The sequence below is a fragment of the Desulfobulbus sp. genome, from assembly GCF_031547805.1.
Lineage (GTDB): Bacteria > Desulfobacterota > Desulfobulbia > Desulfobulbales > Desulfobulbaceae > Desulfobulbus.
On sequence record NZ_JAVBRQ010000041.1, the window covers coordinates 1 to 56,235 of the forward strand.

The following is a 56,235-nucleotide window of genomic DNA, read 5'->3' on the forward strand; positions in this document are numbered from 1 at the left end:
AATTTTCAATAACACGGTGTATGGCTATGCAGCTGAAAACCAATTCCAAACGGCTGGCACAACAACTCTGCAAAACAACATCATAGTTGACACCAGAGGTGTGGCTTACGCGTCGCATGCCGCCCCGACCAAAAGCAACAACAACTTATACTACAGCACTAACAACGGTGGGATGCAGATCCCATCGTGGGACAGCACATCTTATAAAGCGGACCCAAAATTCGTTGATCCCGCAACCGGTGATTTCCGCCTGCAATCGATCAGCCCTGCCATCGACTCGGGAGACGATACATCGGCCATTGTAACAACCGATTTGCTGGGCACTGCCAGATCCGTGCCCGTAACTCTTGGGGCGATAGGCGCGGTTATTGGGGATGGCGGAGTGCCGCCGCAAATATTGCGGCTCTATCGATTGTCAGATCTCCCGATCAAGGGCGTCACAACGCAGTACTGAGGTGGAATCATGAGTTTTGACAAAGCATTCGCGGTCACGATGGCGTCAGAGGGTGGTTATGGCGTAGTCGATGGCCACGAGACGTATATGGGCATCGACCGCACCAAACATTCCAACTGGCATGGATGGGTAATAATTGATGATTGCCTGCATCAGGGCAAGCCACTCTCGGCGCAGCCCGACCTGGCCGACCTGGTCCGTGAATTCTACCGCGATGAGTTCTGGATGCCTCTACGCTGTCACCAAATCGATCAGCTGAACGAAGCGGTGGCCGAGGAACTGTTCGAATCCTCGGTCAATTGCGGCCCGGGCAACGGCGTCAAATTCCTCCAGAAGGCACTCAATGTCCTCAATTTGCAAGGCAAGCTCTATCGAGACTTGAAAGTCGATGGGGTTGTCGGCTCGAAAACTATCGATGCGATCCGTGTTTGCCTGCGGCACCGCCCGGCACGCAGACTGGTGAAATGTCAAAACGGTGAGCAGTACCTCCACTACACATTATGGCCCGGCCATGAAAAATTCTCCGGCGTATTCGACCGCACTTGAAAAGAAGCGCCGGAGCCGGCAGCCGAAGCAACACGACCGCGTGGCATGGCTGATGAACATGCACACGATCTGGCAATGGAACCGACAACACAAGGAGAACCGATGAGCACGAAACAATCGATGACCAATTATCTTCCCGGCGTGGTGGTGACCATGCTGCTGCTGGCCTTTGTCGCTACTTTCGGCGGCTGCCAAGGCAACCAAACCACGATCGGCAACGGCAAGGTCGATCCGGTGGAGGCGGCCACCCTCCGGGTTGCGGTCGGCATGGCGCTCTCTTCCCGGCCGGCGGCAGTGGAGCCTGCCTACAAGGTGTCCACGGCCTTGCTGGCCATCATGGACGACAAGACCGTGCTGGCCGACGAACTGCAGGAGACCCTCGGCCGGGAAACCGCCAAACTCAACATGGATATGGCCACGGCAATCGCGTTTGTCGAGTTTGTTGACTTGGTCGAAGCACAGGTCCGGTCCCGCCTGGCCGAAGCCAACATTTCCGCATCCGAGCGGATGGTGGTGATCCGCGAGGTACTCACCATCGTCAAGGAGGCGGCTGCGGCCCGGTTGCCGATGGGCGGGCCGGAGCCGGCGGCTTGACATGGATGAGGTCGACATTGCCCAGGATCTGCAGGATGCCCAGTTGCGGCGGGCGCTCATGGCTCAATCCTACGCGTTGCCCAGGGGCGAGTCGGCCAGCGAATGCGAGGATTGTGACGCGCCGATCCCCGAAAATCGCCGGCAGGCCATGCCCGGCTGCCGGCTCTGTATCGCTTGTCAGGAAACCTTGGAACGGCGGCAACGAGGGCACAGATGAACATCGACTATACGGCTTGGCGATTCTGGATCGACATGGGCCAGGCGGCCGCGACGCTGATCGTCTGCATCTACGTATGGTGGGACAAACGGCAGGGCAAGACGATGAAGCGATTTGCTGAACTTGAAAAACGGCAGGCCGCGCAAACCGCAGCCGTCAACGAGCTGGTCGACGATGTCGAGGGTCTCGCCGACGGTTGCGTAAGGCACACGGCCCGCACCGATGCACTCGACAAGCAACACCTCGTCATGCAGTCGGAACTGCGCCATCTGCCGAGCAAGGGGGATTTTGACAAATTGTCCGGCCAGATAGGCAATCTCACGGAAAAGCTCGGTACGCTGGACGGCCGGTTAGGCGGGATCAACCGTGCGGTCGATCTTTTGAATCAACATCATCTTAGGATCGGTAGATGAAATTCGAGGACTTGGTGAAAGCTGATCTACGGCTGGTGGTGCTGCTCTCTTTGGCCCAGGACGCCGGATACGCGCACAACGAATACGTGCTGAAAGAAATGCTGAGCCACCTGGGCCACACGGTCAGCCGGGACAAGCTGCGGACGGAGTTGGCCTGGCTGAAGGAACAAGGGTTGGTTGAGCTGGTCGATGTCACCGGCACCATGGTCGCCAAGCTGACCCGGCGCGGCAAGGATGTGTCCGAAGGGGCTGTCGTTGTCCCTGGAGTCAAACGGCCGGAGCCGATGTGATGGGCGGACGCCAATCCTCCATAGACCGGTTGCCGCCGGATATCCTGGAGCAGCTCCAGGAACTGCTGCGCGACCCCCGCGTCACCCAGCTGGACGCCACCATGCGGATCAACGAGATCCTGGAGGTGGAGGGCCATCCGGAACGGGTCAGCAAGAGCGCGGTCAACCGCTACGACATGGAGATGCGCAAGGTCGGCGAGAAGCTGCGCCAGTCCCGCGAGGTCGCCGAGATGTGGATCGGCAAACTGGGAGCGACTCCCCAGGGCAAGCTGGGCAACCTGATCAACGAGACGCTGCGCACCCTGGCCTTCGACATCACCTTGAAGCTCCAGGATATCGAGTTGACGGGAGAAAGCCTGCCGGATGTGGTCGATCAGCTGAAGGGCCTGGCGCTGGCAACGCAACGGCTCGAGGCGTCGGCAACCCTCAACGTCAAACGAGAAGCGGAAATCCGCCGGCAGACGCTGGAGGAAGCGGCGAGCGCGATCGGCGAAACAGCCGCCCAGGCGGGCGTGTCGCCGGAGACGATCCAGAAGATCCGACGCGATGTGTTGAGGATGGCGGCATGAGCCACGGCGGAGCCAGGATCAAGCCGGTCAACCCGGATGGCATATTCCTTCCCTACCAGGAGAAATGGATCGTCGACCGCAGCCGTTTGAAGCTGATGGAGAAGGCGCGCCAAATCGGGCTCTCCTGGTCCACGGCCTATGCCGCCGACGAACGGACCGCCGAGGCCGGCGCCAAATGGGACCAGTGGATTTCCAGCCGGGACGATCTCCAGGCCAGGCTGGTGATAGAGGATTGCAAGATGTTCGCCAAGCTGCTGCAACTGGCGGCCGAGGATCTCGGCGAGGTGGTCATTGACCAGGAAAAGAAGATCTCCGCCTATGTGCTCCACTTTGCCAACGGCCGGCGCATCCACAGCATGAGCAGCAACCCCGATGCCCAGGCCGGCAAACGCGGCGGCCGCATCCTGGATGAGTTCGCCCTGCATCCGGATCCACGCAAGCTTTGGTCGATCGCCTATCCGGGTATCACCTGGGGCGGCAACATGGAGGTGATTTCCACCCATCGCGGCAGCCAGAACTTTTTCAACCTGCTGATCCGCGAGATCCGCGAGCACGGCAACCCCAAAAAAATCAGCCTGCACCGGGTGACCCTCCAAGATGCCCTGGACCAAGGCTTCTTGTACAAGCTGCAGCAGTCCTTGCCGGAGGATCACGAGGTCAAGGGCATGAACGAGGCCGAGTATTTCGATTTCATCCGCAGCGGCTGCGCCGACGAAGAGTCGTTCCTGCAGGAGTACATGTGCATGCCGGCGGACGACGCGGCCGCTTTCCTCGAATTCGATCTGATCGCCAGCTGCGAATATGGCCAGAACGAAGAGTGGGAGATCGATTGCAGCATGGCGCGGCCCCAGGGTCGGTTCTTTGCAGGGCTCGACATCGGCCGCCAGAAAGACCTGACCGTGCTCTGGGTGCTGGAGCTGCTGGGCGATGTGCTCTACACGCGGATGGTGGTGGAGTTACGAAAAATGAGCAAACCGGACCAGGAAGCCGTCTTGTGGCCGATCATGGCCAACATGGATCGCACCTGTCTGGATTACACCGGCCTGGGTATCGGCTGGGGCGACGATGCCCAGAAGAAATTCGGCGAATATCGGGTCGAGACCGTGACCTTCAGCGCCAAGGTCAAAGAGGCTTTGGCCTACCCGGTCCGGGGCAAGATGGAAGACCGTAAGCTGCGCATCCCCTACAAGCCTACGATCCGGGCCGACCTTCGGGCGGTAACCAAGGAAACCACGGCGGCCGGCAACATCCGCTTCACCGCCGAACGCAGCGAGAACGGCCATGCGGATCGTTTCTGGGCCTTGGCCCTGGCGGTGCATGCGGCAAGCGGCGGCACATACGACCCGGTGATCCGATCCACCGAACAAATCAGGCCTTCGGCCGGCTATGCCGATTACACCGGCACCGGCGGCCGGCGCGACACCATGGGGTATTGATGATGACGATGCCCAAAGATTTACGCCGCGAGATCGCCACCATTGCCTCGGATCCGGCGATCCCGGCCTTTGCCGGGGTGCTGCGCAACGAGGACGACACCCTGCTCTCCCGGGGCGGCGGCAAGGGCCTCAAGATCTACGACGAGATCGAGCGCGACTGCCATGCCTACTCAGTACTGCAAAAGCGTAAGAACGCGATCATTGCCCGCGAATGGCAGGTGGAGCCGGCATCGTCGAGCCGGCAGGACAAGAAAGCCGCCGACCTGGTCAAGGCCCAGCTGACGAATATCAAGTTCGACCAGGTGTGCCTGAAGCTGCTTGACGCCACCCTGAAGGGCTACAGCGTCGGCGAGATCATGTGGACAACCGACGGGGCCGAGATCGTGGCCGCCAAGATCAAAGTCAAGCCGCAGCGACGCTTTCTTTTCGACGAGGAACAGCTGCCCCGGCTGATCACCCTGGCCAACATGTTCCCGGGCGAGCCGGTGCCGGCCCGCAAATTCATTGTCCATCGGTACGGCGAGAAGGACGACGACAACCCCTATGGCCTGGGACTCGGGCACAAGCTGTTCTGGCCGGTGTTCTTCAAGCGGCAGGACATCACCTTCTGGCTGACCTTTGTCGACAAGTTCGCCTCGCCCACCGCTATCGGCGAATACCCGTCGGGGACGAGCGATGAGGAGCAAAAGAAGTTGCTGGCGTCCCTGAATGCCATCGCCCACGAGGCCGGGATCATCGTGCCCCAGGGCATGGTGGTCAAGTTCCTGGAGGCGGCCCGGTCGGGATCGATCGACACCTACGAGAAGCTGGCCCGGTACATGGACGAGCAGATCAGCGAGTGCGTGCTCGGCGAGACGCTCTCCACCAACATCGGCAACACCGGCAGCATGGCGGCGGCCAAGACCCACAACGAAGTGCGGATCGAGCTGGCCAAGGGCGATTCGGATCTGTTGTCCGACACGATCAACGAGACCCTGGCTCGCTGGATCGTGGAGTTGAACCTGCCCGGGGCTGGCCCGCCCAAGGTCTGGCGGGACTTTGCCGAGGAAGAGGATCTCAAGGCCCGGTCGGAAACGGACAAGAACCTGTATGACATGGGCTTTGAGCCGGACGAGCAGTACATCAACGAGACCTATGGCGGCAAGTGGCGACGAAAAGCGCCCGAAGAGCAGCCCGCTCCGGATCCGACCGGCGAGCAGCCAGCAGCCCAGTTCGCCGAACAGTCGCCCGACACCGTGGATCAGCTCGCCGGCCGGGTCATGGCCGAAGCCGACGGCGCCGACATGGTGGAGACGGTGTACCGGCTGCTGGCGGAGTGCGGCAGCCTGGAAGAGGTGCAACAGCGGCTGCTCGACATCTATGACCAAGTGCCGGTGGCCCCGACCGGCACGGCCCTGGGGAACAGGTTGTTCCAGGCTGGCCTGGCCGGCCGGGCCGAGGTGCTTGACGAGGCCGGCAGATGAGTACCGAGTACGGCAACCTGCCCTTTGAGGAAGCGGAAGCGTTCTTCCGCGACAAGGTCAACATCCCCACCAGGCGGTGGGATGACCTGAAAAAAGGCGAGCATGCCCGGGGCTTCATGATCGCCGGAGCCATGCGCGACGACATGCTCTGCGACTTCCGCACGGCGATCGATGCGGCCATTGCCCAGGGCACCACCCTGGAGACATTCCGGGACGACTTCGACGGCATCGTCGGCCGGTACGGTTGGAGCTACAACGGTGGCCGGGGCTGGCGCACCCGAGTGATCTACGATACCAACCTGCGCACCTCGTACGCGGCTGGCCGCTACCAGCAGATGACCGATCCGGACCTGCTGGCCTACTGCCCGTACTGGCGATACCGGCACGGCGACAGCCGCCATCCCCGCCTGATGCATCTGTCCTGGGACGGCCTGGTGCTGCGGTACGACGATCCCTGGTGGTCGACCCACTACACGCCCAATGGTTGGGGCTGCACCTGCTCTGTCGAGCCGTGCTCGCAGCGCGATCTGGCCCGGGCCGGCAAGGACGGTCCCGACCAGGCCCCGCCGATCGAGATCGATCCCAAAACCGGCGCACCGATGGGGATCGACCAGGGCTGGGATTACAACGTGGGCGAGGCGGCGTTCGGCAAGCAATTGTCCGCTGCGACCATGGACGAGTGGCGAGCCCAGGGGAGTGCGGCATGGCAGCGATTGACCCCCGGCGACTTTCGTGCCGCCAGCCGGCCCGAACGGATACCGGCCGACCAGGCCAAGGCCGCGATCGGCCCGAAGCTGACAACCACGGCGGAAGCGGCCAAAACCCTGGCCGGGATCATGGGCGCCGCCGAGCGGATCTATACCGTGCCCACAGGAGGAAAGATTCTGGTGAATGCCGAGGCCCTGGCCGGCCACATCGATCTGGATCGCAGCCCCTACTTGCCGCTGCTGCCGGAGGTCTTGGAGGATCCCTACGAGATCTGGCTCTCCTTCGAGCAGCATCAAGGGACCAACTTAGTGGTGCTGCGGCAGCGGCTGATCAAAATGGTGCGGCTGGACAAGGAACGCGGGCTGCTGGTGACGGCGCAAGCTCGGCACGGCCTGCTGGAAGCGTGGACCATGATCCCGACATCGAAGCTCGGGTACATCGGTAAACAACGGTACGGGAAACTGCTGTGGGGGCGGGAATGAGAGGTGGGGCCATCAAGCTGCCGCATCAGCCCGGGCGCCCGGTGTCCGGCTGTTGGGATTGCGGCCCAACCGGCACCATCGTAGTTTAAAAATAACCCAAACAGTGGGGTTTGTCAAATGGCGGGAATTGCAGTCAGGATCGACGATCGCGAGGTGATGGCCGCCCTGGATCGGCTGCGGGCACACGCCGACCGGATGGCGCCGGTGTTCAAGATCATCGGCGAGACGTTGCTGCAATCGACCCGGCAACGGTTCCGCGACCAGGAGGATCCGGAGGGGCGCCCCTGGCAGGCCCTGAAGCCTTCGACCGTAGCCGGCAAGGCAGCACGGGGGCACAGCTCGAAGATTCTGCGGGCGCGTGGCCACCTGGCCGACACCATCCGTTACCAGGCCGACAACAACGGAGTGCGGATCGGCACCAACCGAATCTACGGCGCCATCCACCAATTGGGAGGAACGACCAGCCCGCACGTGATCAGGCCGAGGACTAAAAAGGCTCTGGCCTGGCCGGGGGCCCGGCACCCGGCCCGCAGTGTCAACCATCCGGGATCGGACATTCCGGCGCGGCCCTATCTCGGGATTTCGCGGCAGGATCGAGACCGCATTCTGGAGATCGTCGCCGATCATTTAGGAACGGGGCTGTAATCGCCACGCCGGGCGATACGGGCACGCATAGGGGCCGAGGGCTGAAAATCGAACACAGGGGATTTTAAACAGGGTTTAAACGCGGTTCGCGCGGAGGATGCATGGGAGCACGATTGGAAATTTTCAAGACAGGCAAGCACACTGCCCTGGCCGGCCAGGTGCTGGAGTTCAGCGAGGCCGACCTACGGGCCACGGTCGACGCCTACGATCCGGGCAAACACGAGGCGCCCCTGGTGATCGGCCACCCGGACATCGATGCTCCGGCCTACGGCTGGGTCAAGGCCCTTTCGTTTGCCGACGGCGTGATGTCGGCAGAGCCCGACCAGGTCGACCCGGCCTTTGCCGAAATGGTCAACGCGGGACGATTCAAACGGATCTCGGCCTCGTTCTACCTGCCGGACGCGCCGGGCAATCCGATCCCGGGCGTGTACTACCTGCGCCATGTCGGATTTCTCGGCGCCCAGCCACCGGCGGTGAAAGGATTGAAGAGTGCCAGCTTTGCCGCCGCCGAGGAAGGGGTGGTGGAGTTCGGCGACTGGATCGATCAGGAAAACGAGGCGCCGCCGGCAGCAGCCGAAGGCGCCCAAACCCACAAACAGGAGGAGAAAGGGATGCCCACCCCGGAACAACTGGCCGCCCAGGAAGCGGCCCTGCAGGCCAAGGAAGCGGCGATCGCCGAGCGCGAAGCCAAACTGAAACAACAAGAACAAGCGGCGCTCCACCGGGAGCACCTGGATTTTGCCGATGGCCTGGTCAAGGCCGGCAAACTGCTGCCGGTGCAAAAGGAACAGGCGGTGGCCATGCTTGATTTCGCCGCCGGTCTCGAGAGCACCCAGGTGGTGGAGTTCGGCGAGGGAGAGGCCAGGCAGTCGCTGGCCCTGGGCGATGCGCTCAAGTCGTTCCTCTCGGCCCAGCCGGAGATCGTTCAGTTCGGCGAGTTCGCCAAACAAGAAGAAGAACGCACGGTCGATTTCGCTGCCGCTCCGGGCTACACGGTGGATGCGGCTGGCCTGGAACTGCACGCCAAGGCAGTGTCCTACCAGGAGCGGCATCCCGGCGTCGATTACCTAACCGCCGTCAAGGCCGTTCAATAACAACAAGGAGGAACAACCATGTCTCGTCAATCCCAGCCGTTGCTGGCGCTGAGCCTGACCGCCACCGGCGTCATCAACGAATACCGTTTTGTCAGCACCACCGTTGCCCAGGCCGGCGCGGCCGCCAACACCTTTGGAGTGGCCCGCATGGCCGCCGCGATCGGCGACACCATCCCGGTCGACACGGTTGGCACCGCCGTTGTCGAATCGGGCGCGGCCATTGCCGCCGGCGCCCTGGTCGAAACCGATGCCAATGGCCGGGCGGTGACCAAGGCGGCCGGGCCGGCCGTGGCACGAGTGTTGCCCGGCCAGGCGGCCACGGCAGCCGGGCAGTTCATCGAAGTCCTGCTCATCCCGAATTAATCGCCTCATTTCCTTAAAGGAGGAATATCACATGGGCATGAACGCAGCAGGTGTCAGGGTCATCAACCCTGTCCTCAGCACAGTAGCACAAGGCTACCAGCAAGCCGACCTGGTCGGCTCCGCTCTCTTTCCCCGGGTGCCGGTTGAAATCTCCGGCGGCCAGATTCTGGAGTTCGGCAAGGAATCCTTCAAACTGTACAACTCCCGCCGTGCTCCTGGCGGCCCGACCAAGCGCATTTCGTTCGGCTATTTGGGCAAGCCGTTCGCGCTCTACAACGATGCCCTGGAGGCACCGGTGCCGCGAGAGTTCATGCGGGACGCCAAGGTCATGCCCGGTCTCGACCTCGGGCAACGAGCCGTCAACTTGGTCATGCGCAGTCTGCTCCTGGGCCTTGAGGTGGCGCAAGCCGCCCTGGCAACGGATCCCGCGCAGTACGATGCCAACCACAAGATCACCTTGGCCGGCGCCTCCAAATGGAGCGATCCGGCTTCCGATCCGCTCATTCAGATGGAGAGCTACAAGGAAGCCATCCGCAGCACGGTCGGCATCCGGCCCAACACCTTGGTCCTTTCGGCGCAGGCGTTTTCGGCGGCCAAGACCAACCCCAAGATCCGGGATCAGTTCAAATACACCAGTGCCGACAGCATCACCCTCGAAATGCTGGCCAGGGCGTTCGACATCAAGCGGCTCGTGGTCGGCGAGGCGATCACTTCCGACGATGCCGGCACGATCTCCGACGTCTGGGGCAACAACGCGATCCTGGCCTATGTGCCGGATGCGCCCACCAGCATGGAAGTGCCGTCCTACGGGTACACCTACACCATGAACGGCCATCCGTTGGTTGAGGAACCGTACTATGACCACAATGCCAAGTCCTGGGTCTACGGCGTCAGCTTCGAGCGTGCCCCGGTCTTGTCCGGCATCACCTCGGGCTTTCTGATCCAGGCCGTGAAATAGGAGAACTCACATGTCAAAATACAGCGTGCTGGAGCCACTGGCGTACGATCGCCCTTATGCGCCCGGGGAGACCGTGGAACTCGCCGAACACGATGCCGTCTGGTTGCTTGCATCCGGGGTGGTCGGCGAGGCGATCAAGGCAAACAAGGGCAAGGGCAAGGACTCCGAGGAGTGAGCATGTACTGTGCCGCAAACGATATCCGATCGATCATGCCGGAGATGGACCTGATCGAGCTGACCGACGATACCATCCCGCCGGTCAGCGCCAATGATGAGGTGATCGACCGGGCGATCACGGACGCCGGCGAATTGATCGACGGCTATCTCAGGGGCCGCTACACGCTGCCCCTGGCGCCGGTGCCCCGCCTGCTCAACACCCTGGCCGCCGACGTGGCCGTGTACCGGCTGTATGCCCGCCGGTTGCGGCTCACCCCGCCGGAGATCGTGACCGAACGGTACAAGAATGTCTTGAAGATCCTGGAGCAGATCCAGGCCGGCAAGATCTCGCTGGGTGCGGAAACATCGGGCGGCGGCGTGGTGCCGTCGGCCGGCGGGCCGCAATGCACGACTCCGGACCGGGTGTTCACCCGGGAGACTTTGAGGGATTACTGATGATCAACGAAATCGAAGACGCGATCGTCGCATTGATCAAGGAGAAAGTCGGCGATGCCGCCGGCAGGATCGCCGTGCAAAAGGGAGTGGAGGGCATCCCCCAGCCGGCCGTCTATGTGTCGACCGAAGCGGGCCGGTTCGAGAAGGCAACCTTCACCAGCTTTCGGCACGAGCTGACCATCTATGTGGACATCGTCTTCTCCTACCGGGGCGCGGACGATGCCAGCCGGCGAAAAGGCATCTACCAGATCCTGGAAGGTATCCTCCGGACGCTCATCTGGCGGGATATGGGCCTGGCCATCAAGCCGCTGGTCCCCAAAAACTGGAAGAACACCACGGTTGAGGAGATGCGGCAGCAAGGGTTGCTGGCCTTTTCCCTGGAACTGGCCACCGCCTACACCATCACCCAGGCAAAGGATGAGGAGACAGCCGCTGCGGATCTGCTGGCCGTGGGCCTGAACTACTATCTCACCCCGGGCGACGACATCGCCGACGCCGTCGACCTGGTTACCCTGTCCGGCGAATAGGAGCTTTTTTTATGTCCATGCGCGTGAAAGCCGCACCCGGGCAGCAGTGCCCGAAGGAACACGATCCCAGGGCGTACATCAATGACGATCCGGCCGGGGTCGAGGTGGCAAAGTCCGCCTACTATCTGCGCCTGGTCGCCGACGGATCCCTGTCCGTCATTACCGCTAAGAAAAGCAAGGGGAGCAAGTGATGGCTTCACAGAACATCAGTTTTGACAGTATTCCGAGCAGCATCCGCAAGCCTGGCAAGTATTTCGAGTTCAACACCCGGTTGGCGGTGCGGACCTTGCCGGCCAACCAGCAGCAGATGCTGATCGTTGCCCAGCGATTGGCCTACGGGTCGGTGCCGGCCCTGGTTCCGACCCAAATCTTTTCCGATGCCCAGGCGGCGGATGCCTTCGGCGCCGGCAGCATGGCCCACCGGATGTGCCGGGCGGCCATCGTCGCCAACCCCTACCTGCAGCTCACGGTTTGCGCCCTGGACGACGGCGCGGGCGCGGCGGCCTCGGCCACGGTGACGATTGAGGGCGAGGCGACGATCTCGGGTTTCCTCAACTTTTTCCTCGGCAACGACAGGGTTGAGATCGTCGTCACCTCGGGCGACACGGCGGCGGAGGTGGCCGCCGCGTTCAAGGCGGCCCTGGATGTCAGGCATGAGTTGCCGGTGAGCGCCACGGTAGAGGCCGGGATCATCACTCTTACCGCCCGGCACAAGGGCACGGTGCCCAACCGGATCGACCTGGCCTGCGAGTTGAGCGCCAAGGGCATCACCGTTACCCTGTCCGGTACGTCGCTGACCGGCGGCGCCATCGATCCGGATATTGCCACTGCCCTGGCCCAGGTCTTTGGCAACCAGTTCGACGTGATCGTCACCCCGTACAACGATCAGGCCGCGCTCACTGCCCTGCGGAATTATCTGGACGATGTGTCCGGCCCGATGGAGCAACGCCCGGGGGTGGGCATCGCCGCCGTCGACGATGGCCTGGCCACGGCCACCACCCTGGCCGGGCAAATCAACTCCGGCCGCATCCTCCTCGCCTACCTGCGCGGCACCCGGTCGCCGGATTACGAGCTGGCCGCCGCCTACGGGGCCGTGGTCGCCTGGGAGGAAGACCCGGCCCGGCCGCTCAACACCCTGGCCCTGACCGGTATTCATGCCCCGCCGATCCCCGCACGTTTGGGCAGAGCCGAACAGGAGAGCTGCCTGGCCAACGGCATTGCTCCGCTGGAAGTCGGCCCGGGCGAAACGGTGCAGATCGTGCGGGCCATCACCACCTACACCAAAAACGCCGAGAACGTGGCCGACATCGCCCTGCTCGACCTCACCACCATCCGCACCCTGGACTACACGCGCAAGGCATGCCGGGAGCGGATCAGCCTGCGGTTTCCCCGGGAGAAGCTGTCCAGCCGGACACCCAAAAAGGTGCGGACCGAGCTGCTGGATGTGCTGCTCAAGCTCGATGAGCTGGAGATCCTCGAGGAGGTGATGGCCAACAAGGACGGGCTCGTCGTTGAGCGCGACGCACAGGACCCGAGCCGACTCAACGCCAAGATCCCGGCCGATGTGGTCAACGGCCTGCATGTGTTTGCCGGCCGCATCGACCTGCTGCTGTAAAACCGGTTTTAACGGAGAGATAAAGCATGTCTGAATACGTGGTAAGCGTGCTGCTCGAAGTCAACGGGCAGAACATCGACGATTTCAAGGCGGTCACCGAGGGCGAGTTCGAGGTGGCCAAACAGATCAACCTGATGAACAAGACCGGCTTCGGGCGCATGACGGCCCGGCACGGAGTGGAAGTCGACTACGTGGTGCCGGCGGACAAAGCCGAGTTCGATTTCAAAACCGTGGAGGACGGCACCCTGACCATCGACAAGCAAAACGGGGTGAGGACCACATATACCGGCGTCTGGACCCTCAAGGTCGGCGCCACCAAATACGATGGCGAGAACGAGGTGGTCCGCACCATCACTTTCGGCGCCACGGGCAAGGTTGAATGATGCGAAAAAAAGGACAATTGCCTTACGGCATCGACATAGATGGCACTGTTTATCGCGATTACGAGCTGCGGGAGCAGATCGTTGCAGACGAAATCGAAGTGCTAGAGTCCGAACATGGCCCACGCGCACTGAAAAACGACGGTTACTACAACGTCTGTCTCGTTGCCCGGCGGCTCACCCTGGTCGGCTTGAACAAGCCGGTGACCCCGGAAATGGTTTTGTCCATGTTCAGCACCGATTTCACCCACCTGCTCCAAAGCAGCAAGGCTCTGAGCGCCGAGAGGGATTCGTTTCGAGACGCGGCTCAAGCCGCGTCGGATGCTGCATCTGGCACTGTTGAAACTGGGGTTTGATCTCGCCACCGCCGCCGCCATGCCGGAAGACGTGGCCATGGCGTATCTGGCGGCCCATCGGGAATTGGGCAAGCCGGCCGACCCGAATAAGAAGCGCTACAAAGTGCTGAGGAAGAAGGACCATGGCTGAGAACATGCGGCTCTATCTGGAGCTGATGGGCAAATCCAGCAACCTGCGCGGCGAGCTGAACAGTGCCAAGGGCGCTGTCTCCCGCTGGTCGGCCGGGGTGCGCGGCGAACTGTCTTCCCTGCGGAATATGGCCGGATCGATCACCGGCCAATTGGCCGCCCTGGGGATCAGTTTCAGTGCATTGCAGACCATGTCTGCCTCGGCCCGGCTCGACAAGAGCCTGGTCCGGATCAAACAAACCGCCGGCGCGACCGCCGGGGAAATGGCGAACTTGCGCCGCGAGTTGTTTTCCATGGCCCGGCAGACCGGCAAACCGGTCGAAGATCTGCAGGCCGGCTTCGACAACCTGGTGCAGTCGGGGCTGGACTGGAAATCAGCCATGGAGACGATCAAGGCGGTCAACATCGGCTCGGCCGTCACCGGCGCCCAGGCCACCACTCTGAGTGGCGGGCTCACGGTGGGTGCCACCGCGTTCAATCTCGACCTATCCAAGCCGGGTTTGGCCCTGGAGCTGCTCGATAAGATGACCGTCGCCGGCCGGCTGGGCAATGCCGAGCTGGAAAACCTTGCCGACATCTTCGCCCGGGTAGGCGTCAACGCGGCCAGCGCCGGGATGAGCTTTGGCCAGACACTGGCTTTTATCGAGGGACTGTCCCTGGTTGAACGGCAACCCGAACGCCTGGCAACCTTGGCCGACTCCACCCTGCGTCTGTTCAACAACCTCAAATACATGAAGGCCGCCCAGAAAGCCACGGGCGTACGCTTCTTCGATGCCAAGGGGGAGCGCCGCGATGCTTTGGCCATCCTCGCCGACATCAAGAAACGATACGACACGTTGAAGACGGATCAGCAGCGGGCTGTATTCATCCAAAAAGCATTCGGTCATACCGATCTCGACACCCAAAAAGGCGTGAAGACCTTTCTCCAGGGCGACATTCTCACAAAGGTGAGAGGGCAATTTACTCAGGATGTCGACCATGCCGTCGGCACGCTCGTGAATGGCCTCGGCGAAGCCACCAAAAACCTGATCGACCAGGTCGGCATGCTCAAGGCCGATCTACGTCAAGCGGCGGATGGATTCGTACAGCCGATCAATGCCACCCTGACCGACCTGATCAAGTGGGCAAGGGATTCCAAGGCCAATGGCGGCCTGGGCTTGAACGGTAAGGAAATGTTCGAGTACGGCGCCGGTGGCGGCTTGGGCCTAATGCTGTTGGGCAGGTACGGCGGCAAGGCGGTCAGCCGGTTGTTCAGCGGCTCGGCCGGTCTGGCCGCTGGGACCATCCAGGGCAAGGCCCTCGAGCAGTTTGGCGGGGTGACTCCGGTATTCGTAGTCAACATGCCGGGCGGTGGCCTCACGGGCGGAAGCGTTCCCACCACCGCGACCGGCTCTGTCGGTGCCGCGTCCAAGGCTGCCGGCGCACTGTCCAAGGCCGCCAACGTGGTGGGGGCCGGAGCGGTCGGTTATGGCGCCGGCACCCTCATCAACCAGGGGATGGGCAGCCTCAGCGGCCACCTGACCGATGGCAAGTATGGCGGCGAGGGATGGCTGGGCAACATGGTCTATGACTGGATGCACCCCGAGGAAAAGCAGGAAATCAAGAACGATATCAAGGTGGAGATCTCGGTCGACCAGTCCGGCCGAGCTGCTTCGACATCGAACGATCCCAACACCAAGCTGTCGACGACCACAAACCTCAAGCGGGGCAACTTTGCCGACGCCAATAATTTCTGACCATGCCCGACCTCTATCCCGCACAGCTTGACGGCATCGACCTCGAGATCGAGGCGCTGGATGACGAGATCAGCAAGGCGATCGTCAAGCATGAGTATCCCCACCGCAACGGCGCGTTGCTGGAGGATATGGGGCAGCACGCCCGGGTAGTCCGGATCACATGCCATTTCTGGGACGATGGCGGCAGCCACCAGACCTACGAGGCCCATCTGGAGTTGCTGGACCATCTCGACCGGATGGAGATCGTCGAGCTGGTCCATCCCAAACATGGACCGATGCGGGGCGGTATCGAATCGATCGGCATCCATTTCGACGAGATCGAGCGCCACGCGGCAATCGATCTCGTTTTTGTCCATGGCCTGATCGAGGATACCGACGACACGGTTCATGAGGACGTGGAGGGCAGCGCCGAGGCGGCCTATCTCGACAGCATCGCGGAGCAAAAAGCCGAGTTCGGCGAAGACATGCTGGCCGCCATCGGCCTGGAGGCGAACACCATCATCGGCACGGTCCTTGATCCGGTCCGGGGGATCGTCGAGCAGTTCGACTGGGTCACCGGCACGGCCAGGCAGTATTTGCAGGGCGTGGAATCGTTCGTCGGCCGCCTGGAGGGCAGCTTGAACATGATTGCCAACCCGGCCAACTCCCTGATGGCGATCGTCACCTATGGCAACAACCTGCCGGGCCGGGTGATCGGCGCCTTGGCCCGATGCACCGAACGCTATTCCATCTCCATCGGCTCGTCGCAAACCGCTGCCCCGGAACGGTATGTCGGCAGCCTGGCCACCTGGTCCGATGAGCTGACCCAGGGCTCGGGCGATTTCGCCAAAACCGCCAAGCTCGGCACGGCCAGCCAGATGGCCCTGCACACCGCCTATATATATAAGGCGGACGAAGACCTGCGGCGCACGCGCCGGCGCTCCGAGGGCCGGCCGGCATTCGACGCCCTGGGCAGATACACGCCGCCGGAATACTCGGCTTCGGATCCGCAACCCATGACCGTGCAAGAGTTGGAGTCCACTTTAGCGTTGGCGCGGCAGCGGATCCAGGCGGCGATCGATCTGGCCAGGGGTGCGAACAGTTTGAAACGGGCCGCTCTGACCCTGATGACCCATGTCAACCAGGTGAAGATCGAGCGCGACAAGCTGACCACGGTGACGGTCGACAACTCGTTGCCCCTGCACCTGATCTGCCTCCGTCACGGTCTGCCCTACGGCGCCGCCGATCGGCTGCTGTCCATCAACCAAATCCGCAACCCCAACGAGGTCAGCGGCGAGATCGTGATATTGGCCGACGGGGCGATCGGCAACCGGGCCGCCTTCGTGACTGTCGCCAATCGGGGCGAGGAGGTGGTTTTCGGCGGGGAAGAGGTCACCTTCGGCGGCGAGGAAGTCATTTTCGGGGGCTCGCCCATGGCCACGGCCGCCGCGCCCGCTGCCGAGGGCGAAGAGGTCATGTTCGGGAACGAGGCGGTCAGGTTCGATGGTGAGAAAGTTTCGTTCGGAGGTTCGCTCCATGCCGACTGACAACGTGAGCCTCGAGGTGGGTGGCCGCCGGATCGAGCGCTTCCTCTCGTATGAGATCAACGCCGATCTCTACATCGCCGACGATGTTTTCTCCCTGGAAGTGGCCCGGCCGGAGGTGGTCATCGCGCCCGGGCAGAAATGCGAGCTGTATGTCAACGGCGAGCTGGAGCTGACCGGCATCGTCGACCGGTGTTCGCGGCGCTTCGACAAGCAGGGCCTGACCTATCGGATCGAGGGCCGGGACATGATGGGCTTGCTTGTCGACTCGTATTGCGAAGAGTTCGTCACAATCCAGGGCAAGAAGCTGTCCGAACTGGCCCAGATGCTGCTCAAAAAGGTGCCGTTCATCAACCGGGAAAAGATCGTGTACCAGGAAGACGTGGTCGGCAAGCTCAAGGGCAAGAAGAAGACCGTGGACGAGCCGATGGTGGGCTACATGGACACCCCGCAGAAGATCGGCCAGATCGAGCCGGGCATGACCGTGTTCGAGGTGCTGAAGAATTATGCCGCCAGCCGGGGCCTGATGTTCTGGGCCGAGCCCGACGGCACTTTTGTCTTCGGCCGGCCCAAGCTCAAGGGCGAGCCGGTCTACGATCTGACCAACCTCAAGAGCGGCCAGGGCAACAATGTCCTGGAAGGCGAGGAGAACAACGACATCAGCCGCCGGTACAGCAAAGTGGTGGTGATCGGCCAGCAGCAGGGCAGCGACGATCTGGATGGCCCGGAGGCCATCAACACCCGGGCCGAGGCCGTGGATGAGGAGTTTCCGTTTTACAAGCCCTACGTGGCCACCGACAACAACGATGCCCAGAGCCCGGCGCTGCACGCCCGGTTCATCATGGAGCAGCAGCGACACGAGGGATATCAGCTGATCTATACCGTGCAGGGCCACGGCCAGCGGGGCCGGAATTGGCAAATCAACGAGCTGTGCCGGGTGCGCGACGAGGATCTGGGTATCGACAAGGTCTGTTTGATCTATGGCCGGACCTTCCGCCGTTCGAAGAGCGGCGGCACCACCACCTCCCTCAAGCTGGGCAAGCCCGGGGTGGTGATATGATCCGGATCATCCTCAAAACGGTCGCCGAGGGCGCGATCAAGCTGTTCAGCGGCACCGGCCGGGCCGGCGAGAGTTTTGCCGCCCGAGAAGTTTTCCAGCATTACGGCTTCTCATCGGCTGCGCCGAAGGGTGCGGAGGGCATTGCCATCCGGGCCGGCAACAATATCGTGCTGATCGCCGAGGATGATCGGCGTTATCGGCTCAAGATAAAAAACGGTGAGGTGGCCCTCTATACCGATGAAGGCGATCATGTGCATCTCAAGCGCGGCCGGGTGGTGGAGGTCGTCACCGAGACTTTGGTGATCAAGGCCGGGACCAAGGTGCGGATCGAGAGCCCGCAGGTGGAAGCCACCGGCGAGATCATCGACTGGTGCGATAGCGACGGCAGGAGCATGGAGCAGATGCGGATCACATACGACAGCCACACCCACCAGCAGGTCCAACCAGGCATCGGTAATAGCGGCGTGCCGAATCAGGGGATGTGATGGACTACGCCATTGCCATCGATGCCGATAACCTGACCGGCAAAATGATTTGGCGCGGGGCTCCCTGCGACAGCCTGGTCAACAACGTGTTCCTGAGCCTGGCGGTGGAGCGCGGCAGCTGGTGGCATAACCCGGAGTTCGGGTTGCGGAAACGGAGACGGCTGAAAAACACCGAGACCACCGCGGCCCTGATCCGGCACGATTACCTTGATGCCCTGCAGTGGCTGGTCGATACCGGTAAGGCCCTGGAAGTTGATGTCGAGGTGCGGCGGGACCGGGCGATCGATCTGCACCGGATCCTGATCGCGATCGAGGTCCGGCAGGCTGACAACCGGCGAGTGTCCTTCACGGTGTTCCAGGAGGTGGTCTGATGGCCTACGAGAAAGAGTTCGACGAGATCCTGGCCGAAATCCTCACCGATTTCCAGAACACCTTTCCCGGAGTGGATGTCTCCCAGGGCTCCTTGGCGCGGATGAAAGCCACGGCCTATGCCTCGGCATTGTGGGGGCTGTACCGCTACATGCAGTGGATCCGCCGGCAGATCTTTCCGGACACCGCCGACACCGAGGCCCTGGAGCATCACGGCTGGGTGCGGAATGTACCCCGGACCGTTGGCGAGACCGATGCCGCCTACCTGGCCCGGCTGCTTGATTATCTCCGTCGCCCGCCCGCCGGTGGCAATGCCCATGATTACGAGATGTGGGCCCGGGAGGTCGATGGCGTGGCCCAAGCCTATGCCTTTCCCTTAGCCCAGGGAGGCGAGTCGGTCGATGTGGTCATCGTCGCAAACCCGGAACTCACCGGCTCCGATATTCCGAATGCCGATTTACTGGCCGAGGTGGAAGCATATATCGCCTCGGTCCGGCCGGTCGGGGCGCGTTTTGTGCGGGTGCGACCGCCCTCGGTCATCCGTCAGGACGTGGTCATGACCGGCGTGGGCGCGGCGCTGGCCCCGGCCGTTGTCGGTGCGGTACAGGCATACCTCTCCGCCTTTGTGCCGGGCGCTCCCCTGTACCTCCCCCAACTCGCCGCCATGGCGGTGGCGGCCGGGGCGCAGAACCCGGTGGTGGCCGTGCCCGGGGGAGCGGTGTTGCCGGCAGCCCATGAAATGATCCGGCCCGGGGCAATCAATGTCTCTTAAGGAAACGCTGCAATACTTGATGCCCATCGACCTGGGCGGCGATCACCGGGGCGATCTCGAACACGATGCCCGCATGCTCGAGGCGGCCAGGCAGCATGGGGAAATCTCGCTGACCGAGATGTTCCCCGACGGTGCGGCGGCGCTGTTGATTGACTGGGAACGGGTGTACGGTCTTACGCCCGGCGCTGACGATCCGCTGCAGCTGCGGCGCGACCGGGTGGTGCGCGCGGTGCGCCAGCGCGGCGGCTTGTCGATCCCCTATTTCCGGGGCCTGGCCTTGGCCATGGGCTATAGCGTCGAGATCGAGGAGCCGGTGCCGTCCATGGTCGGCTGGCTGCATGCCGGCGATGAGCTGATGGCCCCGGAGGTCATCTGGCAATGGGGCGTCAAGATCTCCGGCACGCCGCTCTACCCCTTTCGCGCCGGCGAATCGACAGCGGGCGAGTCATTGCTTTGGTGGACCGGCAAGGAAGAGCTGGAACGTTTGTTCGTCGCCCTCAAGCCTGCCCACACCTACGTCTATTTCAACTATGAGGAGTCGTGATGCAACGCATCAACACCCCCAGCGGGCTATTTGCCGGCGGCAACCCGGCCACCAACACCAAGGGCACCGTGGTCACGGCCGAGTGGCTCAATACGGTGCAAGAAGAGCTCGTCAGCGTGATCGCGGCCGCCGGGGCCCAGCTGGTGCCCACGAGCAATGTGCAGCTGCGCGATGCGATCGCGACCTTGATCGCAGCCTCGGCGCCACCGCCTGCCGACCCCTGTATTCGATACCTCCCAGCCGGGGTGGTGCTGCCGACAGCAAACATCGGGCCGATCTGGCATGACGATTATGCCGGCCTCATGGCCTGGCAGGTCTACAACGCCAACGGTGCAAACTACACCGGATACGCATCGATCGATATCGGCAAGCTGGTTTTGGACACGCAGCCGACGCCACGCCCAGGGTATATCAAATCCGGGGTTGCCAACTTGTCGCGCACGGCCTACGCCGCCTTGCGGGCATGGGCCATGCACAACGGCCGCCTGGTCGATGTCGGCGCTTGGTCAGCAGGCAACATCGTCTGCGCCGACAATGCCGACGGCACAACCTTCCGGGTTTACGATGTGCGGGGCGAGTTCCTGCGCGCATGGGACGATGGCCGGGGCGCGGATAGCGGCCGGGCGTTCGGCTCGGGACAGGCATCTCAAAATATCTCCCATTCACACCCCGCGAACGACCCTGGGCACTCCCACCAAATGCCAGCCGGCGCCGCTCCGGGTGGGAATCCCGCAACCGTTGCAGGTCCGGGGTCGGGTGTTGCCGTCACACCGTACACTTGGTCTTCGGCCACAGGAATTACGATACAATCAAGCGGCGGCACAGAGTCCAGGCCCCGCAACGCCGCCTTGCTGGCGACCATTAAATATTGAGGAAATCGATCATGAAAACTGTCTGCCAACTCGACCATGAGGGCTATTTCCTACGGATGACCGTGGCCGAAGAATCCCCGCTCGAGCCTGGGGTCTACCTGCTCGCATGGGGTTGTGTCGATGCGCCCGAGCCTAATGTGCCGGAGGGGCAACGGGCAAAATGGATGGGCGCGGAGTTCGTGCTCGAGCCCATCCCGATCCCCGAACCCGAACCTGAGCCGGAACCTGAACCCGAACCGGAAGCACCTCCCGAGCCAGCGGTTCCGATCGTCTGCACGCCCCGCCAGGCCAGGCTGGCCCTGTTGGCCGCCGGGTTGCTCGACCAGGTGGATGCGGCGATTGCAAGTTTGTCCGGTCCGCAGGGGCAGGCTGCACGGATCTCGTGGGACTTCGCAACCGAGGTCCGGCGGGACGATCCCTTGCTTGGCCAGATCACAACTGCCTTGGTCCTGTCCGAGGAGCAGATCGACAACCTCTTCCTTGCAGCGGTGACATTATGACCCGGACAAAAGCAATATTGATAGCCTCCGACCAGCTGGTCAACGCCATCGCCGGCGGCTGGCCCGACGAGACCATCTCCAGCCGCGCCTGGCGCTGGGATAAGGATGGTGTCAGGCACTGGCCGAGACGAGTAATCGATGCCCTGTTTTTTTGGGACGAAGGGCATTGCCGGGAAAGTTTCGAGTCTGAGCGTGCTGGCGCGCAATTGCCGCCGGAAGCACGTGGAGAGAGAGCATGATCAAGCGCATGGTTATCGTCATTGCCGCGGGGTTGGTTCTGACGGCCGCCGGCAATGTTGCCCGGCAGCACTATTACTGCGGCTGGGCCTGGCGGGATTGCTCACCGGTCGAAATGATGTCGTGCGAGCCGATCGAGCGGGTACTCGATCTCCGGGACGACTACGAGGAGATGGCCCGCAAGCAGGGCCAGTAAGTTCTAGGACGGAGCTGGGGAGGGCGGTAACCCTCCCCGAACCATCCGACCGTGCGTCAACACGGAAGGAGGCCCGCAGGTTCACCCGCTATAGCCCCGATGCACGCTGAGGGACAGCGCACCGGGTAAGTAGCATATCGCCTGCGATTGCACAAGGAGCCTTTCGTGGCAGCACTCATTCCCTACTTCGGCGGCAAGAGCCGCCTGGCCAAAACCATCATCTCAAAATTCCCGGAGCACCAATGTTATGTCGAGGTGTTTGCCGGCGGCGCGCATGTGCTGTTTAACAAACCGCAAAGCAAAATCGAGGTCATCAACGACCTAGACCGGGATCTGGTCAGCTTGTATCGCACGGTCAAATACCACCCCGAGGAGCTGCACCGCCAGTTCAAGTACGTCTTGATCGCCCGTGACGAATTTCAGCGCCTGATGCAGGTCAATCCCGACACCCTGACCGATATTCAGCGGGCGGCAAGGTATCTCTATCTGCAGCGGATGTGCTTCGGCGGCCGAGTGCACAACAGGACCTTCGGGACATCGACCACCAGCGCGCCACGGCTCAACCTGTTCACCCTCCAACGGCTGATCGAGGATGCCTGGATCCGTCTGAGCCAGGTGATGATCGAGTGCCTCGACTTCCGAGAGCTGATCCCCCGTTACGATCGGGAACACACCCTGTTCTTTGTCGACCCGCCTTACTGGGGTATCGATGGCTACGAGCACAACTTCGTGGAGCGAGATTTTTACGAGTTGGCCGATGCCCTGGGCGACATCAAAGGGAGGTTCCTTTTGACCATCAATGACACTCCCGAGGTCCGGGAGATATTCAAGCGGTTCTGGATCGAGGAGGTGCAGCTCACCTACTCGATGAGCAGGCAGGTGGGGAGTCGGGCAAAGGTCAGGACCGAACTTTTAATCGGTAATTAATGAGGGCAAAAACAGGCCGCAAACGCGGTTCCAAACCTTGCGCGAATTGGTTCCAAAGCTCGTGCGCGGCTACAGCTGGCTCGATCCGGAACAAATGGACGCGATATTACGAGCGCCGGCCAACGCATTCAAGCGGCCAAGCGGGGCGGAGGAGAAAACAAAAAGCCCCCTTGGAACTTACGTTCCAAGGGGGCAGAGTCACATAAATAGGCTAAGTGCCTGAAAAATTATATTGGCGCGCCAGGAGGGATTCGAACCCCCGGCCCACGGCTTAGAAGGCCGTTGCTCTATCCAGCTGAGCTACTGGCGCCAGATCGGTTGCGCAATGTACCGAAGAAGCCTTGCAAACGCAACCATTATGCGAGGATACGCCGCGGCCCGGGCAAGCTCGGCCGGCCGCTTCGCTTCAGCGCAGTCCACAGCGCTTAGTCATCGATTCGCTCCCATACCGGGCCGGCGGCGGTATCGCGAATGGTGACTCCCTTGCGTAGCAGTTCCTCGCGGGCGGAATCGGCGGCGGTCCAGTCCTTGAGTTGCCGGGCCCGTTCGCGCTGGCGGATCAGCCGGTCGATCTCCGGCGTCAGCGGGCAATGTTCAAGCCGCAACACGCCGAGCACTCCGTTGATCAGCTGCAGCACCTCCAGCACGTCTTGCTTCTGGTCCCGGTCCAGCTGCCGGGCCTGGAGTACCGGATTGGCCTGTTTGATAAAGTTGAACAGCGCGCCGATGGCCCCGGAGATGTTGAGATCGTCGTTCATCGTCTCGACGAAACGCTTTTCCAGCTCGGTCACATAGGCCGCCACCTCGGGATGGGGCAGGCCGGCGGGCAGGCACAGAAGCTTGCGGGTGAACTCGTCGATCCGCCGCAGCGCCGTCCGGGCCGCGTCCAGCCGTTTATAGGAGAACAGCAGGGGCTTGCGGTAATGCACGCCCATCAGCATGAAGCGCAACTCGCGGCCGGTGTAGCCCTTGGCCAGCACTTCGCGCAGGGTGACCACGTTGCCGGTGTCGCCGGCCATTTTGCGACCGTCCTTGAGCAGCTGGCCGGAATGGAGCCAGAAATTGGCCAGGGGTTTACCGGTGAGCGCCTCGGCAATGGCGATCTCGTTTTCGTGGTGCGGGAAAACCAGGTCCTGGCTGGCGGTGTGGATATCCAGGGTTTCGCCGAGATACTTGGTCGACATCGCCGAGCACTCGATGTGCCATCCGGGCCGGACATTGCCCCAGTCGGTCTCGTAAAAGATGCCCTTTTTCAACTCGGCCAGGGTCGAGCGCTTCAGCAAGGTGAAATCGCGGGGATTGTCCTTCTCGTAATTGTCGAGGTCCACGGTCTGGCCGACCTTGATCTTGCTCAGGTCGATGCCGGACAGGCGCCCGTACTTCTTGAACTTGGAAATATCGAAGTAGATCGAACCCAGCTTCTCGTAGGCATAGCCCTTGTGGATCAGATCGTGGGCGATCTCGAGCATGTCACCGACATGCTCGGAGGCCAGCGGATAGCCGGCGGCCCGCTCCACGTTGAGGATCTCGATGGCCTGCTTGAATTCGTCGATATAGCCGCCGGTGAAGGCGTGCAGGTCGGCGCCCGCCTTGATGGCACCGGTGATGGTGTTGTCGTCGAGATCGGTGAAATTCATGAACAATTCCACCGCGTAGCCATTGGCGCGCAAACAGCGGTTGATCAGGTCGGCGACGATGAACCGGCGGCAATGGGCCAGGTTGGGCGATTCCGCCGCCGTGGGCCCGCAGGCGTAGAGGGTGACCCGGTCGTCACGGATCGGGCGGAACATCGCCTTCTTGCGGGTCATGGTGTTGAACAGTCTGAGATGGGCGGTCTCCTCCTCGACCTTTTCCTTGCGGACGAAAAGGGTGGTGCTCAGGTAACGCTCGCCGCCGTCCGGCAGAATCACCACGATGCAGCCGCCGTCGACTTCCCGCGCCCGCTGAATGCCGGCGAACATGGCCGCGCCGCTGCTCATGCCGGCGAAAATACCCTCTTCGGCGGCCAGGTGGCGGACCGTGGCAAAGGCATCCTCATCGGCCACGTTGACAATGGCGTGCGGCATGGTTTTGTCGAAGATCCCCGGCTTGTAGGATTCCTTCATGTTCTTCAGCCCCTGGATCTTGTGGCCGAGGTACGGCTCCACCGCGATCACCCGGACTTCGGGGTGATGGTCGCGGAACCATTTCGACAAGCCCATGGCCGTGCCCGAGGTCCCCAAAGTGACGATGATGTCCGTGACCCGGCCGCCGGTCTGTTCCCAGATTTCCGGCGCCGTGCTCCGGTAATGCGCCTGCCAGTTGGCCGGATTGTTGAACTGGTCGGCAAGGAAATAACGGTCGGGATGCTCGCGGGCAAGCGCGTACGCCTTCTCGATGGCCCCGTCGGTGGCCCGTTTGGCCGGGGTGAGGATGATCTCCGCGCCATAGGCCTGCATGATCAGCCGCCGCTCGATCGAAGCCGATTCGGGCATGATCAGCTGGCAACGGTACCGTTTGGCGGCGCAGACCATGGCCATGCCGATGCCGGTATTGCCGCTGGTGGCTTCCAGCAGGATCTTGTCGCTGGTCAATTCGCCGCTCTGCTCGGCCGCCTCGACCATGGACAGGGCGACCCGATCCTTGATCGAACCGCCGGGGTTGCGGGATTCGAGTTTGCCCAGCAACAGCACCTTGTCGGCCGCCGGGTTGAGCCGGTTCAGTTCAACCAGCGGAGTATTGCCTATTAATTCAACGAGTTTCATTGCCGTATCGAAAAAAATCTGTGAATCGGAACCAAAAGATACAGCTATTACCATAGCCTATTTCCCGGTAAAGCGCAAAAAAAGCACCCGGTTGGGCAAAAATTTAGGCAGGCAGAAAACAGGAAAAAGCGGCGGCGGCTTATTCCGTTTCGTTGTGGGCGGCAAAGGAGCGCCACAGCCGTTGCAGGGCCTCGCGGCATTCGCGGTTGGCAATGGCTTCGGTCATCTGGCAAAAGGAGTGTTCCCGATGGGGGTCGATCTCCCGCAGGCCGGGGAGAGGCGGTGCGGACGGCGACGGGGCCGGAGCATGGAGCTGCCAACGGATATCGGTGATGGGCTGGTCTTCAAGGTGTTGGTTGATGCGGGTGACCAGTTCGGCCTTGACATACTGCAGATGATGCATCCAAGCGGAGTTTTGCACAAAAATACACAAGGTTCCGCGGCGGAAAAAGGCGGGATAGGTCAGTTGGGCGACCTCGGCGCCGACGACCTCGGGCCACTTGCCCAGCAGGCGGAACAGCCGCCATTGCGCCCCCCACTGCTTGGTCGCGAAGACCTCGGGCAGCGCCCGGTCCATGGTGGTCGGCTGGCCTTGTTCGTATCCGGTTCGCGTTTTCTTCATACGTTCATCTCGTTGATGCGGTCCGGCCACCGCCTTCGGGCGGCCGGAATGAGGGCGGCAATCGTATGCCCCGGCCTGCCCGACGTCAACAGGAAAAAATGGCGGTCCACGATTTGCCGGCAGCCCTACCGGAGCTCTCCCTTCGTGCGTTCGGCCTCATGCCGCACCAAATATTCGGAGGTGACGGTGGCCCCGATGGTATCCTTGTCCTGATTATCGCCATCCTTCAGAGTGGCACGGCATTGCAGGGTGGCATTGACCCAGTTGTACCAGACCGGCCGCTTGGTCTCGATATCGGCCTTGGCGTTCTTCACCTCGACCTCATAGGTCGCCCAGTTTTCCTCGCTGCCCTTGACGACCCAGTCGATGACGCGCTTTTCGATACTGTGGTAGTGCTGGCTGTTCGCATTGCCGGTGATCGGAAACATGTTTTCCTGGTTGCCGATGCCGCCCAGGCGGTGATTGAGGAGATGGCCCTTGATATACTTGCCGGGGCTCTTCTGCCCGGGATCGGTTTCCAGCAAATCCATCAAAGGTTTTTGGGCACCCGATTGCGGTTCGCTGCCCGGATGGCTGCCGACAAAGGCCCTGTTCAACCTGGCGATACGCATCCAGGTGCCGACCGTGGTGCCGGTCGGATCGCCGCCGATCGTGCCGAACTTTTGCTTGTACTCGTGGTTCCGATGCACGGTTTTCTCAAACACCCCGAATAACTCCCGCAGGTTGACGACGATGATCGGGTCGTCGGGATTACGGGCCAGCGCTTTCCGAGTGGCATCGATGATGTTCAGCGAGTCGCGTTGTTTTTTGGATGCCTTGGGTTCGCGGGCCATGCGCGCAAACTGGTCGAGGCGATCGGGAATCGGGCACGGGTCTTGGCTGGCCACCATCGCTTGCGGATTGCGTTCGTCACCGACGAAATAGACCTCATGGCTCGCGCCGCCGGCGGTGCGAAAGGGTTTGCGCCGGCGCCACCAACCGGCGGCACGGCCGGCAGCCTCCCGCGCCGCCCCCAGGAAACGGCGGCCCTGGCGGACAATCCAGTCCACCACCCGGTCCAGAGCCCGGTCCACGGGCTGGCGGATTTTGTTGATGATATCGACGATGGCGTCGCTGACCCGGCCCAGACCGGCCTGGCGGGCGAGAAAGCTGATCACCAGGGTCAGCAGGCCGGCCATGGTCTGTTCCACCCGGTTGGCGGCCGCCTCGATGGCCCCGCCGGCGATGGCGGCCAAGGAATCGATGCAGGCCGCGCCGACCTGGGCGATCTGGCGCATCCGCTCGACCAGGAACATGATGGTGTTGTAGATGGCGACGATCGCCTGGATAAAGGCGCCGGCCGGGTTGAGCATGGCCACCAGCCGGGTCACCGCCGCCACCACGATCTTGGTGCGGACAAAGTTCAGCACCTGCTCCATCACCAGCTCGCGCAGGTTGGTCAGGCTTTCGCGGATGCGTTCCCAGGCCGCGGCCGGGCCTTCGCGGACCAAGGCCGCCACGAAGTCGAATCCCCTCTCCATCGCCGCCACCGCCGGCTCGCCGACCGCCCGAACCAGCTTGGCCCGGATGCTGTGCCAGGTCAGTCCGAGCACGCTGCACACGAACTTGACGATTTCCCGCAAGGTGAAAGCCTTCGGAATATAGATGTTGGCCCCGGCCAGGGTGCCGGTCAGCCAGCCGACGACGGCGCCGCGCAGATGGGTGACGACGTTGGCGGCGAACTGCCGCAATCCCTGCGCCGCGGCCCGGACCAAATTGCCGACAAAGCGCGCCGGGTCGGCGACGATGGTGCGGAAGGCCGCGGCGGCGCGGCGCAGATAGGGCATGGCCGCCGGAGCGACGACATCGAACACGATCTCCAAAAGGGCCCAGACCTGCCGGCCGGCCCAGGTGACAAAGCCGGCGAGGAACGAACCGAACAGGCGCCCGATCCGGGCAAAGGTCTGCGGCAGCGACAACAAATCGGCGATGCCCAGGCCGCGCAGGGTATCGAGCACCAGTTGCGGCAGGGCAACGACTTGGCCGCGCAGTTCCTCGAGCGCGCCCGCAAACCAGGCGAAGGCCCGATTGACCGCATTGGCCCGCTGCAGGTTCCGCCAAATTTCCTCCTGCCCGATCAGGCGCATGAAGCCGCCGAGCAAGGTCTCGGCCGTGCGCGGCACCGCATCGTTGCTGATCGGATCGCGGCCGAGCACCGCGCACAGCAGGTCCCAGCCGCGGGTACCCCGCGCCAGCCCAGCCAGGGGCCGCACGATCGCCTCGCGGATCAACTGCAGCACGCCGGCGGCCAGGTTGCCGGTCAAGGCGGCGATGCGGGCGATGGGTTCGGCGACCAGATACCGGGCCCGCTCCCAGACGCCGCCCAGGTTGAAGATGTCGGTCCAGCCCAGCGAGCCCAGGAAGCGGTCGATTGCCTGGCGGATGGAGCCGGCGGCCAGGCCCAGCTCGCCAAACCGCTGCTGCACCCAGCCGGCGGCGCGGTCGATAAGGCCGTGGTTGTCGAGCGCCCGAATGAGCATGGCGCCGCCCGGCATCAGCTCGACGGCCGCGCGCAGCAGGTTGCCCGGCGAGCGGTCGACGGCCCGCATGTTGATCGGGTTGCGGCCAAGCACCAGGGTGAGCAGGCGGAAGCCGGGGATATCTTCGGCGTGGCGGGCGAAAAAGTCGAGCGCGTCGCCCACGCCCAGCCGCTGCACCGCCGGGACACCGGCCACCGACACCGCCGGGAGCGCGCTGCGCCGGACCTGGACGGCCGCGCCCTGCTGGATGGTGTGGGTCAGCTCGTGGGCCAGCAGCTCCTTGCCGGCATCGCTTTCCGGGCGGAAACTGTTTCGGCTCAAAAATATGTGCCTGCCAACGGTGAAGGCCCGGGCCTGCAACTCGGTGTTGAGCCGGGCCGCCCGGTCGTCGGCATGGATGCGGATCGCGCCGAAATCGGCTTGAAAGCTCGATTCCATGAACCGGCGCGTGGCCGGCGGCAGCGGCAGGCCCCCGGTCGTGGCCCGAATCGCGGCCGACACCCCGAGCCCGGCGGTCGCTCCCCCTTTTGCCGGGTCGGCCGGGTGGGCAATGGGCGCGACCTGCGCCTGCGAGCCGGCAAAGCGGGCGAGATAGGGCGAGACCAGCCGGGCGGGTGAGACAGTGGCACCGGTGCGGGCCTGTCCCCAGGCGCCGGCCGCCTCGGTGCGTGCTGGCCCGGCTCCGTTTTTCGGTGCCGAGCGCGCCACTTTCCCGGCCCATGCCTCGGCTTCCCGTTCGGCCGGATCGCCGGGGGAAGAGAGCTTCAGGCTGCACTGCACCGCCACCGGTCCGCACCCCTGCGCGGTCGGGCGCCGCTGCACGGCCTGGGCCGCGGCCGGCCGCGCGGCACTGCGCCCCGCTGTCTGTTGCTGGGCTTTTTCCACGGCTGCGCCCTACCCGTTTAGCAAAAATATCGACACAAGAGCTCCCTGGACCATTGTTTCCCGGTTCATGCGATCCGGCCCTCCTTGTGCAGTTCCCTGCGGATGCCCTCTTCCACCTCCTCCAGAAGGATGGTGTCGCTGTCGCGGTTTAGCGTCCGCAGACAGGCATAGCGGACCACGTTCATGATCGTGCCGCCGGCCAGCTCGTGCCGTTCGGCGATCCGCCCCAGATCGATATCCGCCGCCAGCCGGGCCTTGGCCGGGAAGGCCCCCTGCCAGATGCGCAGCCGCTCCGCCGGCTTGGGCATGGGAAAATGGATCACCGTGTGTAGGCGGCGGACAAAGGCGTCGTCGATATTGGCCTTGATGTTGGAGGCCAACAGGGCCACGCCGTTGAACTCCTCGATCCGCTGGAGCAGGAAACTGATTTCCTGGTTGGCGTAGCGGTCGTGGGCGTCGTCGACCCTGGTCCGCTTGCCGAACAGGGCATCGGCCTCGTCGAAAAAGAGAATCCACCGCTTGTGCTCGGCCATGTCGAAGATCTTGGCCAGGTTCTTCTCGGTCTCGCCGATGTATTTGGACACGATCATGCTCAGGTCGATCTTGTAGACGTCGCAGCCGCAATGCTTGCCCAGCAGGCAGGCGGACAGGGTCTTGCCGGTGCCCGGCGGCCCGTGGAACAGGGCGGTGAAGCCGGGCGCCAGCTTGTCCTCCATGGCCCACTCCTTCAACAGACGGCCGCCGTGACGAATCCAGTGTTCGATCTCCTCCAACTGGGTCAGGGTGAAGGCCGGCAGCACCAGGTGGTCCCACTCGAGCCGGGTGGCGATCAACCGCGCCGGGAATTCGCTGTTGTAGTTGGGTTTGTGCCCGGTGCCGGTGGTCAGCCAGGCCACATATTCCCGCGACAGGGTGAGGGCGCCGCTCAGCAGGGGTTCGCCGGCGGCGGCCGGTGCCAGTCGCAGGATAGCTTGGCGGGCAAAGACATGGTCGCCGGCGAACATCGCCATCAAGGCGAAACGGGCGGCGAGATCGTCCCCGGCCAGCAGGAAGGCGGCGGTTTCGCCGGTGGGGAGAAAGCCGCCGTGACTGGCACCGTGCATCCCGCCGAATTCGGTGAACCCGCGCTCAAGCGTCTGGTTCCTGCTCCAGAGCACGTCCAGCAGTTGAGGCCGGACATGGGGGATCAGGGCCAGCAGCAGCACCAGCCTCTCGTCTGTCGACAGCCGGTGGCGGTCGAGAAAACGGGCATACCAGGAGGCGCTGGCGCCCAGGTCCGGCGGCACCGGGTCCCGCTCCGGTCCGCGGTCCTCGGGCTTGAAATAGGCGGCCAGCCGAGCCTCCAGCACCTGAGCGAACCATTCCAGCTCCAGCTCGAGGTCGCGGGCGTTGTCACGCATCGGGCCTCACCACTCGACCAGCAGCAGCCGGCCCATCCAGGGCAGTCTGATCAAGGAAATGCTCCAGGGCAGCCGGTCCAGGAGGATGTCCCAGCCGCGCCGCTCGACGTTGAGCCGCCAGCCGGCCTCGATCGGCCGCAACAGGCCGGGCCGCTCGACGAACGAGGTGCGCATCCCTTCCGGCGAGGTGTCGCGCAAAGCACCCCAATGGCCGACAGCCGCCGCCAGCAGCTCCCTGGCCTCCCACTTGTCGGCCTCGGTGAGCAGCCCCTCGCACACCGGCACCGGTGTCAGGGGATCGAGCCCGAGCAGGATCTTGACCAGCCCAAGTTCGAATTCCAGCGCCCGCTCCCGGCCGGTGGCCAGATAGTGCAACAGGGTTGCCATGCGCGGCAGAGCGGCCCGAGTCAGCCCCTTGTCGCCCGGTTCCATCAGGCGACAGCGGACGAACAACCGGCTTAGATAGGGATGGAACAGCACCAACCCGGCCTGGCTGATCCGGAGCGGATAGAGATCCGGAACCGGTTCCGGTCGCTTTGTCCCGTTGGCGGCATCTTCCGGACGGATGAGGCCGCCGGCCGGATGGACAATCGCCGCCGGTGCCTCGGTCCGGGCCGGGTGCGGGCTGTCCTCGGGCTGGCGCGGCTCCGGCGGCAGCAGACCGAGGAACCGTTCGGCCAGCGCCGGTTCGCAGGCCGCAGCCACCGAAGCCGTCACGGCGGCCCGCACCGCCTCGGGTCCGGCCAGGCGGTCGGCACCACCACCGGCCAGAGGCGCCAGAACCGCGGCGGTCAGCATCAGCCGGGCCGAACGGTCGAAGCCCCTCGCGTCATCCCACAACACGTCGAGGCTGGCGGCGGCCAAGGCCCTGCCCTCGCCCGGTGGCAGTCGCTCGAGGCAGTCGTCGAGCACCGGACCGATCTCCCCAGGCGCGACCAGGTGGAGCAGCCGGAAGAAAAACGGGACCTGCTGGGGTTGGCGGTGCAGGAAGTCCAGCACCGCCGGCCACTGCCGCCGCCTGGTTTCGGCCAGCCGGCGGTGCAGCTCGCCGACCTCGCCGCCCGCCGCTTCCCAGGGCAAATAGCCGGTGCGCAGATATTGGAGCAGGTCGTGCAGCCGGCGTCCGCCGGATACCGGCACCAGCAAGCGTCTGTTCCTGTGTTCCGCCTCCGGCTGCGGCCGCTGCCCGGCATCGGCGGGCGAGGCCGCTCCCTGGCCCCAGTCGTCCGTCTCGTCCTCTTCGTCCGTTTCGTCCCACTCGATCCAGCCGCCGATTTCGTCCGCCGCAGCGTTGTCTTGGCCGACGGCACGCCACTTCGGCGTCATTGCGGCCGATTCGCCCGGAGCCGCCATGGCCGCGCCCCCGGTTGCCTGCTCGGTGCCGCCCGGCGGCCGCCCGGCCGGAAACAGGCGGCCCCATTCCTGGCGGATCGCTTCCGGCAATTGGTCGGCCAGATCCTCGGCCGAGTTGAGGCGCAGGTGCAGCCGCAGCCGGGGAATGCGGATCACCTCGCCGTCGGCGGCGGCCGCGTCGCATTGCTTCGCCATTGCCGCGATCAGCTGCTCCGTTCCCCGGAAATGGACAAAAGACCGCCAGGCAAAGGCCTCCTCGGCGGTGTTGGCCGCTACCATCCAGCGCAAGGTCCGAATGCGGTGGTCGAACAGGGTCTCGCTCATCGTTTCTACCTCTGTTTGCCGATGGTCATGGCGCCCATCACCAGCGCCAGGCCGGAGTTGGCGGTGGTGGCCTTGATGGCACCCAGCCGGGCATCCACCGTCTTGGCCGCCGCCTCGCTTGTGACCGACCCCAAGTTGCTGTTCAAGGCCAGCAGGGCGGCCATGCCTTCACTGCCGACCGCGACATCAATCTTGGCATCGGCGATGTACTGGGTGGCATCGGCAATCGCCACGGCCAGATCGTTTTCGGCCTCGTCGGCCTGTTGCCGGTAGGCGGCCCGCTGCGCTTCGCCGAGCCCCGGCTGCGCCGCCTTTTCGGTCAGGTACCTGGCCACCGTTTCCTTTTCCTTGGCCGCGGCCACCATGGTCTGCAGTCCCGCGTCGGCATAGCCGGCAACCTTGTCGCCCACGCTCACCCGCTCCTTCTGGGAGATCAGGGCGTTGCCCATCAGGTTGGTCGATTCCTTGACCGTGCCGAGATACTCCTTCTGCAGGGCATCGATTCGGGCCGTCAGGTTGGTTTCGACCTTGTCGCGCAGGGTATCGAGGTGCTCGTTCTTGAAGCCGGTCAGTTGGTCCCGGATGAGCGAGGTCACCTGATCGTCCCGGAACACGTTCAGCTTGTCCCGGACGAATTCGTTGCGCGAAGGCAACACCGTGATGCCGTTGCCGACCACCCAGCCCGGCCGCAGACTCGGCTTGTCGATCGCCGGCTGGGCCGGTTCCGCCTCGGCCTCCTCGCGACACAAATAGGGCAGCATGAAATCGGCCACCACCTTGTGCTCCTGGTCGTGCACCAGCACGAAGGTGCCGCCGCGCGCGACGCCGCCCGCATGTTCGAGGCCGGGATGGGCGGCCAGGAAGGAGGCGAACAGGAGCTTGTCGTCTTCCTGCTCGTCTTTGGCCTTGATGATGTCGTCGAGCCAGTCGAGCCAGTGCATCCGGTCGTTGCCGATCAGGGTGTCGAAAGGGGTGGCGAATTCGGTTTTCACCACTTCCGACAGCCGGGTCTTGAACCGGCCGGCCGCCTCCAGGGCCGGGGCGACGTTCGCCTTCCAGGTGGTGTCGGTTTTGTACTGCGAATAGCTGCGGTTGAGCACCGTGCGGACCTTCGCGGCGTTGCGCGCCAGCTCGGTGTTCTTGTCCTTGGCGTAGCCGGTGTAGGTGACCCCGGCATCGTCGGCCCGGTTGGCGATGACCTCGGCCCGGACCGCCTTGTCCACTTTCTGCTTGAAATTCTGGCTGAAGCGGATCGCCTCGCCCAGCTGTTTGCTGACGTCCTGGCGGAACAGGTAATGCAGCCGATGCAGATCGGTGTAGCGGATGCCCGGCCGCTTGACCACCTTGGTCCGGTCGATGCCGAGCGCGATGGCGCGCACCGCGATGGGCAGGTTCCATTTTTCGATCAGTTTTTCCAAGGCGGTGGTCACGGTCGTCACCGGCTGGCCCAGGTGTCCCTCGATCCGGAAAAAGGGATAACGGCCGCAAGCGGCGGCCAGGGGCTGGGCGGCGGCGCCGGTGGCACCGTAGAATTCCGCATTGTACGAGTAATTGGCGGTGGCCATGCCCATCTCGCGCAGGCGGAAATTCCACTGGAGGTGAATAGGGATGGTGGTATTCACCCGGTAATACCAGGGAATGGCCCGCTCTTCCAGCGGTGCCTCCTCGCTGCGGCTGGGGGTGATCCGGATGGCCGCATCTCCGGCACCCTTGGTACCCGTGGGCACGGTAAAGGTGCGGATCAGGGTGTCGATCTTGCCGGCCAGGAAGCGAGCATGGCGCAGCTGGCCGGCGGTATGGCTGACCAGGGGCGAGGGATAGAAGGCGGTCCGCAAGGTCTCGCCGCCGGCTGCGGCATCGACCGTTCCCAGCAGCAGATGCTTGGGAAAGGCCAGCGGGTCGGGGCAATTCCAGGTGCGGTCGCCGGCCAGGCAGGCGCGGAAATCGTTCCAGGTTTCCGCCAGGTCCTTGAGGAAATCGTAGTAATACTGGATGGACTCGCCGGTGGCGTTAAAATGCCCCTGCCACCCTTGCAGCTGCTTCAGCCAGGAGGGGGCCGGATCGCCGTCGGCGAACAGATCGCCGACAAAGGGGGCGCAGACCGGATAGAGCCTTGTCAGGCCGGCGCCCAGGCTGCCGCCGAGGGCGGTGCAGGCGGTGCGGAACACCTGGGCCAGCCGGTTGGGGGTGTTGTCGGCGGCGGCGAGCACCGGCCGGACCACGACGATCTCATCCAGCTCGAAAAAGGCCTGCCGCGGCGTGGCCACCTGTTCCAGCAGCCCCTGGGCCCCTGCCTGTTCGACCAGCAAAAGCCGCGGGATGTGGCGGCATTCCTGGCCGAGATTGTCGCAATCGGTGCCGGTGCAGAGGTCGAACTCGGTGACGGCGCTTTCCATCAACAGCACCCCGACCATGCTTTCCAGTTGCAGGCCGGTGCGCTCGGTGAACAGGCTCAGTTCCGCCAGGTCCGCCGTATTGCTCTCCCGGCTCTCGACCAACTCGTAGATCGGCTCGACGGCGGGCTTCCCGTCGTTGCCGCCGAAGGGTGCGTAAGCCGGCCGGGTGGCCGCCCGGTAGGGACGGAACCAGGGGTAGACGGTTTCGCCGGTGCGATGGATGAGATCGCCGTCGGTGGTCAGGCCGATGCCCGCGCTCAACACCACCGCATCGTGTTTCCGGCTCAGGCGCAGGCCGTTGACGATACCCGCCCCCAACAGGGCCAGCCGCGTCCCGCGTTCCTGGCCGTCCAGATAGGCGCCCACGCTGTTGAGTTCCCGGTGGCTCAGCACCTGATTCTGCTCGAAGATGGCGTAGGCCGCCGCGACCTGCCCGAGACTGCGATATATTTCTGCCATGATGTCCCTCTTTCAAAACCAATGCGGCAATCGCACCGCCGTCCTGTTCCGGGCCGCCTTGCGCCGCTCAGGCATCCCGATTGGGCTCCGACCCCAGGCAGGTTTGCCCGAGGATGAATTTTTCCCGGCCCTCGTCCGCGTCGCATTCGTACAGCCGCTGCCGGGGATAGACATTGCGCAGCGAATACAGCTCGCCGACGAACCGGGCCAGCCGCTCCCGCCGCCGGCTCCGTTCGCGGCCGGACTTGAGCTGCAGCCAATCGCGGTAGGCCGACTCGAACCGGGCCATGGCCTCCTTGCCCACCCAGCAGATCCTGGGCAGGATGTGGGCCGGGGTCTCCTGCCGGATCACCTCCTCGGCAAAGCGCCGAAACGCCATCGACTGGAAGCGGCTGCCATAGGCCGGCAGGATGAGATGCATCCGGTAACTGTAGGGATCGAGCCCGCCGCAGTCCGGATGGCCGGCATCCGGGCAGATCGGCAACAGGGGGTCCGGCCCGTCGCCATCGGCCTCGTGCTCCGGGTCGGGCCGCAGGAGAATGTTTTCGACCAGATACATCCCCTCCTCGCTGTAGTTGACCCGCAGATACTCCATGGTTTCGGCGATGGCCGCCTCCATCCGGGCCGGATCGGCGAAGTACTCGATCCGCCGTGCCACCACGCGCTCGCGGTCGTCGACCACGTTGAAATAGTGGCGGCCGTCGCTGCTCTGCCGGCGTTGATAGCTGCCGCCCGACTGCCCCCAGGCAATGGCGGTGCGCAGGGCCTCCCAAGCCTGGGCCGAGGTCGGGTAACGGGTGCTGGCGCTGAGGACGATCTTGCCGGTGTCCCGGTTGCGGATGCGAAAACGGAATTCGTCGCCCTCGGTGTCATCCACCTCGACGTAGATGTCGAAGGCGATATCGCCGAGATTGCGGCGCGACGGGTTGCGGATGCCCAGCAGTCCGGCCAGGCGCCGCTCCAGGCCCGAAATGTTGTCCGAGTTCCACAGCTCGGCGTCTTCCCGCAGGCTGGCATCGTAAGCCAGGCCCCTGGCGGCCGATGTTTGCGGATAGTTTTCGAGAAAGGCGCATTTGTGGGCGATGAGCTGCTCGGGCGTGGCGCCGAACTCGGCGTACATCAACTGGGCGTATTCGGTGAACCGCTCGGCGAACCGGGCGACGAGGTGATCGAGGAAACGGTTGCGCCGTGCCAGTTGCACCTGCCGCTCGCGGTCGTCCCCATCCGTTGCCCCAGCCTCGATCAGCCGGAGGATCTCGTCCGCATCGGTCGTGCCGTAGAGTTTGCCGTAATCCTTGAAAGTGGTCACGGCCTGGTGGACATAGGTCTGCCGCATGGCCGGGTCGAGCGAGAACAGGTGGCGGACATGGGCCAATTGGGCCAGGTAGTCGGCCATCAACTGATCGAAGAAGAGCAGATACCCCTTCAACTGCAGGGCTTGTGCCCGCCGCTCCAAGGAGGCGGTCTCGCTGAGGCCGGCCTCGCTCAGGCCGTAGAGCAGGGGGAAGTGGTTCTGGACGGAATAGTAGGCGGCGGGCGCCCGGAAGGTGCCCAGCGGCACCGGCAAATCACCGACTTGTTCGCGGTCGGTCCGGGCGGCCTGCGTCTGCGCCAGCTGCTCCAAGCGGGCCCGCACCCGGCCGACATCGGCCACCACCGGCATGGCCCGTTTGTAGGCAACGATCCGGGTCTGCTGGAGGTTCAGCAGGGCCTTTTTTCCCTGGTCCACCGGCACGGCCCAGGGATTGGCCGCCGGCTCCCGGCCGTCCGCCTGGACGACGATTTGCCGTACCGCCGCCACGCCCTCGATGTCCATGACCAGGCCGATCACGTCGGACAGGCGGATCACGGACCGCAGTTCGGCCCGGGCCAGCTCGGCATCGTCGATGAAGCCGCAGGCGAGCAGCGGCCCGTCGAAGATTTCATCGACCGGATACGGGCTGCCGTCGTCCCGGTGCCGGGCCAGCATTTCTTCCAGGGAATAAGGCCGCACCGGTGGCGCCAGATAGGCCTGCACCCGGAACAGCAGCTCGGCCTGGACCTCGGCCTGGTCGGCGTCGGGCCGCAGCTCCAGCTCGCAGCACAGCGAAAACGATTGGGTCTCGACCCGGCGGAAGGCAACGAAATCCTCGCACAGGTTGCGGTTGGCCTGCAGCCGCCGGCGCACCTCCCGCTCGACCCGCTGCTGCTCCGCCAACAGATTGGAGTCGTAATCGACCAGCACCTCGTAGAGTCCGGCCAGCTGGATCGGCTCAATCGCCGTTGCCGCCGTCGCCGTCGATTCGGCGGCGGGTTGACTGCGCCGCAGTTCGCCGGTGGCGGTGTCGGCGTAATAGATCGGCCCGGCCGGCCGCAGCCAGGCGTTGCGGACCCCCGCAATGTCGATGAGCAGCTTGCGGTAGTCGAGCAGGGTCAGCGGCCTGCCGGGCAGGATTTGGTTGGCGGTGACGAACTGGCCGGCCATGTTCGCCTGGTTGCCGTGCTCGGTGGCCAGCAGGTCGGGCACCGGCATCTGGGCCCGGTTGCCCAGGTCGGTGAGGGCGTAGCACAGCAGCTCCAGGATGGTGACGCCCGGATCGTGGAGGTTGTAGTCGGTCCATACCCGGCGGGCCAGGCGCTGGACATGGGCCAGGCCGATGGCGAACAGCCGCTGGTGGTCGAGCGCCGGTTCGTTGGTCCTTTTTTTGGGAATGGTCATGGTCGGCATGGACATGGGCATGGCCTGTTGCATTGCTGTCGCGCCGGGGCGCGATGGTGGTTGATGGCAATCACGGCAATCCCGCCTCGCCGATCCGGTGGTTGGCAACGGAAACCAGGACTGCGTCCGGGGTCAGCGGCCGCACCAGGTCGAGGTCGGCGGTGCCGGCCGGGTCCTCGAATCCGGTGTGCAGCCGCATCTCCTCGACCGCGTCCACATAGGGCAGATCCTCGATCCAATCGAGCAGCACCGACTTGTAGATCGTGCCGCCGAAACCGAGGTCGCGGCCCGCCTCCCCCAAGGTCCAGGGCGAGAGCAGGCCGATAATCGCCCGGTTCAATTCCTGGCTGTAGGTATTGAAGGCATGGCCCCGGTGCAGGCGGACCTTGAAGTCGAGCAGAATCCGCTGGTAGCGCGGATTGCGGACCCACACGTGCACCTGGCCGCCGATCCGGGAGCCGACATGGTCGGCGATGCGCGCCAGAGTGTCGGCGTCGACCATGGGTTGCAGCGGGTTGACGCCGTTGCGGTTGCGCAAATCCGGCACCACCACCAGCAGCACGTTGCCCGGCGCCAGCCAGCAGCCGTCGGTGGCGTGGGGGATGCATTTCACCCGATGCACGCCGGGAAAGGCGGCCAGGACGATGCGCTCGTAATCCCACGGGGTGATGCAGCGGTTCTTGTGGCGAAGCCGTTCGGCCGTCCGGGTGCGGAACTGCGCCTCCGACTCAGCCGCCCGGCCACCGAAGACGGCATAGGGCTGGCGGAAGACCTTGATCGCCGCGGGTTGGTCGCGCATCTTGTCGATCGAACCGGCGGGCAGGGCCGCGGCCGCCACCATCGGCTCGATGCCGGGTTGGCGGACCTCGACCGCGTTGGCCGCCACCTCGATCAGTTGGGCCATGGCGGCGGTATTGCGGGCCACGGCGCCCCGCAGCCAGATCAGCCCTTCCGGCAGAATGGTGTTTTCGGTGGTGGCCGCCTGGGGGAAAACGAACGTGATAATGCCGCTGGTGCGCAGATTGTTGGTGGTATCGCGGACCACGCCTTGTTCGCCGAGCGGTTGCCAGTAGTTGTCGCAGAGCACCGACCACAGGACCGGCTGGGCCGCCAGGGTGGGATCGGCGCTGCCCTCGGCCACCTGGAACAGCAGGCTGGCGCTGTCGCCGCCCTGCAGGCGCGCCAAGCCGATCAGCAGTTCTCCTTCGTGGTCGAACGCGGGCAGCAGGCGCACGCGGGTGTCGGTCAAACCCGCCTGGCTGCGCAAAAAGCCGTGTTCCCGCATCCGGCCGAAAGGGGTGAGGTGGAAGAACTGGAGGTCGGGCCGCAGACAGTCGTCCGCCGCCAGGCTTTCCGTGCCGCCCATCTCCAGGGCCACGCTCCCCGAGCTGGCCTCGTAGCCCAGCGAAAGCTCGCGGATGGCCGGGGTGTACGGCTCGGCGATCAGCTTGAGGTCGCCCTTGCCCTGTTTGCTGTAGCTCACCACCTGCTCGATGCACTGCTTACGGTATTCGGCGTGGAGGAAACCGCGTTCCAGAACCAGGACGACGGTTCGCTCCTCCGCCTCCGGGCCGGATCGTCCGGTGGCCAAGGCCGGCTGGAGCATGATGGCGCTGCGCGCCGCCGAAAAAGCCCAGCGGGTCTTGATTTGTTGTAAGGCCTGCAAACGCTCCTGCGGCGATGAGGGCGATGGACGTGATGAGGACGTCGCAACCGTCTGGCTGGCCGGCGGCTTGAAGGTCAGGGTCTGTGGCTGGGTGGCATCCTTGGCAAAGAGCGCCTCTCCGGCCTGGGAGCACTGCCAGCTGCCGCCGTCCTGGAACGCGATTCGGGCGGTAAAGGACTGGTTGCCGATGTTTTCGTCCTGGTAGCCATCGTAGCGGGTGGCGAACCGGCCCGGGGCGTCGTGCCATCGGATGGTGAGGCGCAGCTCGGACAAGTGCTTGTCCAGGGCCTCGGGACAGCCGATCGCCAGGCGCGAGCCCGCCACCGGCTGGTTGCCGAAGGGCAGGAACACCTTGGCCGCATCCAGGGCGCCATGGTCGTTGGCCACGGTGTCAGGTGCCATCCCGGCGACCGCAACCCCTACCTCGGCATGGGTGACGATCAGGCCGCGCAGGGCCTTGTAACCGACGGTCGTGCAACTCTCCCGCACCAGCACCTGCACGATCGGCGCCTGGACGGCATAGCCGCCGCCATGGATGCGCGAATCGTAATCGACGACGGCCTTTTCCCCGGCCGGCAAGACGAGCTTCAGGGTCAGCAGGCCGGTGCCGGCCGCGCCCCTGGCAAGGCCTTGGGCCGGATCTTTGGCAAAGGCCGCCTCGTCCGGATGAAAGGGTCCCAGCCACCGTTTCTCGCCGCTCAAGTAGAGCTCGAAGGCGGTATCGAGGCCAGCGAGATGGGACATGCTGCCCGCCAGGCGCAAGCGCAGGGTGATGGTCCGGTCTCCTTGCCGCAGGCGCAGGACCGGCGCCGCCAGGCCGAAGCCGATCGCGGCCTGGGGGAGTTGCCGGCGGCCGAAGCCGAACCATTTGGGGTCGGCCGGGTCCAGGGCGCCGCCCAAGCCGTCGGCCGAATTGGCCACCGGCGCCATCAGCACCCGGCCATGCTGCTCGGCATCGACGAAGAAACTGCGCAGCTCCACCACCCGGCCATGGTTGAGCACGGTCTCGCCCTCGGGCGCGTACACCCGCTGCTTGCCCACGAAAAACCGGTGTACCGGTCCGACGATCAGCGGCTCGGCGTTCTTTTTCAGTTCGAACAGCAGATGCGCCCGGTCGGTGCGCGGCCCTTGGCCGGCCAGCCGCAACACCTCGCAATAGAAAAAATCCAGGTGCCGACCGGTGATGCGGTTAATCAATTCCTGCGGCAGGTTATAAAGCTCGACAAAGGCGGCAAGCAGGGCCTGGTGCGGCTCGGCCGTGCCCGCGTCGTGGGTAAGCAGGCGCTTAATCGCCTCGTCGTCCCCCGGCAGAAAGGCGGCCCAGTCGCCGTCGGCCCGGTCCGGATCGTGGCCGTAGAACCGGATTTGCGCGGCCAGCCGGTGGAGGAAGCGCAACAGGTCGCCGCCGTTGCGCTCGTCGATGTCGGCATGATGCGCCTCCAGGGCCGTGGGCATGCGTTCGCCCTGGCTCTGGCCGGGGCGGGAGATCATGTTGTCGATGATGGTCTGTTCAGCCATGCCGTGCCTGCCTGTGCCGCGCGGTTACTCGACCGCCACGGTCCGCCGCGCCTCGTTGCCGTCGGACAGGTAAAAGGGGTAGACCAGGTTGTAGCGCGAATTGGTGGCCCGCACTTCGTAGTCGACGACGATGCCGAGACGGCCGTCGAGCTGCCCGGCGGTCTCCAGCTCAAGCCCGAGCAGATCAATCCGCGGTTCGTGGATGAGGATCGCGGTCCGGACCCGGTCCTTGAGGTAGGTCCGCATGGTCGTGCTCAGCGATTCGAACAGCAGCTCGTGCATGTCGATGCCGTAGTCCGGCGCCAGGAAGCGCTCGCCGGCCGCCGTGCCGAGCAGGACGATCAGGCTGGCGCGGATATCCTCCTCGTCTGCGGTCATCCGCACCGAACCGGTGGCTTGGACGAACTCGGGCGGAAAGCTCCAGCCCGTGCCGAGAAACGAGGTCTGCAGTGGTTGGGTCGTGTGGTCGCTCATGTGGTGCTCCTTGCCGATCGTTTAGCCGATGCTGACCGTTGGTTCGCCGACCGCGGCCTTGGCCCCGCAGAGGCAGGTGTCCGAGGTCCGCAGGGCCGGCATGCCGCCGATCAGCACCGTGGCGCTGCCGGCGGGAAACGGGCTGACCGTGGGCTGGTGGCCGCTGGGCGGCAGGGAACAGACGTGCATGTCGCCCGCCACCGCCGCCGGTTTGCCGCCGATCAGCACCGTGGGTGCCCCCGGCCCGACAACGGTGCCGCCATGATCGCTGATATCCCCCACCCGCACCGCCGCCGCCATCGCGTTCGCTCCCTGCCCGATTCAGTTGATCTGCATTTCAGTTGATCTGGACCATCGAGCCCTTGACCTTGGCGATGCCGCCGCTCAACAGTTCGCAGCCGCCGCTGCCTTCCAGCTTGAGCTCGGCGCCGCTCTTGATTGTGCCGGCGGCCGAGGCCTCGATCAGCAATTCCGTTGCAGCCTTGAGGGTCAGGGCCTTGCAGCTTTCGATGGCGATGCCGTCCTGGTTCATGGCCAGGGTGTTGCCGTTCTGGTCCGCGATGGCGATGCCCTGCTCGTCCTCGCTCAAGGTGATCGCGTTGCCGCTCGGGGTTTCCAGCCGGATGACCTTGGTGTCGTCGTTGAAGGAGAGCTTCATGCCGCTGCGGCTTTGGTAGACCTTTTCGTGGTTGTCGTCCGATCCGGCCAGCGGCGCCGGTTTGGCGCTGCTGTGCAGCATGCCCAGGATAACGGCCTGGCGCGGATCGTCGTTGACAAAGCCGAGCACCACCTCGTCGCCGATCTCGGGCCGGAAGAAGAAGCCCCGTTCGTTGCCGGCATCAAGCATCGCCACCCGGCACCAGAGTCCGTCCTCGTCGCCGCTGACCAGGGGCATCCGCACCCGCACCCGGTGTTCGCCGTCCGGGTCTTCGTTGCCGGTGACCACCCCGAGCTGCAGGCCGTTGATACCGGGCACCAGGGCACCCGCCTTGGGTGCCGTCACCTGGTGTTCCCGGCCCAGCCAGCCGTCGAGCCCGCCGAACTGGAGGTGGGTCTTCCAGCCTTGCGCCAGGTCGAAATCGTGGCGGACCCCGCTGACATAGGCATTGCCGTTGAAGCGGCCGCCCACCCCGTCCAGGGTGACGATGTCGCCCGGTTCGACCGTGCCGATGCCCTCGCACTTGATGCGGCCGGTGATCCGGCTCAACTGCGACTTCAGCCACTGGGCATCGGCCCAGGCCTGGGCCTCCTCGGCGGCCACCGCCCCGTGCTGCAGGCGGAAGCCGTCCAGGCCGACCACTTGCGCCAGTTGCCCGGCGTCATGGTTGCCGAGCGCGGCGATGCCGGGGTCGACGGCCTCCTTGGCCACGATTTCCTGGCTGGCCGCATCCCAGGTGACCCCGGTCACCGCCTGGTACTGGCCCCGAGCCTCCATCTGCACATCCATCTCCAGGATGGTGGCCCCGAACAGCAGGGTGCAGACCGGCGAGCCGTCCATGGCCGGCGCCTTGACCTCCACCTCCGCCCGGTTGGTGAACACCAGCAGGCCGTTGGCCTCGGCCCGCATCAGCAGGAAATCCCAATCGGTGCAATCGTACTGGGCCTGCTGCTTGAGGGTAAACGAGGTCGCCTCCACCTTGGCCTCCAGTCCCGCCCCTTCCACCAGGCCGGTGACGATGTCGCTGTCGTTCTGGTCGCGGAAATAGCTGTTTTTCGCCCCCACGGTCAGCTTGACCGCCTTGTGCCGGCACTCCACCACCAGCTGCGGCGTGGCCCGGTCGCGGATTTTCAGGCTCTGCCGGACCACGATGCCGGTGAACAGCAGGACCTGGTCGTTGCTCGGACCGGCCAGGATCTCCACCGCCTTGCCGGGCACGAACAGCTCGCCCTCGCTCAAGGGAAAGGCGCCGGTGGCGGCGGCCCCGTCGGCGTAGACCAGCCGGGCGCTGGCGATGCGGTTGGCCGTCTTGGTCACGCTTACGGCCAAAAGGTGCTGTTCGCCCGCCACCTCGTCTCCCTCGACCTTGACGGTGAAGGCCCGGTGCTCGGCGGCGATGGGCAGGGTGCGTCGGTCGAAAATGGCTATTTCTCCAAGGGCGGAAAGACCAGCTTCTGGCCCGGCCGCAGGTTGCGGAAGTTGTCGATTCGGTTGAACCGGGCCACCTCCAGGTAATACAGGGGATCGTTATAGATGGCCGTGCACAGTCCCGGCAGGGTGTCGCCCGCCTTGACGACGCGGACGTGGGTCAGATCCGGCGACTGGTCCCGCGCCATGGCCACCCGGGTGCGGTCGTCCGAGTTGTCGGTGAAGGTGGCGTTGATCACCGCCCGCAGGGGCACGCCGTTGGGCTTGAACAGTTTGTAGACCACCGAGGCCGACTTGAGGATGCAGCGCCGGACCTGCATGGTGCCCCAAATCACCTTGAGATAGTTGGGCCGGTGGATATTGCCGTTGTAGTCGGTGACCGCCTGGAACCGCTCCACCTCCGCCTGCACGTCGATGGTGCTGCCGTTCGCGCCGGTGCCGTCGAGGAAAAAGCTCAAGCTCAGATCGCCGGGCTTCTGCTTCTTGAACTGCATCCGGCTGTTGCTGGTCCCCGCGCCCTGGGCGCTGTCGTACTCCATCTCGTAGCTGAGGGTGATCTCGCCGGGATTGACAAAGGCGGTGAATTCCGCCACCGGCGTCCCCGCATAGGACGGCGACTCGTAGGCCAGCACCATCAGCTTTTCCAGCTTGCCCATCCCGCTCATCGTTCAGCGCTCCGCCTTCTGTTCGAGGATTTCCAGCACCTGCTCCACGCACTCGGCCACCAGGGCCTGCCGATCCCCGATATCGAGCGTCGACGGGGCGGCCGTGCCGCCGGAAACCCGGTTGTCCACTTCCACGGAAATGATGACCTCGTCGATGATCACCGGCATGCCCTACCCCCTGTCCACGGTGAAATATTGATAAAACAGCTGCATGGTCTCGATGCTCACCGTGTTGCTGGCGGCGTTGAAATCGCTGACCGACCATTTGGTCGGATAGGCGTTGACCAGGTGCCAGGTGATCAGGGGCTGATGTTCGTCGTTGAGCAGCTTGATGTCGACGTTCTTCGGCGCAATCGCCAGGTCCTCGATGCACGCGCGAATCCAGCCGGTCACCTCCGAATCGACCAGCAGCCCGCGCTTGAGCACCAGTTCCTGGTACTTGGCGCGGGTCGGGTATTTCTGGACGAACCGGTTCTCGCCGCCCTCGATGCACTCCTCGGTTTCCAGGTCCACGGCCAGCCCGCTGACCTCGGTGAAGCGGACATCGTGGCGGTTGGCGGTAAAGCCCAGCACCTCGACCAGGAAGTGGAAGCTGACCGGCGGGTAGTAATTGGCCATCAGTCGTTTTGCACTTCGAGGCCTTCGTGGGCGATCTCGATCGACTCGATGGCCACCTCGTTGGCCGAGGCCTTGAGCTGCGGCCCTTCCACCTTGACCGGGAAGGCGTTGTGCACCTTCCAGACCATCACCGGGTTGTGCTCCTCGTTGAGCAGCTTGATCACCAGGTCGCGCCGCTCCACCTTGTTGAGCTTGACGGTGTTCAGCCAGGCGAAGAACTCGTTGTCGCTCTTGACCACCCCGCGCTTGAGGGTGACGTTGCTGAACTTGCGCAGGCCCGGCATCTTGATCGACGAATACTCCGGAAAGGAGCCGTCCCGGTACTCGATGGCCTGGTTTTCCTGGGTCAGGCCGGTGACCTCGGAAAAGCCGATGCGGGTGCCGCCCCACTCGACGGCAAAATGAAAGACCGGAAGAGGATAGTTTTTCTCCATGGTGTCGTCCTTATGGCTTTTTATAGCTTTGGTAGCGAAATAGGTTGCCTGTCCGGAACCGTCAGGTTCAGGAGGTCTGCATCTTGTGCGAGAACTTGAGGATGATGAATTCGGCCGGCCGGACCGCGGCCATGCCGATCTCCACGTGCATCCTGCCTTCCAGGATGTCTTGGGCGGTCATGGTGACCCCCAGGCCGCAGCGGACGAAAAAGGCGTCCTTGGGCGTGGCCCCGGCCAGGGCGCCTTCGCGCCACTTCTGGATCAGGTAGTTCTCGATCATGCCGCGCACCTTGACCCAGGTGTTGGCGTCGTTGGGCTCGAACACCGCCCAGTAGGTCGATTTCTTGATCGACTCCTCCACCATGTTGAAGAACCGGCGGACCGGCACGTAGCGCCATTCGTTGTCGTTGCCGGCCAGGGTGCGCGCCCCCCAAACCAGGGTGCCCTTGCCCATGAAAGCCCGGATGGCGTTGATCGACTTGCCGGAGGTGGCATCGACGTTGAGGCCGTCCTGGCGGGCGTTGTCGAGCTTGATCGCCGGTTCGATCACTCCGGCCAGGCTGATGTTGGCCGGCGCCTTCCATACCCCGCGGTTGGCGTCGGTGGCGGCATAGATGCCGGCCACCGCCCCGCTGGACGGCAGGGTGAGGAAATGCTCCTTCAGCGCCGCCTTGACGAAATTGTACAGGGCGGTGTTGGCGGTCTTGAAGGTGTCGAGGCCGGCGGCCGATCCGCTGCCATAGGTGAGCTGGACGTTGGTTTCCCCCTCGTTGACCCGAAAATTCATGGCGGTCTTGACGAAGGGATAATAGGCGGCCCCGTATTTCAGGTAACTGGTGCCGAAATAGTCCCGGTTGGTTGCCAGGGTGGCGGCGTCGAGCTCGATTGCGCCGCCGTAGAGGTCGAAGATGCCGAAGCGGTCGCCCAGGGTGTTGCACTGGAGCAGTACCGCCTGCACCAGGGTGGCGTAGTCGGCGCTGGTCAGCCGTACCGCCTCGGGGATGACGATGAGGGTGGGTTCGTCCTCGAGCTTGACCGCGTCCAGGCCGTCCCGCAGGCCATACATGCTGGTGGGTTCGGTGGAGGAGTCGCCGGTGAGGCCGATCGTCGGGCTGTCCTGGTAGGTGCCCACCGAGACGATGTAGCACTGACCGCCGCCGTTGTCGAAGAACATCTTGACGCTGTAGGCCAGCAGGTATTGCACCGTCGGCTCGGTGAACGCACTCACCTTCAATCCGCCCTGGCCGTCGTCGACGACGACCAGCTCGATGGTGTCGTCCTCGGGGGCGCCGTAATACTGCTCGTACTCCTTGAACGAGTAGATCTTGGTCGGCTTGAGGATCAGGTCGTCGTCGGTCTTTTTCCGGGCAATCTCGGTGTAGCCGATGAAGGCCGGAATGGCGGTTTCGACCTCGGCCACCGAAGGCGGGAATACCGAAATTTCCTCCACATACACATCGGGCGTCTTGTACGTTGGCATATTGTCCTTCCTCTAAGGTTTAGAAATATGGATCACCACGTCTCCATTGGCATCGGCGGCTCCCACCTGGGGCAGATGCTTGATGAGGACATCTCCGTTCTTGCGCAGCTGGATGTTCCGCCGGGCCCGCTCCTGCCGGGCCACCGGCCCGCGCGACCGAAACAGGACCACCTGTCGGCCATCGTCGGCCAACAGGCCTGGGGACAATTCACCGGTGCCGAAGGCGGCGGCTTCCACCCGGTCGAACAGAATCCGCGGCCGTTGGTCTTCGCCGAAACCGGCATCGTCCACGGTCAGGGAGGCGAATTCGGCCTCGGTGTACTTCCCGACCACCAGGTAATAGCGCAGAAGCTCTTCCCTGGCGGCGAACGAGAGGACCAGGGCCGGCGGCGCGGCATAAAAGCCGGGGGCGACCGTGAGTTCCACGATCCCGAACAGGCCGGCGGCCAGCGCCTCGCCATCCAGGTAATAGTCGGTGGCCAGGGTGGCGGCCGGATAGGTCTCCTCCAGCCGGTACAGGCCCGGCGGCCAGCCGCTCAGATCGAACGACACCTCGGGGCGGTCGTGGCCGGCCTCCACCGTGGTCGATGCCACCGGCAGGCCGTCCGGCCGACGCAGGGTGACGGTCGCCGGCCGCTCCTTTCGGGCCAGCCCGTGACTCAGGAGGCGGCCGGCCCAATGCACCGCCATCGGCGGGTCGAGCGCGGTCGGGATCGCCCGGTTGCGGTACAGGGGCAAGAAAGGCACCTCGGCCGTGACCTGGTCAAACAGCGGGTTGAGCAGCCGCAGGCCGAAGCGGAGGGTGGTCCGGGCCAACGGCCGCAGCGGCGCGCCCGATTCGTCGGCTTCGAACAACAGATGCAGCCCTCCATCCCGGTTCCTGGCCAGCAATCGGCCGTTTTTCAGCAGGCCGGCCGTGTCGGGAAGCGCCGCGAAGCCGAAATCCCGGCACTGGCCTTGGTCGTAGTAGGCGTGGTCCACGCGCAGGCTGCAAAGGGTGCGGAACGAGGCTCTCATCGGCTGTGGAAGGTGGTGGCGATGGAGGTCAAGGGCGGCTTGATACCGCTTGGCTCGCGTTCCTGCAACGTGACCAGACGTACCCGGTACACCACCGAGGGCAGATGCTTGGCCCCGAGATAGGCCCAGACCTGGTTGAGCTGCTCGTAGTTGAACGAGATCAGCTCCGCGACCAATTTGCCGCAGGCCGGCGCCAGGGCCGGATAGCGGTCGGAGGTGAAGACGGGATGCGATTGGAAAAACGTGAGGATCAGGGCCAGATACTTCAGCGCCTGGTCGTAATGGGTGAAATGGGCGGCAAAGAGCAGGTGGAGATTGAGCTTGAGTTCGGGCGAGGTGGCCACCTGCTGGCCGTTGACCGTGGCATAGTCGGGCATCTGGGCCTTGAACACCCGCTCCTCCTCGATATTGATGACCGAGCAGCCGATGTTGTCGATGGCAAAGGCATACTTGCCCGTCTCCTCGGCGATCCGGGTGAGCAGGACCTTGACGGCATCCGAACCGGTGCGAAGCGCCAGGGCGGCGTTTATCTCATCCCGCAGAAACTTCAAGGCGACATCAAGCATGACCGCTCCCGTGTCCAGGGGTGACTGACAAGCCGGCATCTCGATCCAACCCGGCAACCGGCCCATGCCCTGCACGGGCCATCCGCGGGCAATGTTTTTTCTTTATGACCCCGTAACTTATCGAGAATAGGCGGAAAGACAAGAGAGGAAAAATAGGGAGAAATCGGAGATGTTTTCTATCCAAAAAATAGGGATCGAACGCCAATCACCCGATTGCATTTCTCTTTTTCAAGTCGCCCCGAACAGACAGCGTTGGCGCCCGACAACAGCCGCCCGACAACGGCCCTGGTTTTGTCCGCCAGGGCGGTCAATGGCTGTGCGTGCAAAGATGGTCCCAGAGACCGTGAAGGAGAAAAAACTGAACATGCAGGCATGCTGGGCATTCAGCGCCAGCGAGCGCTGTATCACGTCCATATTATGGTATCGTCCTCTCCCGACATCTCGCCATCCACGATCATGAGATGGGTGAAAGGACCTCCCGCAAGATATTTGAAGCATTTCCCCAGATGAAGAAACGCTATTGGGGCAGCATTGTTGGGCTCGCGGCTCTTTTTGGATGAGGGCTGGCGAACTGGTGAAAGAGATGATCGAAGACTGCCTTTCGCACCATTTTGAACCGAGTCCCCATGACGGCTTTGATGTTGAGCCGTGAACCGGCTGTGCAGCCTGCCAGTTTAGCTGGACTTTCAGTCCGCCACTTCAAACCCACCAACTTCAAACCGGTGGCTGTTTAATGCATGGCGGAATGAACCGCACGGGACACGAGTTTCTCCCTCGTTGTAAATGAACAAGAGTTCCGATGAGGATATCAGTTTGTTTGTTTACGTTGTGCCAGCAATGAGCCTTACAGCGTTTTTGTGACAGAGGTGACGGTCACGATGAGAACGCGGTTAGTGAACGGGCATTTTGCCTTCATGAGGTCATACTCGGGACCAGATTTTAGAAATTTTGCAGTTCCCTCAAGCAAAAACCCCCTGCCCATCTTTTTTCCTCCTTCTTCCCTGCTGCCCACGGTCAACTTCACTTTGTCATTGATCTCTGTATTGGCCTGCGTTTTCCGCATTCCGGCTGCGGGGATGAGAATTTTATCGTTCTCTTGAATAATCAGGTAGCTATTCCAAGTATTGACGACATGAGGTTCACCATTTCCCCAAGATACGATGGCAACAATACCTTCCTGGGAAATGACATCGTGGAAATTATGATTCAGCATGGGAGGCTCCTTACGTTTTTGCGTACCTTGCGGATAGATTGCTCGTTTCTGACAAGAATAGTCCTGTCCTTCTCCTCGTCAAGTGCCGGTGAATGCCCTTCCAGGAGGATGTCGAGATTTGCAGAGCCCTCGCCATGCGCGATCTATCGGCGCGCCGATAATGTCAACGAACTATCGAGAAAATTACGGTAAGGCGCTTGTAAAAATGCGGTGAGGCCGTCTCACGCCACCCGCCATGATAGGCATGAAATCGACAATACCGATCGAGGCCGGTAATTCACTGCCGAGGGATTTGTCCGGACGGTCAAGGACCGGGGTTGCCAACTCGGCATGGATGGCCGGGACAAGGTATTTGTGGAGCGGTTATGGAAGACGGTTGACGCCGGAGGAGCGGTGTTCGCTCCTACAGGGCCGTGCCCTTGCTGGGCACGAACAAGTTGGACATGTCGACGCCTTCGAGTTCCAGCAGCTTGATCTTTTTGCCGATGCCCCCGGCATATCCCGTCAAACTGCCGTTTGCCCCCACGACCCGATGGCAGGGGATGATGATCGAAATGGGGTTATGCCCCACCGCGCCGCCCACAGCCTGACTCGACATGGTTTTTTTATGCATCCGGGCGGCCATTTGCTTGGCGATTTCGCCATAGGTGACATACCCGCCGTAGGGAATCTCACACAGAATGCCCCACACGCTCCGGCGAAATTCGCCGCCGGCGGGTGCCAGGGGCAGCGCCGATATGGTCGGTTTTTTTCCGGCAAAGTAGGCATCGAGCCATTTCCTGGCGTCCGCAAGCACCGGCAGGTCGTTTTGGTCGCAAAAATCGCCTTTGACGGTGCCGCCAAAATACTTTTGCCCTTCCATCCACAGTCCAACCAAGCTCTGGCCGTCACTCGCCAGGGTGAGCGGCCCCAAAGGCGATGCATACCGCGTGGAATACACCATGACATTCTCCTTTTTCATTGAGTTTACAAAGAGTTCCATAAATTGATCGTGGCATAGCTGCGCCAGGGCCGCCAAGCTTCCGCCGTTTCCAGGATTTCTTTTCCCGTACGCGGCGCCAGCGCTTTTTTCACGCCGTAATCGGTGTGGGGAAAGGCATCGGGCCAGCCCATCGCCCGCATGGCGATATATTGACCGGTCCAGTCACCGATGCCCCGGATGGCCGTCAATTTTCGTATTTCCCGATGCGGATCGGCGCAGATGCTGAAATCTATTTTTTCTTCCACCACCGCCCTTGCCAGCTCCAGAATGGTGTTGGCCCGCGCCCCGGTAATGCCCAGCGGGCCGAGGTGATCGGCGATCGCGCCCTGCAAGGCAACCACCTCGCCAGCGGCGGGAAACGCATGGGTCAGCCCATCCAGGCCGGTGTTCACCGGGGTGCCGTAGGCTTCGACAAGCCTTGCGGCCAGGGTACCGGCAGCCTTGACGGTGATCTGCTGCCCCAACACGGCCCGCACCGCCATTTCAAAGGGATCGAAACAACCGGGAAGGCGGGTGCCCGGAACGCAGAGCCCCGGGCCGATGGCGTTCATCGCCTCAAGGGTTTCATACACCGCGGCCGGATCGCAATACAGATCGAACAGATGGCGGATCCGCGCCAGAACCTGCGGCAAAACCGGCAGCAGCGCGGAATCCACGGTAACGGCCAGGGCGTTGCGCTCGGGGCGGTGGCCTATCCGCACCCAGCCGTACACGTCTTTTTGCCCGCTACCGATACAATGCACGGTACGCCGATATTCGCCATCGGTGACGGCCTCGACCCCGGATATGGCCCGGTGAGCGAGGAAATCCAGCATTTGCCGCCATCGATACGGCGGGCGGTAGCCCAAGGTCAGGGTGACATCGTTATCGTACCTCGTCGCCGCTGCCCCCTGCTTGCGCAGGGCGGTGGGCGCGAGCCGGTACTGTTTCTTGAAAAGGTCGTTGAAGCGCCGCAAGCTGCCAAATCCGGCGGCCATGGCCACGTCCGTCACCGAAAGATCGGTGTCGGTCAACAGGTTCTTGGCGAGCAGCAACCTGCATGTCTGCAGATACTGCACGGGCGAGACCTTGTATTCCGCCGCGAACGCCCGACGCAGATGGCGGCCCGAATAACCGAGGCGGTGGACAAACGCCTCGAGTTTTTGCCCATTGCCGCAGTTCTCCTCAAGCAATATTGCCGCCCGGCGCGCAAGGGACAGGGTCGCGTCGACGGGGCCGGTGCCGGGCGCCAGTTCCGGCCGGCACAAGAGGCACGGGCGATAGCCGGCTTGCTCCGCCGCCGCTGCCGTGCCATAAAAAGTGCAGTTTTCAGGCTTCGGCAGCTTCGCCCGGCATACCGGACGGCAATAAATATCCGTGGAAGACACCCCGACGAAAAAATGGCCGTCAAACCGCACATCTTTTGCCTTGAAGGCCGCATACCGCGCCCGATCTTCAGTGTTCAGCAAGGTCCACCTCCTTTTGCCGAAACTGTAGCCTTTTTTTCGAGAACTACTCGCCATTTTCGGCCATGCATGCCTTTTTTCCGAAAAAATTTGGAAACAAATCCTTGCGGGCACCATGCGGATAGCTCTCCGAAAAACAGCCCTTATTTTTTACTGGTTACCACTCGCATGCAGCCGATTGCATCCCGGAGGGTATGCCACTGAAATTTCTTGCGATTTCTCCTCACCCCGTTCGTCGAAACGATCAACAAAGGACGTTCGGGACACGGATAACGCTGGCCACATGGTCATCTTAAACGCAGCGAGAGATCTCCGTTTGCTCGACCGGCCTCCGGAGCGTCAAGAACACCACCGATTGCCGGCAAGCGAGCTTGGCTGAGGTTCGATGGTCATCGGATATTTTTTATACGACGCCATGGCACCGCTCTCCGTGGGCGGAGAGCGGCGCTGGCCATGAACCATGAAAATGGCGAGGGCGGACGCGGCCTTCGGCCTTCGGTCCTCCCCTCGCAATCCTCGAAATCTCGTCCGCCCGTTGGGGGTCCGGGTTGGCAAGCACATCTCTCTTGCATATAGTATCCCATCATTGTCAGCGGTTGCATGTACCACTCGACGCGACTTTGGCCTTGGCAGCCGCTCCCTCCGCTTTCGCTCTCGGTCCTCATGGGCTGAAGCGGCCAGGAAACTTCCCCAATCGGGGACAATTATGGTAATGAAGAGAAAGTGTTAGAAGAACAACAGCCAGCAAGAGAGGGCAAAGGGTGAAGAACAGGCAGGCGGATCGTTTTATTTATATTGTCGGCGAACACCAGGACGGCATCATCCCGGAAAATCCGGAAGTGTTCGCCTTTACCAAGAAATCGATGGAGCGGGTCGAAACCGCTGAACTGGCCCTGGTCCTGGCCAATGTTTTTGCCCGGGGCCAGTATTTTCCCGGCCCCTCCGGCGCCCTGGCCTCGGTGATCCACGAATTCGTCGCCCGCTCGGAACGGTACAACCAGAAGGCGGCCAGGCTGAAAAAGGGGCGTTGCACCCTGGTCACTGTCTTCAAACGCCTGGACGGGGAGATATCGGTCAAGGTCACGGCCGTCATGCCGGTGGAACCGGGCAGTCTCGATCCGGAGCGGGCGGAAGGATTCCATCGCTTGCTGCTTAAGGAGCTGCCCGGCTTCCAGAGCGCCCTGGTCGAAGAAGCGTACGCGCCGGAGTCCAAGCTGATCGACATCGTCAAGGAGGCGACCATGCACCACATCCAGGGATCGCTGCAATAACCGATCCGCCTCGCAAGCATGCGGGGACGGCCATCCCCGTCAACCAACGCGGACACCCGCAAGGGCATCACCATGGAAAACAAGCATAAATTCAATGCGTTCTTTGCCATTTTCGCGGTCTTCTGCATCCTGGTCATCCACGATATCTGGGCCGAACAGCAGACCATCAGCGCCGTGCCCTACAGCGAACTGGAACACCTGCTCCAGCAGGGCAAGATTGCGGATCTGTCCATCCGGGAGCAGTATATTGCCGGCACCCTGAAGGAACCGGAGAACGGCAAGAAGATCATCGTGGCCAACCGGGTCGATCCCGGTCTGGCCGCCTATCTGTCCAAGTTCAACGTCCCCTTCACCCAGGTGTACGAAAGCAAGCTCCTGGCCACGGTCCTGTCCTGGGTGGTGCCGGCCCTGGTATTCTTCGGCATCTGGATGCTCATTCTCCGCAAGTTCGCGGATAAGCAGGGGCTGGGCGGCGGCTTCATGAACATCGGCAAGTCCAAGGCCAAGGTCTATGTCGAACGCCAAACCGGAGTCACCTTCGACGATGTGGCCGGGGTGGATGAAAGCAAGGCGGAACTGCAGGAGATTGTCGATTTTCTGAAAGCGCCCGAGGATTACGGCAAACTGGGGGCTCGGATGCCCAAGGGCATCCTCTTGGTCGGTCCCCCCGGCACGGGCAAGACCCTCTTGGCCCGGGCCGTGGCCGGCGAGGCGGAGGTGCCCTTTTTCTCGATCAGCGGCTCGGAATTCGTCGAGATGTTCGTCGGCGTGGGGGCCGCCCGGGTGCGCGACCTGTTCGAGCAGGCCCGGAAATCGGCGCCGGCGATCATCTTCATCGACGAACTCGACGCCCTGGGCCGGGCGCGCACCGCCGCCGGCCTGGGCGGCAACGACGAACGCGAGCAAACCCTCAACCAGTTGCTGGTCGAACTGGACGGCTTCGACCCATCCAGCGGCCTGGTTTTGCTAGCCGCCACCAACCGGCCCGAAATCCTCGACTCGGCCCTGCTCCGCGCCGGCCGCTTCGACCGCCAGGTACTGGTCGACCGGCCCGACAAGCTGGGCCGGATCGCCATCCTCAAGGTCCACATGAAGAAAATCCAGATGGGCGACGATGTCGATCCCGCCCAGGTGGCCGACCTGACCACCGGCTTTTCCGGGGCCGACCTGGCCAACCTGGTCAACGAGGCTGCCCTGCTGGCCACCCGGCGGCAGGCGGACGAGGTCAGCATGAACGACTTCACCCAGGCCATCGAGCGGATCATCGCCGGCCTGGAAAAAAAGAACCGGCTGCTCAACCCCAGGGAGCGGGAGATCGTCGCCTACCACGAGGTCGGACATGCCCTGGCCGCCCTGGCACTGCCGGGCACCGACCCGGTCTTCAAGATCTCGATCATCCCGAGAGGCATCGGCGCCCTGGGCTACACCCTGCAACGGCCGACCGAGGACCGCTTCCTCATGACCAGGGAAGAATTGGAGCATAAAATCGCGGTGCTCCTCGGCGGCCGGGCGGCGGAAAAGCTGGTGTTCAGCCATCTCTCCACCGGTGCCGCCGACGACATCGCCCGCGCCACCGACATTGCCCGCAACATGGTCACCCGCTACGGCATGGATCCTGCGATCGGCTTCGTGGTCTACGAGGACAACCAGCCGAACTTCCTCGGCCCGGGCGGTCACGGGGTCAACGGCTGCCAGATCAGCGACAGCACCGCCCAGCAGATCGACCTTTCGGTGCGCACCATCATCGACGAAACCTTTGCCAAGGTTCTGAACATCCTGGAGACCAACCGAGAGGTCCTGGAGCGATGCGCCAAGACCCTGCTGGAAAAAGAAACCCTGCTAGAGAAGGAACTGGTCGAATTGACTGCGGATTTGAAACGTTGACCCGGAGCGGGTCCGGGGTTGGGCGCACCCTCCCCGCCTGTTGGATGGAGCGGCCGGAAAAAGGCCGGAGGGCATGGAGCCAGGCCGGAGCCTTTGCCCGCCGGGCGGCGGGGATGGTGGCAAGGCCCGACGGTCAGGCCAGGTACCGTTGCAGCTTGTCCATCAGCACGCCCACGGCCAGCGGCTTGCCGATATGGTCGTTCATGCCGGCCGCGCGGCAGTTTTCGATGTCTTCACGGAACACATTGGCGGTCATGGCCACGATGGGAATCTTGGCGGCCCAGGGGATGTCCATGGCGCGGATGCGCCGAACCGCCTCGTAGCCGTCCATTTCCGGCATCTGGATATCCATGAAGATCATGTCGTAGGTTTCCGGCTCGGCGGCAAACATGTCGCAGGCGATACGGCCGTTTTCGGCCACCGCGATTGCTAGGCCTGTATTCC

Annotated in this window: 58 protein-coding genes and 1 tRNA gene (1 of these 59 only partly in view); 36 read left to right on the plus strand and 23 right to left on the minus strand. The window is 63.4% G+C overall.

Going from position 1 to position 56,235, the window contains the following annotated elements:
* The 34 genes from RMR13_RS13680 to RMR13_RS13845 all read left to right on the plus strand — a co-directional run.
* The coding region (locus RMR13_RS13680) for a DUF5123 domain-containing protein (RefSeq protein ID WP_310601186.1) at positions 1-454 on the plus strand (454 nt) is incomplete at its 5' end.
* A gap of 9 nt (positions 455-463) precedes the next feature.
* Positions 464-1,000: a glycosyl hydrolase 108 family protein gene (locus RMR13_RS13685; RefSeq protein ID WP_310601187.1), complete on the plus strand. Its 537-nt coding sequence runs from the start codon at positions 464-466 to the stop codon at positions 998-1,000.
* Between the two features lie 102 nt (positions 1,001-1,102).
* A complete protein-coding gene (locus RMR13_RS13690) occupies positions 1,103-1,594 on the plus strand; it encodes a hypothetical protein (RefSeq protein WP_310601188.1) in 492 nt (163 codons plus the stop codon).
* A 1-nt stretch (position 1,595) separates the two neighbouring features.
* A complete protein-coding gene (locus RMR13_RS13695) occupies positions 1,596-1,811 on the plus strand; it encodes a TraR/DksA C4-type zinc finger protein (RefSeq protein WP_310601189.1) in 216 nt (71 codons plus the stop codon).
* The gene (locus RMR13_RS13700) at positions 1,808-2,224 is read left to right on the plus strand and encodes a hypothetical protein (RefSeq protein WP_310601190.1); all 417 of its coding nucleotides are present in this window, start codon (positions 1,808-1,810) and stop codon (positions 2,222-2,224) included. Before RMR13_RS13695 ends, RMR13_RS13700 begins: the two co-directional genes overlap by 4 nt.
* On the plus strand, positions 2,221-2,514 hold the full coding sequence (locus tag RMR13_RS13705) for an ArsR family transcriptional regulator (protein WP_310601191.1): 294 nt from the start codon (positions 2,221-2,223) through the stop codon (positions 2,512-2,514). Before RMR13_RS13700 ends, RMR13_RS13705 begins: the two co-directional genes overlap by 4 nt.
* Positions 2,514-3,083 (plus strand): DUF3486 family protein, encoded by a 570-nt coding sequence (locus RMR13_RS13710; RefSeq protein ID WP_310601192.1) that lies wholly within the window; start codon positions 2,514-2,516, stop codon positions 3,081-3,083. The genes RMR13_RS13705 and RMR13_RS13710 overlap by 1 nt, the downstream gene beginning before the upstream one ends.
* Complete coding sequence (locus tag RMR13_RS13715; RefSeq protein ID WP_310601193.1) at positions 3,080-4,519, plus strand: terminase large subunit domain-containing protein; 1,440 nt, start codon at positions 3,080-3,082, stop codon at positions 4,517-4,519. The genes RMR13_RS13710 and RMR13_RS13715 overlap by 4 nt, the downstream gene beginning before the upstream one ends.
* A gap of 8 nt (positions 4,520-4,527) precedes the next feature.
* On the plus strand, positions 4,528-5,982 hold the full coding sequence (locus RMR13_RS13720; RefSeq protein ID WP_310601194.1) for a DUF935 family protein: 1,455 nt from the start codon (positions 4,528-4,530) through the stop codon (positions 5,980-5,982).
* Positions 5,979-7,172, plus strand: coding sequence for a PBECR2 nuclease fold domain-containing protein (locus RMR13_RS13725; RefSeq protein ID WP_310601195.1), 1,194 nt, complete (start codon positions 5,979-5,981; stop codon positions 7,170-7,172). The genes RMR13_RS13720 and RMR13_RS13725 overlap by 4 nt, the downstream gene beginning before the upstream one ends.
* A 117-nt stretch (positions 7,173-7,289) precedes the next feature.
* Complete coding sequence (locus tag RMR13_RS13730; RefSeq protein ID WP_310601196.1) at positions 7,290-7,817, plus strand: phage virion morphogenesis protein; 528 nt, start codon at positions 7,290-7,292, stop codon at positions 7,815-7,817.
* A 101-nt stretch (positions 7,818-7,918) separates the two neighbouring features.
* Positions 7,919-8,911, plus strand: a complete 993-nt coding sequence (locus RMR13_RS13735; RefSeq protein WP_310601197.1) for a hypothetical protein — start codon at positions 7,919-7,921, stop codon at positions 8,909-8,911.
* A gap of 18 nt (positions 8,912-8,929) precedes the next feature.
* Positions 8,930-9,274: a DUF2190 family protein gene (locus RMR13_RS13740; protein WP_310601198.1), complete on the plus strand. Its 345-nt coding sequence runs from the start codon at positions 8,930-8,932 to the stop codon at positions 9,272-9,274.
* Between the two features lie 37 nt (positions 9,275-9,311).
* Positions 9,312-10,232: a major capsid protein gene (locus RMR13_RS13745; protein ID WP_310601199.1), complete on the plus strand. Its 921-nt coding sequence runs from the start codon at positions 9,312-9,314 to the stop codon at positions 10,230-10,232.
* A 10-nt stretch (positions 10,233-10,242) separates the two neighbouring features.
* Positions 10,243-10,407, plus strand: coding sequence for a hypothetical protein (locus tag RMR13_RS13750; RefSeq protein WP_310601200.1), 165 nt, complete (start codon positions 10,243-10,245; stop codon positions 10,405-10,407).
* Between the two features lie 2 nt (positions 10,408-10,409).
* A complete protein-coding gene (locus RMR13_RS13755; RefSeq protein ID WP_310601201.1) occupies positions 10,410-10,844 on the plus strand; it encodes a DUF1320 domain-containing protein in 435 nt (144 codons plus the stop codon).
* Positions 10,844-11,371 carry a phage protein Gp37 gene (locus RMR13_RS13760; RefSeq protein ID WP_310601202.1) on the plus strand — a complete coding sequence of 176 codons (528 nt, stop codon included), beginning with the start codon at positions 10,844-10,846 and terminating at the stop codon, positions 11,369-11,371. The genes RMR13_RS13755 and RMR13_RS13760 overlap by 1 nt, the downstream gene beginning before the upstream one ends.
* Positions 11,372-11,388: 17 nt before the next feature.
* Entirely contained in the window at positions 11,389-11,562 is a 174-nt protein-coding gene (locus RMR13_RS13765; protein WP_310601203.1) for a hypothetical protein, read from the plus strand.
* Positions 11,562-12,986, plus strand: a complete 1,425-nt coding sequence (locus tag RMR13_RS13770) for a phage tail sheath subtilisin-like domain-containing protein (RefSeq protein WP_310601204.1) — start codon at positions 11,562-11,564, stop codon at positions 12,984-12,986. The genes RMR13_RS13765 and RMR13_RS13770 overlap by 1 nt, the downstream gene beginning before the upstream one ends.
* A 26-nt stretch (positions 12,987-13,012) precedes the next feature.
* A complete protein-coding gene (locus RMR13_RS13775; protein WP_310601205.1) occupies positions 13,013-13,369 on the plus strand; it encodes a hypothetical protein in 357 nt (118 codons plus the stop codon).
* Positions 13,366-13,722 (plus strand): hypothetical protein, encoded by a 357-nt coding sequence (locus RMR13_RS13780; RefSeq protein WP_310601206.1) that lies wholly within the window; start codon positions 13,366-13,368, stop codon positions 13,720-13,722. Before RMR13_RS13775 ends, RMR13_RS13780 begins: the two co-directional genes overlap by 4 nt.
* Entirely contained in the window at positions 13,688-13,852 is a 165-nt protein-coding gene (locus RMR13_RS13785; RefSeq protein ID WP_310601207.1) for a hypothetical protein, read from the plus strand. The genes RMR13_RS13780 and RMR13_RS13785 overlap by 35 nt, the downstream gene beginning before the upstream one ends.
* Complete coding sequence (locus RMR13_RS13790; RefSeq protein WP_310601208.1) at positions 13,845-15,587, plus strand: phage tail tape measure protein; 1,743 nt, start codon at positions 13,845-13,847, stop codon at positions 15,585-15,587. Before RMR13_RS13785 ends, RMR13_RS13790 begins: the two co-directional genes overlap by 8 nt.
* A 2-nt stretch (positions 15,588-15,589) precedes the next feature.
* Positions 15,590-17,113 (plus strand): DNA circularization N-terminal domain-containing protein, encoded by a 1,524-nt coding sequence (locus tag RMR13_RS13795; RefSeq protein ID WP_310601209.1) that lies wholly within the window; start codon positions 15,590-15,592, stop codon positions 17,111-17,113.
* Entirely contained in the window at positions 17,103-18,170 is a 1,068-nt protein-coding gene (locus RMR13_RS13800) for a phage baseplate assembly protein (RefSeq protein WP_310601210.1), read from the plus strand. The genes RMR13_RS13795 and RMR13_RS13800 overlap by 11 nt, the downstream gene beginning before the upstream one ends.
* Positions 18,167-18,655 (plus strand): phage baseplate assembly protein, encoded by a 489-nt coding sequence (locus RMR13_RS13805; RefSeq protein WP_310601211.1) that lies wholly within the window; start codon positions 18,167-18,169, stop codon positions 18,653-18,655. The genes RMR13_RS13800 and RMR13_RS13805 overlap by 4 nt, the downstream gene beginning before the upstream one ends.
* Complete coding sequence (locus RMR13_RS13810; RefSeq protein WP_310601212.1) at positions 18,655-19,026, plus strand: phage GP46 family protein; 372 nt, start codon at positions 18,655-18,657, stop codon at positions 19,024-19,026. Before RMR13_RS13805 ends, RMR13_RS13810 begins: the two co-directional genes overlap by 1 nt.
* Positions 19,026-19,796 carry a baseplate J/gp47 family protein gene (locus RMR13_RS13815; RefSeq protein WP_310601213.1) on the plus strand — a complete coding sequence of 257 codons (771 nt, stop codon included), beginning with the start codon at positions 19,026-19,028 and terminating at the stop codon, positions 19,794-19,796. The genes RMR13_RS13810 and RMR13_RS13815 overlap by 1 nt, the downstream gene beginning before the upstream one ends.
* Positions 19,786-20,340: a putative phage tail protein gene (locus tag RMR13_RS13820; RefSeq protein WP_310601214.1), complete on the plus strand. Its 555-nt coding sequence runs from the start codon at positions 19,786-19,788 to the stop codon at positions 20,338-20,340. The genes RMR13_RS13815 and RMR13_RS13820 overlap by 11 nt, the downstream gene beginning before the upstream one ends.
* The gene (locus RMR13_RS13825) at positions 20,340-21,212 is read left to right on the plus strand and encodes a hypothetical protein (RefSeq protein WP_310601215.1); all 873 of its coding nucleotides are present in this window, start codon (positions 20,340-20,342) and stop codon (positions 21,210-21,212) included. Before RMR13_RS13820 ends, RMR13_RS13825 begins: the two co-directional genes overlap by 1 nt.
* A gap of 11 nt (positions 21,213-21,223) precedes the next feature.
* Complete coding sequence (locus RMR13_RS13830) at positions 21,224-21,712, plus strand: hypothetical protein (protein WP_310601216.1); 489 nt, start codon at positions 21,224-21,226, stop codon at positions 21,710-21,712.
* Positions 21,709-21,951 (plus strand): hypothetical protein, encoded by a 243-nt coding sequence (locus RMR13_RS13835; RefSeq protein ID WP_310601217.1) that lies wholly within the window; start codon positions 21,709-21,711, stop codon positions 21,949-21,951. The genes RMR13_RS13830 and RMR13_RS13835 overlap by 4 nt, the downstream gene beginning before the upstream one ends.
* Positions 21,948-22,145 carry a hypothetical protein gene (locus RMR13_RS13840; RefSeq protein WP_310601218.1) on the plus strand — a complete coding sequence of 66 codons (198 nt, stop codon included), beginning with the start codon at positions 21,948-21,950 and terminating at the stop codon, positions 22,143-22,145. Before RMR13_RS13835 ends, RMR13_RS13840 begins: the two co-directional genes overlap by 4 nt.
* 165 nt (positions 22,146-22,310) lie before the next feature.
* On the plus strand, positions 22,311-23,072 hold the full coding sequence (locus RMR13_RS13845; protein ID WP_310601219.1) for a DNA adenine methylase: 762 nt from the start codon (positions 22,311-22,313) through the stop codon (positions 23,070-23,072).
* Positions 23,073-23,305: 233 nt separating this feature from the next.
* On the opposite strand, the gene RMR13_RS13850 is transcribed toward RMR13_RS13845, so the two are convergent.
* The 22 genes from RMR13_RS13850 to RMR13_RS13955 all read right to left on the minus strand — a co-directional run bounded on the left by RMR13_RS13850 (position 23,306) and on the right by RMR13_RS13955 (position 52,639).
* Positions 23,306-23,382: transfer RNA gene (locus tag RMR13_RS13850), tRNA-Arg, on the minus strand.
* Positions 23,383-23,497: 115 nt separating this feature from the next.
* Complete coding sequence (gene cysS, locus RMR13_RS13855) at positions 23,498-25,816, minus strand: cysteine--tRNA ligase (RefSeq protein ID WP_310601220.1); 2,319 nt, start codon at positions 25,814-25,816, stop codon at positions 23,498-23,500.
* A gap of 139 nt (positions 25,817-25,955) precedes the next feature.
* Complete coding sequence (locus RMR13_RS13860; protein ID WP_310601221.1) at positions 25,956-26,438, minus strand: DUF721 domain-containing protein; 483 nt, start codon at positions 26,436-26,438, stop codon at positions 25,956-25,958.
* Positions 26,439-26,563: 125 nt separating this feature from the next.
* Positions 26,564-29,842, minus strand: a complete 3,279-nt coding sequence (locus tag RMR13_RS13865) for a DUF4157 domain-containing protein (protein ID WP_310601222.1) — start codon at positions 29,840-29,842, stop codon at positions 26,564-26,566.
* A gap of 65 nt (positions 29,843-29,907) precedes the next feature.
* Complete coding sequence (locus tag RMR13_RS13870; RefSeq protein WP_310601223.1) at positions 29,908-31,242, minus strand: ATP-binding protein; 1,335 nt, start codon at positions 31,240-31,242, stop codon at positions 29,908-29,910.
* Positions 31,243-31,248: 6 nt separating this feature from the next.
* Entirely contained in the window at positions 31,249-32,919 is a 1,671-nt protein-coding gene (locus RMR13_RS13875) for a contractile injection system tape measure protein (protein ID WP_310601224.1), read from the minus strand.
* A 5-nt stretch (positions 32,920-32,924) separates the two neighbouring features.
* Positions 32,925-35,774, minus strand: coding sequence for a hypothetical protein (locus RMR13_RS13880; protein ID WP_310601225.1), 2,850 nt, complete (start codon positions 35,772-35,774; stop codon positions 32,925-32,927).
* 67 nt (positions 35,775-35,841) lie between these two features.
* A complete protein-coding gene (locus tag RMR13_RS13885) occupies positions 35,842-38,505 on the minus strand; it encodes a hypothetical protein (RefSeq protein WP_310601226.1) in 2,664 nt (887 codons plus the stop codon).
* Positions 38,506-38,542: 37 nt separating this feature from the next.
* Positions 38,543-41,656 carry a baseplate J/gp47 family protein gene (locus tag RMR13_RS13890; protein ID WP_310601227.1) on the minus strand — a complete coding sequence of 1,038 codons (3,114 nt, stop codon included), beginning with the start codon at positions 41,654-41,656 and terminating at the stop codon, positions 38,543-38,545.
* Positions 41,657-41,680: 24 nt separating this feature from the next.
* Positions 41,681-42,130, minus strand: coding sequence for a GPW/gp25 family protein (locus RMR13_RS13895; RefSeq protein WP_310601228.1), 450 nt, complete (start codon positions 42,128-42,130; stop codon positions 41,681-41,683).
* A gap of 21 nt (positions 42,131-42,151) precedes the next feature.
* Positions 42,152-42,430: a PAAR domain-containing protein gene (locus RMR13_RS13900; protein WP_310601229.1), complete on the minus strand. Its 279-nt coding sequence runs from the start codon at positions 42,428-42,430 to the stop codon at positions 42,152-42,154.
* A gap of 37 nt (positions 42,431-42,467) precedes the next feature.
* Complete coding sequence (vgrG, locus tag RMR13_RS13905) at positions 42,468-44,138, minus strand: type VI secretion system tip protein VgrG (protein ID WP_310601230.1); 1,671 nt, start codon at positions 44,136-44,138, stop codon at positions 42,468-42,470.
* Positions 44,139-44,212: 74 nt separating this feature from the next.
* Entirely contained in the window at positions 44,213-44,881 is a 669-nt protein-coding gene (locus RMR13_RS13910; protein WP_310601231.1) for a hypothetical protein, read from the minus strand.
* 3 nt (positions 44,882-44,884) lie between these two features.
* Positions 44,885-45,049, minus strand: coding sequence for a DUF5908 family protein (locus tag RMR13_RS13915; RefSeq protein WP_310601232.1), 165 nt, complete (start codon positions 45,047-45,049; stop codon positions 44,885-44,887).
* A 3-nt stretch (positions 45,050-45,052) separates the two neighbouring features.
* The gene (locus RMR13_RS13920; RefSeq protein ID WP_310601233.1) at positions 45,053-45,499 is read right to left on the minus strand and encodes a phage tail protein; all 447 of its coding nucleotides are present in this window, start codon (positions 45,497-45,499) and stop codon (positions 45,053-45,055) included.
* On the minus strand, positions 45,499-45,933 hold the full coding sequence (locus RMR13_RS13925; protein WP_310601234.1) for a phage tail protein: 435 nt from the start codon (positions 45,931-45,933) through the stop codon (positions 45,499-45,501). The genes RMR13_RS13920 and RMR13_RS13925 overlap by 1 nt, the downstream gene beginning before the upstream one ends.
* A gap of 67 nt (positions 45,934-46,000) precedes the next feature.
* A complete protein-coding gene (locus tag RMR13_RS13930) occupies positions 46,001-47,413 on the minus strand; it encodes a phage tail sheath C-terminal domain-containing protein (RefSeq protein ID WP_310601235.1) in 1,413 nt (470 codons plus the stop codon).
* 12 nt (positions 47,414-47,425) lie between these two features.
* Positions 47,426-48,430, minus strand: coding sequence for a hypothetical protein (locus tag RMR13_RS13935; protein ID WP_310601236.1), 1,005 nt, complete (start codon positions 48,428-48,430; stop codon positions 47,426-47,428).
* The gene (locus RMR13_RS13940; RefSeq protein WP_310601237.1) at positions 48,427-48,996 is read right to left on the minus strand and encodes a DUF4255 domain-containing protein; all 570 of its coding nucleotides are present in this window, start codon (positions 48,994-48,996) and stop codon (positions 48,427-48,429) included. Before RMR13_RS13940 ends, RMR13_RS13935 begins: the two co-directional genes overlap by 4 nt.
* A gap of 844 nt (positions 48,997-49,840) precedes the next feature.
* Positions 49,841-50,209, minus strand: coding sequence for a pyridoxamine 5'-phosphate oxidase family protein (locus RMR13_RS13945; RefSeq protein WP_309411351.1), 369 nt, complete (start codon positions 50,207-50,209; stop codon positions 49,841-49,843).
* A gap of 403 nt (positions 50,210-50,612) precedes the next feature.
* Positions 50,613-51,152: a methylated-DNA--[protein]-cysteine S-methyltransferase gene (locus RMR13_RS13950; RefSeq protein ID WP_310601238.1), complete on the minus strand. Its 540-nt coding sequence runs from the start codon at positions 51,150-51,152 to the stop codon at positions 50,613-50,615.
* Positions 51,153-51,175: 23 nt separating this feature from the next.
* Entirely contained in the window at positions 51,176-52,639 is a 1,464-nt protein-coding gene (locus RMR13_RS13955; RefSeq protein WP_310601239.1) for an AlkA N-terminal domain-containing protein, read from the minus strand.
* Positions 52,640-53,397: 758 nt separating this feature from the next.
* Here RMR13_RS13955 and RMR13_RS13960 point away from each other — a divergent pair.
* Positions 53,398-53,907: a hypothetical protein gene (locus RMR13_RS13960; protein WP_310601240.1), complete on the plus strand. Its 510-nt coding sequence runs from the start codon at positions 53,398-53,400 to the stop codon at positions 53,905-53,907.
* Positions 53,908-53,979: 72 nt separating this feature from the next.
* A complete protein-coding gene (gene ftsH / locus RMR13_RS13965) occupies positions 53,980-55,791 on the plus strand; it encodes an ATP-dependent zinc metalloprotease FtsH (protein ID WP_310601241.1) in 1,812 nt (603 codons plus the stop codon).
* A 133-nt stretch (positions 55,792-55,924) separates the two neighbouring features.
* Here the strand turns inward: ftsH and RMR13_RS13970 are convergent, their stop codons facing one another.
* Positions 55,925-56,235, minus strand: partial view of an ATP-binding protein gene (locus tag RMR13_RS13970; protein WP_310601242.1) — the 3' portion only. The gene runs 1,810 nt beyond the window's last position; only the last 311 of its 2,121 coding nucleotides appear in the window; its start codon lies off the right edge, out of view; the stop codon is at positions 55,925-55,927.

Coding starts and splice junctions, on each gene's coding strand:
- RMR13_RS13835 (WP_310601217.1), top strand. CDS start 21,709: ATGACCCGGACAAAAGCAATATTGATAGCCTCCGACCAGCTGGTCAAC.
- RMR13_RS13700 (WP_310601190.1), top strand. CDS start 1,808: ATGAACATCGACTATACGGCTTGGCGATTCTGGATCGACATGGGCCAG.
- RMR13_RS13910 (WP_310601231.1), bottom strand. CDS start 44,881: ATGAGCGGGATGGGCAAGCTGGAAAAGCTGATGGTGCTGGCCTACGAG.
- RMR13_RS13785 (WP_310601207.1), top strand. CDS start 13,688: ATGCTGCATCTGGCACTGTTGAAACTGGGGTTTGATCTCGCCACCGCC.
- RMR13_RS13745 (WP_310601199.1), top strand. CDS start 9,312: ATGAACGCAGCAGGTGTCAGGGTCATCAACCCTGTCCTCAGCACAGTA.
- RMR13_RS13935 (WP_310601236.1), bottom strand. CDS start 48,430: ATGAGAGCCTCGTTCCGCACCCTTTGCAGCCTGCGCGTGGACCACGCC.
- RMR13_RS13685 (WP_310601187.1), top strand. CDS start 464: ATGAGTTTTGACAAAGCATTCGCGGTCACGATGGCGTCAGAGGGTGGT.
- RMR13_RS13805 (WP_310601211.1), top strand. CDS start 18,167: ATGATCCGGATCATCCTCAAAACGGTCGCCGAGGGCGCGATCAAGCTG.
- RMR13_RS13915 (WP_310601232.1), bottom strand. CDS start 45,049: ATGCCGGTGATCATCGACGAGGTCATCATTTCCGTGGAAGTGGACAAC.
- RMR13_RS13950 (WP_310601238.1), bottom strand. CDS start 51,152: ATGGTGTATTCCACGCGGTATGCATCGCCTTTGGGGCCGCTCACCCTG.
- RMR13_RS13690 (WP_310601188.1), top strand. CDS start 1,103: ATGAGCACGAAACAATCGATGACCAATTATCTTCCCGGCGTGGTGGTG.
- RMR13_RS13840 (WP_310601218.1), top strand. CDS start 21,948: ATGATCAAGCGCATGGTTATCGTCATTGCCGCGGGGTTGGTTCTGACG.
- RMR13_RS13755 (WP_310601201.1), top strand. CDS start 10,410: ATGTACTGTGCCGCAAACGATATCCGATCGATCATGCCGGAGATGGAC.
- RMR13_RS13885 (WP_310601226.1), bottom strand. CDS start 38,505: ATGCAACAGGCCATGCCCATGTCCATGCCGACCATGACCATTCCCAAA.
- RMR13_RS13775 (WP_310601205.1), top strand. CDS start 13,013: ATGTCTGAATACGTGGTAAGCGTGCTGCTCGAAGTCAACGGGCAGAAC.
- RMR13_RS13810 (WP_310601212.1), top strand. CDS start 18,655: ATGGACTACGCCATTGCCATCGATGCCGATAACCTGACCGGCAAAATG.
- RMR13_RS13790 (WP_310601208.1), top strand. CDS start 13,845: ATGGCTGAGAACATGCGGCTCTATCTGGAGCTGATGGGCAAATCCAGC.
- RMR13_RS13870 (WP_310601223.1), bottom strand. CDS start 31,242: ATGCGTGACAACGCCCGCGACCTCGAGCTGGAGCTGGAATGGTTCGCT.
- RMR13_RS13820 (WP_310601214.1), top strand. CDS start 19,786: ATGTCTCTTAAGGAAACGCTGCAATACTTGATGCCCATCGACCTGGGC.
- RMR13_RS13735 (WP_310601197.1), top strand. CDS start 7,919: ATGGGAGCACGATTGGAAATTTTCAAGACAGGCAAGCACACTGCCCTG.
- RMR13_RS13890 (WP_310601227.1), bottom strand. CDS start 41,656: ATGGCTGAACAGACCATCATCGACAACATGATCTCCCGCCCCGGCCAG.
- RMR13_RS13760 (WP_310601202.1), top strand. CDS start 10,844: ATGATCAACGAAATCGAAGACGCGATCGTCGCATTGATCAAGGAGAAA.
- RMR13_RS13795 (WP_310601209.1), top strand. CDS start 15,590: ATGCCCGACCTCTATCCCGCACAGCTTGACGGCATCGACCTCGAGATC.
- RMR13_RS13715 (WP_310601193.1), top strand. CDS start 3,080: ATGAGCCACGGCGGAGCCAGGATCAAGCCGGTCAACCCGGATGGCATA.
- RMR13_RS13765 (WP_310601203.1), top strand. CDS start 11,389: ATGCGCGTGAAAGCCGCACCCGGGCAGCAGTGCCCGAAGGAACACGAT.
- RMR13_RS13800 (WP_310601210.1), top strand. CDS start 17,103: ATGCCGACTGACAACGTGAGCCTCGAGGTGGGTGGCCGCCGGATCGAG.
- RMR13_RS13940 (WP_310601237.1), bottom strand. CDS start 48,996: ATGCTTGATGTCGCCTTGAAGTTTCTGCGGGATGAGATAAACGCCGCC.
- cysS (WP_310601220.1), bottom strand. CDS start 25,816: ATGAAACTCGTTGAATTAATAGGCAATACTCCGCTGGTTGAACTGAAC.
- RMR13_RS13770 (WP_310601204.1), top strand. CDS start 11,562: ATGGCTTCACAGAACATCAGTTTTGACAGTATTCCGAGCAGCATCCGC.
- RMR13_RS13830 (WP_310601216.1), top strand. CDS start 21,224: ATGAAAACTGTCTGCCAACTCGACCATGAGGGCTATTTCCTACGGATG.
- RMR13_RS13740 (WP_310601198.1), top strand. CDS start 8,930: ATGTCTCGTCAATCCCAGCCGTTGCTGGCGCTGAGCCTGACCGCCACC.
- RMR13_RS13710 (WP_310601192.1), top strand. CDS start 2,514: ATGGGCGGACGCCAATCCTCCATAGACCGGTTGCCGCCGGATATCCTG.
- RMR13_RS13705 (WP_310601191.1), top strand. CDS start 2,221: ATGAAATTCGAGGACTTGGTGAAAGCTGATCTACGGCTGGTGGTGCTG.
- RMR13_RS13750 (WP_310601200.1), top strand. CDS start 10,243: ATGTCAAAATACAGCGTGCTGGAGCCACTGGCGTACGATCGCCCTTAT.
- RMR13_RS13880 (WP_310601225.1), bottom strand. CDS start 35,774: ATGGCAGAAATATATCGCAGTCTCGGGCAGGTCGCGGCGGCCTACGCC.
- RMR13_RS13925 (WP_310601234.1), bottom strand. CDS start 45,933: ATGGAGAAAAACTATCCTCTTCCGGTCTTTCATTTTGCCGTCGAGTGG.
- RMR13_RS13780 (WP_310601206.1), top strand. CDS start 13,366: ATGATGCGAAAAAAAGGACAATTGCCTTACGGCATCGACATAGATGGC.
- RMR13_RS13825 (WP_310601215.1), top strand. CDS start 20,340: ATGCAACGCATCAACACCCCCAGCGGGCTATTTGCCGGCGGCAACCCG.
- RMR13_RS13875 (WP_310601224.1), bottom strand. CDS start 32,919: ATGAGCGAGACCCTGTTCGACCACCGCATTCGGACCTTGCGCTGGATG.
- RMR13_RS13920 (WP_310601233.1), bottom strand. CDS start 45,499: ATGGCCAATTACTACCCGCCGGTCAGCTTCCACTTCCTGGTCGAGGTG.
- RMR13_RS13860 (WP_310601221.1), bottom strand. CDS start 26,438: ATGAAGAAAACGCGAACCGGATACGAACAAGGCCAGCCGACCACCATG.
- RMR13_RS13815 (WP_310601213.1), top strand. CDS start 19,026: ATGGCCTACGAGAAAGAGTTCGACGAGATCCTGGCCGAAATCCTCACC.
- RMR13_RS13695 (WP_310601189.1), top strand. CDS start 1,596: ATGGATGAGGTCGACATTGCCCAGGATCTGCAGGATGCCCAGTTGCGG.
- RMR13_RS13895 (WP_310601228.1), bottom strand. CDS start 42,130: ATGAGCGACCACACGACCCAACCACTGCAGACCTCGTTTCTCGGCACG.
- RMR13_RS13930 (WP_310601235.1), bottom strand. CDS start 47,413: ATGCCAACGTACAAGACGCCCGATGTGTATGTGGAGGAAATTTCGGTA.
- RMR13_RS13730 (WP_310601196.1), top strand. CDS start 7,290: ATGGCGGGAATTGCAGTCAGGATCGACGATCGCGAGGTGATGGCCGCC.
- RMR13_RS13945 (WP_309411351.1), bottom strand. CDS start 50,209: ATGCTGAATCATAATTTCCACGATGTCATTTCCCAGGAAGGTATTGTT.
- RMR13_RS13725 (WP_310601195.1), top strand. CDS start 5,979: ATGAGTACCGAGTACGGCAACCTGCCCTTTGAGGAAGCGGAAGCGTTC.
- RMR13_RS13900 (WP_310601229.1), bottom strand. CDS start 42,430: ATGGCGGCGGCGGTGCGGGTGGGGGATATCAGCGATCATGGCGGCACC.
- RMR13_RS13720 (WP_310601194.1), top strand. CDS start 4,528: ATGCCCAAAGATTTACGCCGCGAGATCGCCACCATTGCCTCGGATCCG.
- ftsH (WP_310601241.1), top strand. CDS start 53,980: ATGGAAAACAAGCATAAATTCAATGCGTTCTTTGCCATTTTCGCGGTC.